Annotated in this window: 44 protein-coding genes, 1 tRNA gene and 1 pseudogene (1 of these 46 running past the window's edge); 18 read left to right on the top strand and 28 right to left on the bottom strand. The window is 43.4% G+C overall.

The annotated features are described in order from the left end of the window. A protein-coding gene (locus AC4II3_RS04555) for a DUF1822 family protein (RefSeq protein ID WP_488008979.1) crosses the window boundary here: on the bottom strand, positions 1-892 show its 5' portion. Its footprint begins 638 nt before the window's first position; the window shows 892 of its 1530 coding nt (coding positions 1-892); it begins with the start codon at positions 890-892; its stop codon lies beyond the left edge, outside the window. A 69-nt stretch (positions 893-961) separates the two neighbouring features. Beyond that, complete coding sequence (locus AC4II3_RS04550) at positions 962-2842, bottom strand: hypothetical protein (protein WP_488008981.1); 1881 nt, start codon at positions 2840-2842, stop codon at positions 962-964. 171 nt (positions 2843-3013) lie between these two features. On the opposite strand from AC4II3_RS04550, the gene AC4II3_RS04545 reads away from it, so the two are divergent. From AC4II3_RS04545 to AC4II3_RS04535, 3 genes and pseudogenes are all read left to right on the top strand, one after another. Further along, complete coding sequence (locus AC4II3_RS04545; protein ID WP_488008983.1) at positions 3014-4612, top strand: gamma-glutamyltransferase family protein; 1599 nt, start codon at positions 3014-3016, stop codon at positions 4610-4612. A 22-nt stretch (positions 4613-4634) separates the two neighbouring features. After that, on the top strand, positions 4635-5699 hold the full coding sequence (locus tag AC4II3_RS04540) for a WD40 repeat domain-containing protein (RefSeq protein ID WP_488029196.1): 1065 nt from the start codon (positions 4635-4637) through the stop codon (positions 5697-5699). Then, positions 5680-5763 (top strand): annotated as a pseudogene (locus AC4II3_RS04535) (DNA-binding protein); the annotation flags it as partial. The gene AC4II3_RS04540 and the pseudogene AC4II3_RS04535, both read left to right, overlap by 20 nt. A 353-nt stretch (positions 5764-6116) precedes the next feature. Here AC4II3_RS04535 and AC4II3_RS04530 read toward each other — a convergent pair. Continuing rightward, the gene (locus AC4II3_RS04530) at positions 6117-7322 is read right to left on the bottom strand and encodes an RNA-guided endonuclease InsQ/TnpB family protein (protein WP_488008987.1); all 1206 of its coding nucleotides are present in this window, start codon (positions 7320-7322) and stop codon (positions 6117-6119) included. Between the two features lie 52 nt (positions 7323-7374). Here AC4II3_RS04530 and AC4II3_RS04525 point away from each other — a divergent pair, with 52 nt between their 5' ends. The 4 genes from AC4II3_RS04525 to AC4II3_RS04510 all read left to right on the top strand — a co-directional run bounded on the left by AC4II3_RS04525 (position 7375) and on the right by AC4II3_RS04510 (position 11193). Then, positions 7375-7539, top strand: a complete 165-nt coding sequence (locus tag AC4II3_RS04525; RefSeq protein WP_488029195.1) for a plasmid mobilization protein — start codon at positions 7375-7377, stop codon at positions 7537-7539. Between the two features lie 124 nt (positions 7540-7663). After that, positions 7664-9136: an aminotransferase class I/II-fold pyridoxal phosphate-dependent enzyme gene (locus AC4II3_RS04520; RefSeq protein WP_488008989.1), complete on the top strand. Its 1473-nt coding sequence runs from the start codon at positions 7664-7666 to the stop codon at positions 9134-9136. Positions 9137-9596: 460 nt separating this feature from the next. Further along, positions 9597-10199, top strand: coding sequence for a precorrin-6Y C5,15-methyltransferase subunit CbiT (gene cbiT, locus AC4II3_RS04515; protein WP_488008990.1), 603 nt, complete (start codon positions 9597-9599; stop codon positions 10197-10199). A gap of 88 nt (positions 10200-10287) precedes the next feature. Further along, positions 10288-11193, top strand: a complete 906-nt coding sequence (locus AC4II3_RS04510; RefSeq protein ID WP_488008992.1) for a phosphatidate cytidylyltransferase — start codon at positions 10288-10290, stop codon at positions 11191-11193. 397 nt (positions 11194-11590) lie between these two features. Here AC4II3_RS04510 and AC4II3_RS04505 read toward each other — a convergent pair whose 3' ends face one another. The 5 genes from AC4II3_RS04505 to AC4II3_RS04485 form a co-directional block, all read right to left on the bottom strand. After that, positions 11591-12241, bottom strand: coding sequence for a hypothetical protein (locus AC4II3_RS04505; protein ID WP_488008994.1), 651 nt, complete (start codon positions 12239-12241; stop codon positions 11591-11593). 318 nt (positions 12242-12559) lie between these two features. Then, positions 12560-14194, bottom strand: coding sequence for a CHAT domain-containing protein (locus tag AC4II3_RS04500; RefSeq protein WP_488008996.1), 1635 nt, complete (start codon positions 14192-14194; stop codon positions 12560-12562). A 207-nt stretch (positions 14195-14401) separates the two neighbouring features. Further along, on the bottom strand, positions 14402-16867 hold the full coding sequence (locus AC4II3_RS04495) for a PP2C family protein-serine/threonine phosphatase (protein WP_488008998.1): 2466 nt from the start codon (positions 16865-16867) through the stop codon (positions 14402-14404). A 244-nt stretch (positions 16868-17111) separates the two neighbouring features. After that, positions 17112-17357 (bottom strand): DUF6737 family protein, encoded by a 246-nt coding sequence (locus AC4II3_RS04490; RefSeq protein ID WP_488009000.1) that lies wholly within the window; start codon positions 17355-17357, stop codon positions 17112-17114. A 188-nt stretch (positions 17358-17545) separates the two neighbouring features. Then, a complete protein-coding gene (locus AC4II3_RS04485) occupies positions 17546-17884 on the bottom strand; it encodes an NAD(P)H-quinone oxidoreductase subunit M (RefSeq protein WP_293072835.1) in 339 nt (112 codons plus the stop codon). Positions 17885-18364: 480 nt separating this feature from the next. On the opposite strand from AC4II3_RS04485, the gene AC4II3_RS04480 reads away from it, so the two are divergent. From AC4II3_RS04480 to AC4II3_RS04470, 3 genes are all read left to right on the top strand, one after another. Continuing rightward, entirely contained in the window at positions 18365-19303 is a 939-nt protein-coding gene (locus AC4II3_RS04480) for a hypothetical protein (protein WP_488009002.1), read from the top strand. 713 nt (positions 19304-20016) lie between these two features. Continuing rightward, positions 20017-22080, top strand: a complete 2064-nt coding sequence (locus AC4II3_RS04475) for a sensor histidine kinase (protein WP_488009004.1) — start codon at positions 20017-20019, stop codon at positions 22078-22080. A 138-nt stretch (positions 22081-22218) separates the two neighbouring features. Further along, positions 22219-23898 carry an ABC1 kinase family protein gene (locus tag AC4II3_RS04470; RefSeq protein WP_488029194.1) on the top strand — a complete coding sequence of 560 codons (1680 nt, stop codon included), beginning with the start codon at positions 22219-22221 and terminating at the stop codon, positions 23896-23898. A 69-nt stretch (positions 23899-23967) separates the two neighbouring features. On the opposite strand, the gene AC4II3_RS04465 is transcribed toward AC4II3_RS04470, so the two are convergent. The 4 genes from AC4II3_RS04465 to AC4II3_RS04450 form a co-directional block, all read right to left on the bottom strand. Next, a tRNA-Glu gene (locus AC4II3_RS04465) sits at positions 23968-24040 on the bottom strand. An 81-nt stretch (positions 24041-24121) separates the two neighbouring features. Then, complete coding sequence (locus AC4II3_RS04460; protein WP_488017126.1) at positions 24122-24670, bottom strand: NYN domain-containing protein; 549 nt, start codon at positions 24668-24670, stop codon at positions 24122-24124. Positions 24671-24921: 251 nt separating this feature from the next. Further along, positions 24922-25590, bottom strand: a complete 669-nt coding sequence (locus tag AC4II3_RS04455; protein ID WP_488017128.1) for an energy-coupling factor ABC transporter ATP-binding protein — start codon at positions 25588-25590, stop codon at positions 24922-24924. Between the two features lie 21 nt (positions 25591-25611). Next, positions 25612-25878 carry a UPF0367 protein family gene (locus AC4II3_RS04450; RefSeq protein WP_293072817.1) on the bottom strand — a complete coding sequence of 89 codons (267 nt, stop codon included), beginning with the start codon at positions 25876-25878 and terminating at the stop codon, positions 25612-25614. A 253-nt stretch (positions 25879-26131) separates the two neighbouring features. On the opposite strand from AC4II3_RS04450, the gene psbD reads away from it, so the two are divergent. The 7 genes from psbD to AC4II3_RS04415 all read left to right on the top strand — a co-directional run bounded on the left by psbD (position 26132) and on the right by AC4II3_RS04415 (position 35638). Next, entirely contained in the window at positions 26132-27190 is a 1059-nt protein-coding gene (gene psbD / locus AC4II3_RS04445) for a photosystem II D2 protein (photosystem q(a) protein) (protein ID WP_488029193.1), read from the top strand. 807 nt (positions 27191-27997) lie between these two features. Beyond that, on the top strand, positions 27998-28279 hold the full coding sequence (locus AC4II3_RS04440; protein WP_488008888.1) for a 4a-hydroxytetrahydrobiopterin dehydratase: 282 nt from the start codon (positions 27998-28000) through the stop codon (positions 28277-28279). A gap of 702 nt (positions 28280-28981) precedes the next feature. Further along, positions 28982-30874, top strand: a complete 1893-nt coding sequence (locus tag AC4II3_RS04435; RefSeq protein ID WP_488008886.1) for an iron uptake porin — start codon at positions 28982-28984, stop codon at positions 30872-30874. 421 nt (positions 30875-31295) lie between these two features. Then, a complete protein-coding gene (gene cysK / locus AC4II3_RS04430; protein ID WP_488008884.1) occupies positions 31296-32246 on the top strand; it encodes a cysteine synthase A in 951 nt (316 codons plus the stop codon). Positions 32247-32378: 132 nt separating this feature from the next. Next, positions 32379-33080, top strand: a complete 702-nt coding sequence (locus tag AC4II3_RS04425) for a J domain-containing protein (protein ID WP_488008882.1) — start codon at positions 32379-32381, stop codon at positions 33078-33080. 160 nt (positions 33081-33240) lie between these two features. Continuing rightward, positions 33241-34113 carry a 6-carboxytetrahydropterin synthase gene (locus AC4II3_RS04420; protein WP_488008880.1) on the top strand — a complete coding sequence of 291 codons (873 nt, stop codon included), beginning with the start codon at positions 33241-33243 and terminating at the stop codon, positions 34111-34113. Between the two features lie 454 nt (positions 34114-34567). Then, a complete protein-coding gene (locus tag AC4II3_RS04415; RefSeq protein WP_488029192.1) occupies positions 34568-35638 on the top strand; it encodes a tetratricopeptide repeat protein in 1071 nt (356 codons plus the stop codon). 68 nt (positions 35639-35706) lie between these two features. Here AC4II3_RS04415 and AC4II3_RS04410 read toward each other — a convergent pair whose 3' ends face one another. Beyond that, entirely contained in the window at positions 35707-36621 is a 915-nt protein-coding gene (locus AC4II3_RS04410) for a DUF6753 family protein (protein WP_488008876.1), read from the bottom strand. A gap of 307 nt (positions 36622-36928) precedes the next feature. Between AC4II3_RS04410 and AC4II3_RS04405 the strand changes: the two genes are divergently transcribed. After that, the gene (locus tag AC4II3_RS04405; RefSeq protein WP_488008874.1) at positions 36929-37741 is read left to right on the top strand and encodes a hypothetical protein; all 813 of its coding nucleotides are present in this window, start codon (positions 36929-36931) and stop codon (positions 37739-37741) included. Positions 37742-37959: 218 nt separating this feature from the next. On the opposite strand, the gene AC4II3_RS04400 is transcribed toward AC4II3_RS04405, so the two are convergent. From AC4II3_RS04400 to AC4II3_RS04330, 15 genes are all read right to left on the bottom strand, one after another. Continuing rightward, complete coding sequence (locus AC4II3_RS04400; protein WP_488008872.1) at positions 37960-39726, bottom strand: ATP-binding protein; 1767 nt, start codon at positions 39724-39726, stop codon at positions 37960-37962. 136 nt (positions 39727-39862) lie between these two features. Further along, entirely contained in the window at positions 39863-41386 is a 1524-nt protein-coding gene (locus tag AC4II3_RS04395; protein ID WP_488008870.1) for a hypothetical protein, read from the bottom strand. A 4-nt stretch (positions 41387-41390) separates the two neighbouring features. Then, the gene (locus AC4II3_RS04390; RefSeq protein WP_488008868.1) at positions 41391-41723 is read right to left on the bottom strand and encodes a hypothetical protein; all 333 of its coding nucleotides are present in this window, start codon (positions 41721-41723) and stop codon (positions 41391-41393) included. A 178-nt stretch (positions 41724-41901) separates the two neighbouring features. Further along, the gene (locus AC4II3_RS04385; RefSeq protein WP_488008866.1) at positions 41902-43848 is read right to left on the bottom strand and encodes a type IV secretory system conjugative DNA transfer family protein; all 1947 of its coding nucleotides are present in this window, start codon (positions 43846-43848) and stop codon (positions 41902-41904) included. Positions 43849-44014: 166 nt separating this feature from the next. After that, positions 44015-45400, bottom strand: coding sequence for a hypothetical protein (locus AC4II3_RS04380; protein ID WP_488008864.1), 1386 nt, complete (start codon positions 45398-45400; stop codon positions 44015-44017). Beyond that, the gene (locus tag AC4II3_RS04375; RefSeq protein WP_488008862.1) at positions 45390-46244 is read right to left on the bottom strand and encodes a hypothetical protein; all 855 of its coding nucleotides are present in this window, start codon (positions 46242-46244) and stop codon (positions 45390-45392) included. Before AC4II3_RS04375 ends, AC4II3_RS04380 begins: the two co-directional genes overlap by 11 nt. Before the next feature lie 211 nt (positions 46245-46455). Beyond that, on the bottom strand, positions 46456-48285 hold the full coding sequence (locus tag AC4II3_RS04370; protein WP_488008860.1) for a hypothetical protein: 1830 nt from the start codon (positions 48283-48285) through the stop codon (positions 46456-46458). A gap of 131 nt (positions 48286-48416) precedes the next feature. After that, positions 48417-49214, bottom strand: coding sequence for a hypothetical protein (locus tag AC4II3_RS04365; RefSeq protein WP_488008858.1), 798 nt, complete (start codon positions 49212-49214; stop codon positions 48417-48419). Further along, on the bottom strand, positions 49215-50210 hold the full coding sequence (locus AC4II3_RS04360) for a hypothetical protein (protein WP_488008857.1): 996 nt from the start codon (positions 50208-50210) through the stop codon (positions 49215-49217). A 368-nt stretch (positions 50211-50578) separates the two neighbouring features. Next, positions 50579-51286, bottom strand: a complete 708-nt coding sequence (locus tag AC4II3_RS04355) for a hypothetical protein (RefSeq protein WP_488008855.1) — start codon at positions 51284-51286, stop codon at positions 50579-50581. Positions 51287-51387: 101 nt separating this feature from the next. After that, positions 51388-54195 (bottom strand): hypothetical protein, encoded by a 2808-nt coding sequence (locus tag AC4II3_RS04350; protein ID WP_488008853.1) that lies wholly within the window; start codon positions 54193-54195, stop codon positions 51388-51390. A gap of 5 nt (positions 54196-54200) precedes the next feature. Next, a complete protein-coding gene (locus AC4II3_RS04345; RefSeq protein ID WP_488008851.1) occupies positions 54201-54530 on the bottom strand; it encodes a hypothetical protein in 330 nt (109 codons plus the stop codon). 131 nt (positions 54531-54661) lie between these two features. Beyond that, positions 54662-55282, bottom strand: coding sequence for a hypothetical protein (locus AC4II3_RS04340; RefSeq protein WP_488008849.1), 621 nt, complete (start codon positions 55280-55282; stop codon positions 54662-54664). Positions 55283-55729: 447 nt separating this feature from the next. Continuing rightward, positions 55730-56461: a response regulator transcription factor gene (locus AC4II3_RS04335; RefSeq protein ID WP_488008847.1), complete on the bottom strand. Its 732-nt coding sequence runs from the start codon at positions 56459-56461 to the stop codon at positions 55730-55732. 781 nt (positions 56462-57242) lie between these two features. Then, positions 57243-57608, bottom strand: a complete 366-nt coding sequence (locus tag AC4II3_RS04330; protein WP_293078422.1) for a four helix bundle protein — start codon at positions 57606-57608, stop codon at positions 57243-57245. Between the last annotated feature and the right edge of the window lie 63 nt (positions 57609-57671).

Below are 57671 nucleotides of genomic sequence, written 5' to 3'. Positions count from 1 at the left end.
CTCGAATTTCCTCAACAGTTTGCCAACCAGCCTCCAGGAAATTATCCAGCCATGAGAGTAAGGTTATAGATGGCTTACGAGAGTAAACTAGGGAACGTTGTTTATATAATTCCTTGCGCCATTTAGAATTTGATACCAGTGCCTGCCACTGAGCAAAAGGAATATCTAGCCTCGGAGAATAAAGAGTTTCCTGGCTCAATTGCTTGATTAACGTTGTTGCTTCATCACAGGATAATGTTGCCATTGGCTTTACTGCCAGTTTGGGACTAGGAGCAAGTTCTTCCGTTACCCACATCACATTCAAATCTTCAATTAAATCTACCGCATCCACAGCGTAGGTTTCATCGATGATGTCATAGTTACCATGATCACGTAACTGTTGATAAGTGGTGTATCCCGACACCTGTAACCAGCATTCTTCTAAATTCAGTTGCATCGCCACATAATAATGACTAGCCCACTCAGGAATATCAACCCACTCTCGCGGTACTCGCAACGCTGTAAACTTGATTTCTTCACTAGGAATTAATACCAGTCGCATCTGGTTTAGCTCAACAGCTGTACCATTCACTACGTCCCAGAAACTTGGTAAATCCCCCAACTCTGGCCATACTAATGCTTTGTTTAGTGGTTTCTTTAGTGCTTTGTCTAGTGCTGTTTCTAGTAAATTTGGTTCTGTTAAATTTGCTTCTGTTAAATTTGCTTCTGTATCCAGATAGCTTAAAAACGTATTCAGACAGAGACAATTGAGATACGCTCGCCAACGAGCAGCTTGATTAGAATAACCTTGAGCTTGGGTTTGGTCCCATGCTTGTTCTCGTTCTTCTGGGGAGAATTCTATCAACAATTGGTCTGGGTGTAGGAAAGCTACATCCTCTAAACGTAATTTCATTGACTCATCTCCTTTTTGGTTAATCGTTAATTGGTATTTGGGATATTTGGTGTTTTCACGTTTCACGTTTCAGGTGTCACTTTGGCTAGATTGGTTTTGCCTGTTTCCTGATCGAGATTGCTCTAGTAGTGCCTGATTTTGCTGGATCCACCGCTCAATAAATTTAGCGATCGCTGGTTTAGCTGATCTAAAGTTAATCAGTTCTATAGACAATTTTCTCTCAATCAATACCTCAAATCTTGGTTGAATTGCTTCCCTTAAATTATGGTTTATACTTAGGTTGTTTTTTTCTATAGTTCCAATGTTTATTTTTATTACTTTATCAATATTATCATCATAGATTTTATCAATAATTTTAGCAAATATTTCTTGACTATCAGCACTTAAATAAGCTTTTAGATAGTTATTAAAATAGTTAGCTTTCGTGGTTTTATTAAGGTGCTGTTTGATGTCTTTTGAGGTGAGAGTTTTGCTCATAGCATCCTGAAAATAAAAGGTGACGACTGCCTTCAAAATACGTTTAAAATAACGTTGAAACTGGCGAGCCACTTGATATTGCTTTTTAAACCCTAAAAGCTCGATAAAATCTTCTTGATTGATGCCTAGACCAAGCCAAAGTCTTAGGGATGTTTGAGCTAGCTGATCTAAAGCGGTAAATTCTTTTAAGATAATAGTCCTGACTTGAGTCAACTCATCCTTTTCTTCCTCTTGGATTACCACCTCTAAAGGATTAGATGCTATATCAGTAATTTCCCCATACTCATCCAAGGATACTGAATTCCTCTGTTGAGACATCCGCACTGCTTGGATGCAAATGGCTAGCATTTCTTCTATGTGCTGTTCCCGTAGGGTGGGCGTAGCCCATATGCTGTTCCCGTAGGGTGGGCGTAGCCCATGTGCTGTTCCCGTAGGGTGGGCGTAGCCCATATGCTGAGTCTCGATTCCTGAGTGCTGTTCGCCTAGGGTGGGCGTAGCCCATATGCTGAGTCTCGATTCCTGAGTGTTAATTGTTGAGTGTTGATTGCTGATTGCTGATTGCTGATTGCTGGTTGCTGAATAACGTATTACTTGTCTTAACCAATCTGAATCACTTCTTTTAGGGTTATTCCTCTTAAAATCAGCACTTTGTAACTCAGAGCTAACGATTTTAGTTAACCGATTTAACTGCTGATTGTAACGAGTAGCAATTTGGTTAAGCTGTTGCTGGCTTAAGAATTTAATTGGGGAGTTATTGCGAGTATTTCCCTTGCTGCTCGGGGGATACATCTCGTTAAAGTAGTCTTTAAACGATTGCCAAGCTAGACGATAATAGTTTAACTCTTGATTAGTGATTCCATAGTCTTTAAGTGCCTGATCAAGTTCGGTTTTATCCAAATATCGCAACAAGCCATAATCAGAAAATTTGATAGATTTTAACCTGAGTTCCTTTGCGACTTGATTTCTAATAATTCGCTTGAGGGCATTGAAAGCATAGCCATTGATAGAAGACTTAGCATAAAAATTAAATCCTCTGAGGAGTTTAGCTGGCTTGCTGGCTGCTTCACTAGCAATGATGAAACATTCCTCTACAGGATAATGTAACGCAATATTATGAGATTTACTCAACTGATGGGCGATCGCTTGAGCTGCAGACCAACAAACAAACTGTAGGTAATTGAATAAGAGCTGATCAGATAACGTTAACAATAACAGATAAGCTCTAATCACCCCGATCGGAAGATTAGTAATGGATAAAATCCGGGAAATATCAGATGCTTGTCTCAACTGATATAAGAAGCAATCAGCCCACTGGGCTTCGCTCCTGTCTGGCTCATACTGGACTAGATGTGCCATGAAAGCCTCTAATCTAGAATTAGATTGAAAAACCGCTTCGAGCCCCCTATCACCTTGACGGTCTTTTAAATAAATAGATGTCGAAAACGGTTTAATACCTGAGTTGTTAGTAGGCATTGATTCTTTACCCTAGCTTCTAGTAGCGCTTTACCTTAACTCCTAACTTAAATCGATTCATCGCTCAAACAACTAAGTAGAAGGAAACCTCATTATCTACTTAGTACCTAAGCTTAGGGGTTATGCAGCTTGTATCTAAAATAACTACATAACATTTGATAATCGAAGATTATGCTCAAGGGTAACTTAAGCCATTATCCCTACCCATCAAGACGAGGGGTAATCATGGGTAATCGATTTGCCGTAGCCACCAGCCAATCCCTAGCCACCCTAGCTGGTATGGAAATGTTTTGGGCTGGAGGCAATGCTGTAGATGCTGCTATAGCCACAGCGATCGCATTGACAGTGGTTGAACCTACCTCTAATGGTATCGGTTCTGATGCCTTCGCCTTAGTATGGGATGGTAGACTCCATGGGATCAATGGCTCTGGCAAAAGCCCTCAATACCTGACCCTTGAGCATTTTGCTGCCATGAGTCACATTCCTGCTATCGGCTGGTTATCGGTAACGGTGCCAGGAGCGGTATCAGCATGGCGTAGTTTGTGGCAACGGTGGGGAAAGCTACCCTTTGAGCAATTGTTTGCCCCAGCCATTCGATACGCCGAAGCGGGATTTCCGGTCTCCCCAGTCACAGCAAGAGCTTGGAAAAAAGCCGAAGCTCTGTATCTCTCCCTGACTAGACCAGAGTTTGAACCATTTAAACAGGTATTTTTCCCTAACCAGCGCGCACCAGTAGCTGGAGAGGTATGGGGGAGTAAGGATCATGCTAAGACCTTGAAAGCGATCGCAAACAGTGGTGTTGAAAGCTTTTATCAAGGGGAAATTGCTGATGCGATCGCAAACTTTGCCGCTAGCACTGGTGGCGTGCTGACCAAAGCTGACCTAGCTAGCCACCAAGCTGAGTGGGTAAATCCGATTTCAACTAACTATCGTGACCTGACCGTATGGGAGATTCCCCCCAACACCCAAGGGATGGCGGCATTAATGGCATTGAATATAATCGAAGGTTTTGACTTAAGCCACTATCCCCGTGAATCAGCCCAAAGCTACCATCTACAAATCGAAGCCATGAAGCTAGCGTTTGCTGATGTTCACCGCCATATAACTGACCCTCGGTTTATGGAAGTCCCAATCGAAAAGCTATTAGACCATGGGTATGCAACAGAACGCCGTAAGTTAATTGGGCAAGAAGCGATCGCGTTAGCAAAACCCGGTTTACCCAAAGGTGGGACAGTTTATCTAGCAGCAGCAGATGGGGAATTAATGGTATCCTTTATCCAATCGAACTTTCAAGGCTTTGGGAGTGGGATTGTTATTCCTGGCACTGGGATTGCCTTGCAAAACCGAGCCTTAGGGTTTACCCTAGAATCCGGTCATCCTAATCAAGTCGCACCAGGTAAGCGGTCATATCATACCATTATTCCCGGTTTTCTGACTCAAAATGGTCAACCTCTAGGGCCCTTTGGAGTTATGGGAGGCCCCATGCAGCCTCAGGGACATGTACAGGTAGTGGTTAATCTGGCAGATTACGGGATGAATCCTCAAGCTGCTCTAGATGCTCCCAGATGGCGATTTGTGGATGGGTCACAAGTCCTGTTGGAACAGACTGTACCCCGTCATATTGCTCTGGAGCTAGCTGAGATGGGTCATGATATTCAGGTTATGGCTGATAGCATAAATTTTGGTAAAGGTCAAGTAATCTTGCATCAGTCAGGGGTTTTGGTAGCGGCATCTGAACCCCGTGGTGATGGATTAGCGTTAGCAGGGTGAAGGGGTGTTGACAATCCAACTAATGTTTAAGAAAAGATTAATAGCGCTGTTGGCTATATCTAGCACTACGGTTATCTTAACTATGGCTACAGGGATAGTCTATCCAGTAACCATAGGACGCTCACATTCTCAACAACCATTGCTAGCCCAGTCGTGGCAAGAGGCTCAGCTGACTCAACTTATTTCAGGTCATCGCTCAGATGTTAATTCTCTCGCCATTAGTCCAGATAGCAAAACCCTAATTAGCAGCAGTAAAGACAAAACCATCAAGTTCTGGAATCTCAGGGATGGTAGGCTACAGAGGACGATCAAAGGGTTTACCAGAACGCCCAGTGCTGTGGTAATCAGTGCAGATGGTAAACGTCTCGCTGCCGCAACAGAAAGACAAATTAATATCTGGAACCTAGAAACTGGAGCACCACCTCGTACCTTGAAAGGACATACGGGTATAGTCAGATCAATAGCAATTAGTCCCGATGGCAAAATCCTAGTAAGTGGCTCTCCTGACAAGACTGTGATGGTGTGGGATGTCCTCACTGGCCAAAGTTTAGGCACCATTACCGAGCATTCCGACTGGGTTACGGCTGTTGCCATTAGTCCCGATGGAAAACATTTGGTTAGTGCCAGTGGCGGATCAGATCGTTCCATCAAGATTTGGGATTTATCCACCCTAGAATTGCGGCAAACCATCTCAAAACAACCTGGTCAAATTTCTGATATTGCCATTAGTGAAGATAGCAACATTCTAGTTGCTAGTGTTGATAAAACTGTCAAGTTGTGGGATATCAACAGTGGCGAAGAATTAGCTATTCTCGAAAGTCACTCCGCACCAATTCTCTCCATTGCCATTAGTGAAGATAGCAAAACTATCGCTAGTGCTGGTAGTGATAAAACTATCAAGCTGTGGGATGTAGAGAGTAGACAATTGCTGCGCACTCTATCTGGACATGATGGCTGGGTTTGGTCAGTTGCTATTAGTCCAGATGGAAACACTATCGTTAGTGGTGGGGAGGATGGTACGATCAGAATTTGGTCGTTAGTCCTTAATCCAATTAGTTTTGAGTCAAAGAGTAATGTATCGTCCTGATAATCCCCTACATTGTGGAGCAAGGGTATGGATTGAGACTATCTCGGATTATAAAGTGATCTGAAATGTCTAAGGTATCAGTGATCCGAACTTTCGGACATAATATAAATTAAAAATTATCGATATCTTGCTTATCAATCAGCCAGCCATTTATCCATGCCCGTATCTAGCACTGTGTGGACTAGTATTTGATTATTCGTTACTAGCAATAAACCGAATGTATAGTGAGTAAGTAATAGTTGAGATCATTAACTGAAAAATTACTTGATAATCTGGTCAAGGATATCACTTTTCACGATTCCCCTAGCACACTGGTTTTGAATCCCCGCTCCCCTCACAAAGGTTTAAAATTGGGTGACGTACTCCCGACGTTGCCCTAACGGGACAACGCGGGCTTCTTGCCAACACCAGGTATCCCTATCGGGCTTTGCCCGACGCTACGCGAACGGTTACTCGGCAAGCTTTACTGCTGACGGGACGCCCCACCGCCAAATTCAATATGTTTATTGCCGCATTCACATCACGATCCGCTGTAAACCCACAGTGAGGACAAGAATGGATGCGGTCTTTTAATTTTTTAGGGACTTTCGTTCCACAATTGGAACAGTTTTGGCTGGTATTTCTGGGATTCACTGCCTTCGTGATTAGTCCAGCATTTAAGGCTTTGACTGATAAGATAGACAGAAATTGACCCCAACCAGCATCTAATATAGATTTAGCTAATTTAGTTTTCGCTAAACCTTTAATGTTCAACTTTTCATGAGCTACTAAATCATGATTGTTTAGTAATCCCTTTGCTGTTTTAAAATGAAAGTCTTTCCGAGTGTCAGCAACTCTTTTATGGGCTTTGCCTAATTTGCTAACAGCCTTTTTCCTGTTGTTACTACCTTTTTTAGACCGACTAACAACTTTTTGGATCTTCTTTAGCCGTTTTTGAGCCTTTCGATAGTATTGGGGTATTGGTACCTCTGAACCATCAGACTTAACAAGAAAAGACTTGAGACCCATATCTATCCCAATGGGATTTTCAACGCTATCTACTGGGATAACCTCTGGAACACTATCATCTTGGATTGACAACGTAACATAGTAGCCATCAGCCTTTCGGGTTATGGTAGCTGTTTTGATTTTGAATCCTTCTGGGATAGGTCGGTGATAAATCATCTTGACTTTGCCAAATTTTGGAAGAGTCAAGATGTTGCCATTTATAGGATTCTTGGATAGAGAAGGAAAAGTAAACGACTTGTATCTATTTTTACTTTTAAATCGAGGTCTTCCGCTCTTTTTCCCATTACTATCTCCCTTAAGAAACCGCTTAAAAGCCAGATCTACTCTCTTTACGCAATCCTGTAATACGTGAGCGTGAATATAACTATACCAAGGTCTATCTTTCTTTAGCTGAGGTAGAGTTTTCTTCTGGGAAAAGTAGTCAGGGTTATTTCTTAGATCTGGTAAATGACAAACAAGGGGACAAGAATTAATAGGACAGCGATTCTGCTCAAACCAATTAAACCTGTCTGCCAACAAATAGTTGTACTGATGACGCAACATGTCCAGCCATTTCTCTACTTTTGCAATTTGCGACTTTGCCAGTCTTAATCGGTATTGATATGCATATCTCATTTTTGTACTCTTGCTTATCGACCTATTGTTAGTCTAACATTTGGGGATCCATATGACAACCCAAAATACCGAAAAGATGAAAGATAAAAAGTTGATAGTCAGAGTAACTGAATTTGAAAAACGACAATTAAAACAGGAGGCCGATAAGAGAGGGATGACCCCCTCTGAGTTGATTAGAAGCTTGATAGCTCGTTTCCCTATCCCCCAGGATTCCTAATTGGTGACTCCGTTTCACTCCATCACCGGGCTATCCTTCCCGACGCTGACCAAGCACGGGTACAGCGCGGGGCTGCCGCCCTAAAGCTCAATTTTTGATAAGCTAGAGCCATTGGGAAAAATTTGTGAATAATCGATCACCTTCTCAGGAAAAGACACCTTTATTAGACGCTCTGCGGGCATCAGCCCACAAGCCCCACGCTGCCTTTTATGCACCAGGACACAAACAAGGGAAGGGAATACCTGAGCCATTAGCGGATTTGTTGGGAAAATCAGTATTTCGGGCTGATTTGCCAGAATTACCGGAGTTAGATAATCTTTTTGCTCCAGAAGGGGTAATTCAAGAAGCCCAAGACCTAGCAGCAGCAGCCTTTGGTGCTAGCAAAACTTGGTTCCTGGTCAACGGTTCTACTTGTGGGGTAATGGCTGCTATAGTAGCCACCTGCTATACCGGGGAGAAAATCCTATTACCGCGCAATATCCACCAATCCGCGATCGCAGGATTAGTCTTGTGTGGTGCTATCCCGATCTTTATTAACCCCGAATACGACCCATCCACAGACTTGGTTTATAGCATCACCCCAACTGCAGTTAACCAAGCCCTGACTGAACATCCGGACACTAAAGCGGTGATGATGGTGTATCCAACCTATCAAGGAATCTGTGGTGACATAAAAGCGATCGCTAAAATAGTTCACCAACATAATATTCCCCTACTGGTGGATGAAGCCCATGGACCTCACTTTGCCTTCCATCCCGATTTACCTCTTGATGCCCTATCAGCCGGAGCCGATTTAACCGTACAATCAACTCATAAAGTACTCGGTGCCATGACTCAGGCATCGATGTTGCACATTCAGGGCAATCGCATTGATGCTCAGCGCTTGAGTAAAGCATTACAGCTAGTTCAATCCACCAGTCCCAGTTACTTACTACTTGCTTCCCTAGATGCCGCACGACAACAAATGGCACTCCATGGAGAACGACTAATGAGTCGTACCTTGCAGCTAGCCCAGGATGCCAGAAGTAAAATCAGCCAAATTCCTGGATTATCAGTTTTAGAACCGATAAAACCCCTAAGATTCCAAGCCCTAGACCCAACTCGCTTAACCATAAGAGTGACAGAATTAGGATTAAGCGGATTTGAAGCCGATGAAATTCTTCATCAACAGCTTCGTGTCACAGCCGAGTTACCAACACTTCACCACTTAACCTTTATCATTAGCCTAGGCAATACCGAAACAGATATTCAGCAACTTGTACAAGCTTTCACCAAACTTGCCCAAAATAACGACAATTCCTCCACCGAGCAACCTGCCTTCTGTAACCTACAACCGGCAACTGGCAACCTGCAACCCTTACTCTCCCCCCGTGAAGCTTTCTTTGCTCCCACCCAAACCCTACCGGTAACCGAAACCATAAACCGGATTAGTGCCGAATTAATCTGTCCCTATCCACCAGGAATACCAGCCCTAATGCCAGGAGAACAAATCAAATCAACTACTATTGAATACCTCCAAAAAATCCTAACCTTAGGTGGTCAAATCACCGGTTGTAGCGACCCCAGCCTCCAAACCCTAAACGTGATTATTGAGTAGTATAGTAGTTTTAAATTAGGTGAGGTACCTCGTGCTGGCTTAATGGGAGTAGGGAGTAGGGAGTAGGGAGTAGGGAGTAGGCATTGAGAGAGGCATTGGGGGTTTCACCCCTTAATAAAGAGGGAATAAAATTGAATGTACCTCATAAGTATTATCAACGCTATAATCTTTGTAAATATTTATGGTTATTCCAGACAAAGTGATGCTAATTTGTAATAATATTGATCTCCTATTTAGGATAATAAAATAAATTATAAAACTCTCAAAAATAGACACAGTAATCGTTTGAGACGATTACTGTGTCTATTAAAATTAAAAAAACAGCCTAACAGGTAACGAATAACGAATAACGAATCGCTGTATTTATAATACTCTTTATGTGTTCTATACCTGAAGTGGTTAGTTTAATAAATCAAAATAACTAAAGGAAAAAAAATACCCCGAAACCTAAATACCACAAATGTCATCCCCAATTTGGCCATACATTACTCCTGGAATCCCAGATCACCTCTTTGAACGCCTACCCGGTATTCCCTTAAGTAAGCGAGAAGTCAGACTGCTGATCATTTCTGCCCTACGACTAGGAAGCCAAGACCGGTTGTGGGACATCGGTGCTGGAACCGGTACCATTCCTGTAGAAATTGGACTACTGTGTCCCAAAAGTGAGATTATTGCCGTAGAACGGGATGAAGAAGTAGCCAACCTGATTCGACACAATTGCGATCGCTTTAATGTCACCAACGTAGAAGTCATCGAAGGTAACGCCCCAGAATGTCTCAAAGATCTACCATTGAAACCCCACCGAGTTTGCCTTGAAGGAGGACGACCAATCAAAACTCTACTCAAAGAAGTCTGGCCCTATCTACAATCTCCAGGGAGGATAGTCGCAACCACCAACAATCTAGAAGGACTCTATGCCATCTCAGAAGGTTTAGCGGAGTTACACGCTCGCAATATCGAAGTCGTTCAGTCAGCCGTCAATCGCCTAGAGACACGGGGGAATTATCAAACATTTGCAGCAGTTAACCCCATTTTTATTCTTAGTGGAGAGAAGTTAGAGTAAGCAATAGACCCATTTAGGGAACAAAATTAACAATAATATAAATAACCTGTTCTTGTGTGAGAACAGGAGTGTCAAAAAAAAACGTCATATGCCCTGGTTACGGATTTTTAGTGGAATAGTTGCGATCGCCCTGGCAATGGGGATGATCTTACTTGGGGGATGGTATTTTACCATCGGCTTCTGTGTCATTGTCTATTTAGGTCAGTTAGAACTTTTTCAACTAGTCAAAGCAAAAGGCATGGTGCCAGCAACCAAAAGCACCATGTTTGTGTCTCAGCTACTACTAATTACAGCTACGATTTCACCAACCCTGGCTGATGCGGTGTTTCCCATTGCTGGAACATTTATTTGCTTTTACTTACTCTTCCAACCCAAGATAGCAACCATTGCGGATATTGGGGCTTCCATATTAGGTTTACTCTATGGTGGTTATCTGCCCGGCTATTGGGTCCGTCTGCGAGTGGGTTTGACTGAAACGTCCTCCCTAGCTAAAGATGCTACAGTGGCCGCTACGAACCTACCCAGCAGTGGATACTGGTCTAATTTTTCGATTAATCTTAGTCACCTACCTGCTGGGTTAAGTACAACTCTCCTAGCATTTAGCTGTATTTGGGCAGCAGATATCGGAGCTTACACCTTCGGCAAATTTTTTGGTCGCACTCGCCTTTCTATCATCAGTCCTAAAAAGACTGTGGAAGGCGCTATATTTGGCCTTGTCAGTAGTATTGCTGTAGGAATCGCAGGAGCTTGGTATCTGAATTGGCCGTGCTGGCAGTTGAGTGGTATGATGCTCGGAGTCATCATTGGTGTAGCTAGCCTCTTAGGAGACTTAACGGAGTCCTTAATGAAACGGGATGCTGGAGTCAAAGATTCCGGGCAATTAATTCCTGGTCATGGTGGCATTTTAGACCGAACAGACAGCTATGTGTTCACTGCGCCTTTGGTCTATTATTTTGTCACTCTGTTACTACCACTGTTACCGAGCTCCCTTTAGTCTTCTGTCAAGGGAAAAATTTATAGCGGTTTCCAACGAGCGTAGAATACACATTAGCCTCTGGGAAATTCCGAGTGCAATCACCGGCTGTAATAATCGGAATAAAAACCTGAAAACCGCTATAAAAGTGTATAAAAGTGCATTCTGGATTGGGTAGACGGTAGAAACCACAGATGAGAAGATGGGAGGTAATGGTGCTACATATCAATGCAACTTGGGATAACTATGATGTCCGGATCATACCGGATTATAATTAATTTAGGCAAAGACAGAACCAGCAAATGGTTTTTCGGTTTAAACCCAGCTTGGTGCTAATGACTTTGGTGCTAATGACTAATCAGTAATTACGCTAATCACTAATTACGATACTAATTAATTAAGATGATTAGTGAGATGATTAGTTACTAGTGTTATTGTTTAGTTCGATTAGAGCCGAATGAGCTACTTCTAGGCTTAGGCGGACTTGTTGGATAGAAGACAAAGAGTGCCACTGTTGGGATTTAACTGAACCACTGACATTCATGGAGTCTGAGCTACTGCGCATGGCGTAAGCCCACGGACGAGCTAACACCAATAGATCGTCTTCTGTCCAGTTTTGTAACAATGGCTTGACACAAAGCACAAGTTGCTCTGCTAAGGACAAGTTCTTGTCAACAACCTCTTGGGCTCTAGAAGCGATCGCTTCTAGCCATTCGGTAGGCATGCAAGACGCACATCCGTTAGCTAAAGCTGTCTTCAATGAGTCAATGTTGGATTCGATGGTTGATTCGATAGTTGATTCGAGCGGTAATTCCCAACACTGATTTAGTCGCTCAAAAAAGGCAAGAGAAGCTTGAGCAATTTCCTGGTCATCTTGGATTTCCTCGATGGAGAAACCTCCTTCTAGCTCAGCAAAATAAGCTTCTGCTTCTGGATGAGTTGGATCCCAAGGATAAAACTCCTCTTCTGGTTGTAATAGTAATTCTAGTAGTTCTTCTTGGATTTGAACCGAAGTATCCTCAAAATCTGATTGTTGATGTTCTTGATATTGAATAGCTTGGCTGTTCATAATGCCCCTCCTGTTTGGGTTAGTAGATGAAACCTGACATAAAATAGCTACATCAATTTTTGAGGAAGTTCCGCAACAGCTGAAAAAATAATCTGGACTTCTCAGTTTTTTTTAATTCCCATGGCAACAGCACTTTCGTTCCTCAACTTATGTGTGATACTAGTGAGCTATTGAGAGACTCCCTGAGGAAGACAGCCACTAGTTGCCATTTGACTCTAACCAGTATCCTTGTGAAACTCCCATTGTTAACAGCATATTGTTAACAGCATAGTTAACAGCATAAGCTCGACTTTATCTTCGGCACGAGGATAGTCCTACTCAAGATTCTGGGGAGTCAATAATAAACTCAAAGATCTGACCACGAGGACCACCAAACTTAAGCTGAATACCCGACCTTAGCTGAACTTCCTGATGATGAACAGTTTTCCAACCATTATCGATTAATATTCTCGTACCATTACGAGAAAAATCCCTCAAGAAGTAAGTTGGATCCGAGCCTTGGTCAGTGAAAGCATCACGGCAGATAATTTCAGCATGTTGCTTACTAACACAAACTTCGGGAATCACCAAATCGTTGTGAGATTGTAAGCGTCCCACTCGCATCAATCCACCTCGAATCGGCCAGACCTGATCAGTTTTTCCTATGGAACGCAAAGACGCAGTTGGGGGTGGACTTTCAAGCCAGCTTGAGGTGATGGTGGGCAGTTCTGTAATTCCTTCTCCCACCGGTTCGATTAACTCCCCGTCAAACTGAGGATGCATATAAAGGATAGGCAAGGTCCAGGCTGGTTGGTTAAACTTGTAAAGGGTCAACATGTGCTGTCTGGCCACAGCTACAGCATGGTCAATTGGCATGCGCTCCGCCAAGGCTTGGGCGAATGCTTGAATAAAACTCACGGCTTCTTGGTCAGCAATGGAGTCCCGCATCCCCAAAACTGCTGGGACACCATGGTGAATGAGCACCTCAGCTAAACTACTACGGGGAATGGTTTGGGAATTCACTTGGTCAGGTTTAGCACTCCAACAGGCATTGAATACAGCTAAGGCAACCTGGGTGCGCACCAGAACCTGAGCCAATTCCGTACCACTAATTTTCGCATCCGAGCGTAAAAATAGCAAACCTCCGTCTGGTGCGCTTTCACCATGACCAGCATAGAATAGGATGTTATAGGCACCAGTTTCGAGTGCTTTAATCAGTTCAGCTGGTGTCGGTTGTATTAGTTTTGAGACATTGCAGGTAACTGGTGGAACGGATTGGTTTCTAGAAGTTTGAGCGGCTCTACCAGCTTGAAGGGCATTTACCAAGGTAGCCGCTTCTTTTTCGAGATCCAAATTGGTAGTCGAACCATTTAATTTTTGAACCTTCTCTCCTAGAACTAACAAAATATTGAGAGCCTGGTGGGAGCACAGGGGTTCGAGGGCGTCTACATCACTAGTTGTGCGGCTAAACAGGATTTGCTGAGAAAGGGAAATTGCCTGTTTACCCGCCATGGGTTGCATAATTTCCCAGGGGAGGGGAATGAAATCTGGAGCGCGGACTTCCAAGCGCAGGCGAAGGGGTTTATTTTGTCCCAAGGCAATGCCTTGACTTCGTTCGAGGGCATTGCGAATTGAGCCTTGAAACAGCCACTGCCAGAGGTCAATGCCCAAACCTTGCATCAAACGACCACTGTAGCTAATCTCCGGACCTGTAGCACCGTTTTGATTCTCTGAGGGCAAAGTGGTCGGATAGTGGTTGTGATGACCACTAATCGGCACATGGTTTGAAAATGGGGAAAACATTTCCTGCCAACCCAGCCAGGACTGAGTCATGTATTCAGACCAAGTAGAATCATGATGAACCATACCCCCTGGGTAAGGAGCTTTCAGCACCCAGATAGCCAAGTTTTCTCTGCCAGCGGCAGATAGACGAGCGATCGCTAAACTGAGGCAAGGATTTTCGATACCAGACATTAAAGGTTCATCATTATAGGGAATATACCGATGTGAGGATCAGTCTATCGAGTCTCGGGTAGTATTGGTGCTATCAATAATGAGGAATTGGTCATTAGTAGGACATCATTAGTTTCCAGTTCTTAGTTGAGGAGTTGAGTGGTTAGTCAGAAAGCTTTGCTTAGCATTCACTTAAAAGCGATAAGCTTTTGACTACTTACTCAAGACTTAAGGAGATTGAATAGGTCGAGGAGAACTAGACGGAGGCGTATTTTTCTTACATTGACTGGCTTGGGTAGGGGTTGGTGTAAAATTACGAGCCATCATAGGTAAAATCTCCTTTTCTCTTATCCATCCTTCCTGTCCCTGTGACACCAAGGTAGCAGAGGGTTTAGTCTGCTTAGAGTTTAACGGTACTGAGGATGAGCCAACTTTGGGGGAGCTAGCCATTTGATCCGATGGAATATCAGTTGTGTTGGTTCCGGGTGAGCAAACTCTTAATTTAATCCACCAAGTCTCTTCCTGAGGATACCTTTTTCTGGCAATAACCTGCAAAACGCTACCAGCAGGAACTCTCCCAAGGATTGATTGCTCTTGAGGGTTAACCAAAAGTTGTACAGTTTGACCCACTGTTCTAATAATATCTTGGTTTTTAATTAAGGCAGCTCGCTTAGCAGTGCTCCCGGAGTCAGGGGTTTGTCCTGGGATAGCTTTAGTTTCTGGACTCTGTCTAGGGGTGGTTTTAGAACCGGTTAGTTCTTGCCCCTTACCGAGACTAAAAACCCCACTCAGGAAGCGATTTATCTGTCCACTCGCCTTTAGACTCAACACTGGACTCAACAGATAAACGACTACCCCCCCTAACACCAACAGCACGAATATTCCCAACAACAGTCTGCCAGTCTTCTCAGGAGAGGTTGAAGCTGAATAATTAGGATTTTGGTCACCAGAGGCTTCCCCATCTTCGATCATGTTAAGTGTGAGCAACGCTGTTTTTTGTTCATCAATAGAAGCGGGTTGCTGATCACTCTTAACCTTTAACATGACCGTATTGTTGGTCTCGAGATTGCCAATGGATTCTAGCTGTGGGGGTGATAGTTGGATGGGCATCGAAGGTTGGCTTGGTGTGACTTGACAGTAAATCAACCCCACCGTGACATTGTCGTGGCCGTTTTTGGTATTAGCAAGTTCAATGATTCGTTCTGCTGCTTTTTTGATATCAATTTGACCGTCGAGAATGGGCAGGATTTCTGTTTCCCAGTACTGCTCGACTCGGTCATTGTCACTAAGACCATCAGAACACAGCAGAAACACACAATCTTCATCCAACACCAAGCGCTGTACAGTCGGGTGTAGTGTGGTTGATGAACCCATCCCTAAAGCTTGCACTAGGGCACCAGATGTTGGTTGTTGTAGAGCATGTCGGTAAAGGGTATATCCAAGCCGCACTTCTCTCGTGGCTAAATCATCATCTAGAGTAACTTGGTGACAACCATGGCGACTCACCCAATAGATTCTGCTATCCCCGACATGGGTAATGTATATTTCATGGGCATGGGTTCTAGCCATGACCAAGGTTGTGCCCATACGCTGCCGATCAAATCGGTTCTCATGATCATTGCGTTGGCTAATGGAGTCATTGGCAGCACAGACAGCATTTTCCAATTCCAGGCTTAGAGTGGTTGGGTTCCACACCTCCAGTTTAGCTGGCAGTTGTTTGAGCTGTTGTCGCAGAGTGTCAATTGCCAGTTGGGAGGCAATTTCACCACCTGCTTGTCCACCAATGCCATCGCAAACCATTGCGATCGCTTCTTTACCTCTCGAAGAGCTAATTAGCTTACCATTAGTAGGGTAGCAAGCGTCTTCATTGTGGCTACGACCCGGACCGGTATCGGTACGAGTGAGAGTCTTATAGGTTCTCGATTGCCATGAACGGCATTCAAACAACCCTTTCCCCAGTAATGCTAACAGCTGCTCTGATGTCTGGATCTGTCCTTTTGTAAGCTGGGAACAGAGTTGTTGGTAAAACTCACTAATCACAGGGGAAGCTCCCTGAAGCAGTTGTGACCACAGCTGACCCAGCTGTTTTAAGGTTGGTGCTGGCGTTTGATCACGCTGCAATTCCAACAACCTTAGCAAAGCTCCTTCCACCCGCACCAGGTTTGATTTCAGTAAGCTAGACGCTACCCCTTCTCGGCTCAACGGTTGCCATAGTGAAGCCCATTGCTGCAGCCAGTTGAGTTGGCGTATTGGTGAGGCATCTTTCCAGACGCTGGTCAGTTCTGGTGACAGTTGTCCAAGATTATTAATGTTCCCTGTTCCCTGAATTGGTACTCCTTCGAGTAACCAAATCTCTTTGTTATGCCTTGGCTTCGGTGTTAGCAGACCATACACTTGAGGCAGGTGTAATCCATAGGAAACCAGTCTCAAGTATGGGGTTATGGTTTGAGGAATCTCTAGTGGGGTCTCTGGCGGTACCGCTGGTTGAGTATCTAAAAGAACACGAGAGTGAATCAGGAGGTAGCGCTGAGCAATAAGTTCTCCCGGTTGATCGGCTTTTATGCCTGACCCAATAGCCCACAAGTATCGTCTGAGCAGCGGCGTGCGACATTTTTGGCAGAACTTGTTGGTCTGGGGATTGGGAGCCTGACATTGATGATTTGGGCAGTGGAGCGTTGCCGCCGGATTGTCCATGAAACTCTTTGCTGCTAAAGATAGCCTGATGGAACCGGGTTAACATTAGCACAGCTTTCTTTGAAGGAATTATGTGCCCACAAAGGAAGTGCCAAAATCAGCCCATTGATTAAAGATTGTAGCGCTTGACTTACGGGCTGGTTAATGTTCTACTTCTATAATGAATGAGTTGCGCTTAAACATTCGTTCGCAGCAATGGTTACCGAGCGGGTCTATGGGGAAGGTCAGAATTAAGTTTTATGTATTAGTCATTGCGCAATATTGATGGCGTACCCTCACTCATAGCACTACTCTTGATTAGCTCAGGCCAGATCAGCAAAAAGTAGGTCCACCAAAGCAGAATTGGTATAGCAGCTAGTACTGTTATCCAGATGGTTTTGAAAACCACCCATATACTTAGTATGATACCCGATCCGGTCAATAGTATTGACCAGGGTTGGCACCACCAAGGCTTATAACTCCAGGGATTGAATTTCTTTTGTGTAGACAAGATTAGTCTTCTAAGCTACCACGTCTTACTTATTTGTATTAAGCAGAGGATTGATTAATAAAAGCATGGAAAGGTCAAGTAGAACCAGCTACATTGTGGCGGGGGATGAAGGCAGACAGCCGATAAGCGTTATTCGCTGCCGTTGTGACTTGGTTTAAAAGCACCTTGTCAGCCTATCTGCGCTTTTCCTAATTCTGAGGTTCTACTTGGGGCAACCCCATACTGTAATTAATCACTCTGCTTTCGGTATTGTAGCTAATTTGTCCATTTTGCAAAAGCGATCGCACAAGGTGTTCTAGGTCAGAACCGATACGACGGAGGTTGTATTCGGTTAAATCAAATCCGCTGTAGGATTCAACCAACTCATCGAACTTCCGGTAAACCTGCTGTAGAGCGTCTTCATTCCAATTGAACTCGTTATCGGGGTCTATGTCTAAGGTTAAGACATTATCGCTCCCGACTAGTTCGTTATTTTTTACCTCTGCTGTATAGATTCGGACGTGACGAGTGGTGGACTTTAACAGCATCTATAAACCTCCTGCACACAAACTATATTTTTTCATCTTTTTAGGCATTAGTCAATGGTCACCATGTGAATTCCGGGGCAAACCAATCAAATAATTTAATAGTAGGTTTCCCTGCAACCGTAGACAGCAGTCCGCAAGCTGCTGTCTACGGTTGCCGTGTGGGCCATTGGCGCTACTTGATGTGATCGATATCTATTTTTTTCATTTTAATAAGGTACAAATTGTTGGGGAATCCGGAGTCGTAATTCCGAAGTAATGATTGTTTTTGATTTAATACGGAGTATGGTTTTCCGGGACTGCTAGTAAAAAATGTACCTCATTAATATGATATTTATTAGATACGCCTGAGTTTTAGCAGTGGTCTCCACGGGGGAAGAAAAATGAACAATACATGCACTAATGGAAGATCCTGGTACTCTAAAGGGAAAAACTATATTAAGTAAAGTCAAACACACTAATCCAATGTCATAGCTAAAAAAAATGTCTGGTACCATGGAAGATATTGCTAGACAAGCCCACCAGGGTAGCGTGGTGGCAATTATTCAAACACTGAATGAACGATTAGCCGATTTTGGGGTGAGAACTAGAGCCATTCTGGCTGATGGGGTCTTGCAAGTTTTGTGTGAAGCAGCAAAACCAGAACAGCTGGAACAGTCGATTCTAGTCAGTCAAATCCAGGAAATTCTGGAAGAAATTTCACCGCGTAACATTCGTCGTGTCAGGATCAACAGCCGCATCGTGCGAGAGGAACAATTACTCTGGTTAGAAGAAATTAGCCGTGACCCAGACAATCAGCTGTTATGGTACGAAGACATAACCCTTACTAGGCCAAATTTCTTCAAGCAACTGGCTCAAACCTTCAACAATCGCCAAAACCTACCGAGCCAGCAACTGGCTCTAACACCAGGATTTTCCCGTCAACTGAGCCAAAAAAAACTACCGAGTCAGCAACTGGTCTTACCGCCAGCTTCTTACAGTCAACTACGTAAAAAAGGTCGATTGCGGCAAGGTGTTGTGATTGGGTTAGGTTTGGGTTTATTCCTGATCCTAGTAGGTTGGTTACTGAATGATTGGTTTGGGAGGGAAATCGAATCCCTAAACCCAACTCAAGCCGACCATTGGGCAAAAGACCCAGCCAATTCTTCTTCCGAGGGATCTTCTAGTAATCCAGACCCCCCCTTTACTAGGGACCCCTTTACTGAGGCAATGCGCCTAGCTCAAGAAGCAGCCGCAGCAGGCGAAAGTGTCGAAACCTCAGCTCAATGGTTAGATGTGGCAGCTAAGTGGGAACGAGCATCAAATCTAATGGAGACGGTAAAACCTGATGACCAACGCTACCAGATAGCTCGTTATCGGGTTATACTTTATCGAAAAAACAGTGAGGAAGCTCAAAAACAAGCTAGAAAGAAGCGCTCTTAGTTGTGTTGAATTGAAGTTTTAAATCAGTTTTGTTTAAAAAACGGTATAAAAAGGTGCTCAAGGTGTTTAATCGGTGTTCAAAGTTAATCAATTTCAATCCCAGAGGTGCGACCCAAGGCCGCGAGCAATCCCTCGCGGCCTTGGAAAGCGTACCTTGGAGAGATTTCTGCAGTTTCTCAATTCTCTCCTGGGTTTCCAGGTACTAGTAGTCTACCCAACTCAGAGGCGCGCGCCTTTTGGTATTTTTACGCTCTGTGCTTAGGTCGAAACTCCAAAAAGCCCTCACCCAATCTACCGATCAAAATTAATTGGGTAAACGAATCTCAAACAGTAACCATTTTGATATCGCGGTGCGCGCCCATTCGCGCCCCGCGTCGGGCTTTGCCTAAAAGCGCTACCCAAGGCCGTCAGCAATACCTCACGACCTTGGAGGCGCGACAATCACGGGAATTAAATTCGACGACTGTAAGCGCACCGGGGGCAAGTTTAACTCAACTGTGACGATTACATAATGGAAGTTGTGCCACCGACCCACAGCTTCTCCTCTAACCAGAGTGATGATTGAACGGGTGTGTCGGTCGGTTGTCGTAAAAAACTCCAATCTCTTGATCAAAAGCACTCTGATGCCGGGAACACTAATCCTAGCGAGATTACTGTTTTAACAGTAGTTGCTCTAGTCAAGACCAGTATTCACAAGTTGTGCAACAAGCATAATGGATGCAGAAAGCGCGATTTTTGCCCCAAGAATAAATTCCATCAACTCCCGTCTCTCAGGTACATTTGAACCAACCTTTAGCCAGGAGCATCAAGGTTCACTCATGCCTTACCCGATAGAGTTAGCTCAGATCGGGCAACAAATTGCTAAGACGATACTAAATACCTCAGAAACGCAAACTCTGTTGGCGATGCTCGCCCAGACTATAGGAGAGAGTTTTCAGGTGGATAGCTGTTTAATTGGGGGGCTGGCTAACCCTAGCACTATACCCGAACTAGCCTGGTGGCGTGCTGATCAACACCTCGACCCAGAACACCGATACTACAAAAATCCAGTGCAACTGCTGGAACTCTTAACCACAGAGCATGACTTAGGCAGTGACTCAGTACTGGCAATTTCAGATTGGCAAAAATCCGATGCTTGGTCTAACTTAGATTTGGGTGAACAAGTGCTATCTGCCAGGGCAATACTGAAGACCTCCACAAAGTTTCAGTCTGTAGTCAACGGGGTAATTGTTTTAGGAAAAGCCCAGCCTTACCAATGGACAAAGACAGAGCAAGAACAGTTAATTGTTGTATCCCAATGGGTATCGGTAGCAATTTCTCAAGTTCAGCTAACCCAGCAAGTGAAGGCTGCTACTCGAGACCAAACTCTGCTCAACCAATTGAGTCAAGTGATGCATAGCTCTCTCAATCTCCTGGAGATTTTCCAGATAGCTACCACAGCTGTTGCTGAAGCACTTCAGGTGTCACGGGCACTACTGCTACTCTTAGATGAAACGAATCCCCTCTGTTGCACTCTACCAGGAAAGCATTCACCAAAACATGATCTGACAGTGGTTTGTGAATGGTTAAAGGAAACCTCTAGTACTGATCTATTTTCAAAAGGCGACGCACTGTTAAATAAATCCTTCCCAGTTTCTGAGTGTTCTTGGTACCAACAGGCTCTCAAGGAAGCCCCTGAACCGATAGTCATCACTCATAGACCAGATCACCCGATGGGTATTGCTGAGCACCAGAGCATCTCACTCCTAGATCAGAACCTAAAGCCAGGGTTACTGATCTGTCCTCTGGTTGGGGCAGATAATCATGGCTTACTATCCGTTAAGGTTTTGGGGTTCTTGGTCTTGCAAAATAGTCAACCTCGCCCTTGGCTAGAGAATGAAATCAACTTGGTCAAGTGGGTCAGTACACAAGTTAGTAGCACTATTATCCAAAATCAGACTCTCCAGCAAGTACAATCCCTTGTTGAAGAACGCACCGCTCAGTTACAACATAGTCTGAAAGTTCAGGCAGAGTTATACGAAAGAACTCGCCAGCAAATGGGTCAGTTAAAGGAATTAAATCGGCTCAAAGATGAATTTCTCAGTAGCATGAATCATGAGTTGCGGACACCTTTGACTGCAATGAGTCTAGCGATTCGGATGTTACGTCAACCCAAACTTGATCTTGAGCGTCGTGCCAAATATCTAGAAATCCTTGAGCAACAGTGTAATCAAGAAATTGAGCTAATTAACGACTTGTTGAGTCTACAGCAGCTGGAATCTGACCAGTCCCAACTGCAGCTGCAAAGAATTGACCTGATGCCGATGATTAAGCACTTGGCTAAATCCTTTGAGTACAAATGGGCGGAGAAAGGCTTAACCTTCACAATCAATAGTTCACTACAATCGCTGTTTATCAACACCGACGCTGAGAGCCTTAACCGTATCTTGTTGGAACTTTTAACCAATGCTGGTAAGTATTCTCACCCAAATACTACAGTGGTGATCGAGGTAACTGAGCAAATCCAGCAATCGGTTAAGCAGATTGTGATGAGTTTGAGCAATATTGGTCAGGGGATCTCTCCAGAAGACCTCAGACATATTTTTGATAAATTCCATCGCGGTCAGGGGATGACCCAAAAAGCAGTTCAGGGTACTGGTTTGGGTCTAGCGTTAGTAAAATGCTTAGTGCAGCATCTCAATGGCACAGTAGATGTCTCCACTGGCCCGTCTGACACTCCTCGCACGTCTCGGGTATCTTTCACAATTACTCTGCCCCAGGTTCAATCTTTTATGTAAAACTTAGTCATTAGTAAGTAAGAAAGCAAAACTAATGACTAATAGCTCGGAAAACTAACTGGGAACAATAGGTATTAAAGCGGATATGATCTGATTTATACTCCCGGATTGGATCGGAGTAACTATGAATAGCTGAGTATGCTCACAACTGATGCGCCCAAGCCACCACGTTGGCAACAACCTAACTATTCACCCCTGGCTCGCCAGATCGATATTTTTACTGCGGCAGCGCAGTTTATGGTTTATTTATGGTGGGACAAGGTATGGGCTAATAATTCCCCCAAGCAAAGAAATCGTCGAGCCCAGTGGTTAGTTAGAAAGCTCTTAGACTTAGGTCCAACGTTCATCAAGATTGGTCAGGCACTATCCACACGCCCTGATTTACTTAGCTTAGAATATGTGAATGCCTTGGCGCAATTACAAGATCGGATCCCAGAATTTAGTGTAACCCATGCAATAACTCTAATTGAATCAGAACTGGGTCACGACCTTCATAGTTTGTATCGGGATTTTGAGCATTTTCCTATAGCCGCTGCCAGTTTGGGACAAGTTCATAAAGCCCGATTGCACACTGGGGAAGATGTAGTCGTTAAGGTTCAGCGTCCTGGCTTAGAAAAGCTATTTAACCTAGATTTTGAGATTATCCATCGATTGATTCGTTTTGTCAATCGATTTGTTCCGGGAACCAGAAAATATGATTTGGATTCCATAACCCATGAGTTTTTTAACCTGCTATATCAAGAAATTGACTACATCCATGAAGGGAAGAATGCTGAGAGTTTTCGTCAAAATTTCACCAATTATCCTCGCATTAGTGTCCCGAAGGTCTACTGGCGATATACAACTAAAAAAGTTTTGACTATGGAGTATATGCCGGGGATTAAAATTGATGACCGTCAGACCCTGGAATCCCTCGGCATAAATCCTAAAGAAATTATTCAACTGGGAATTTGTTGCTACCTCAAGCAGTTATTACAAGATGGCTTTTTTCAGTCTGACCCTCATCCTGGAAATATGGCAGTCTCTGCAGATGGCAGTCTGATTTTCTATGACTTTGGCACAATGCTGGAGGTCAAGTCCATGACTCAAGACCAAATGCTCCAGACTTTTTTTGCTGTACTTCGTAAGGACACTGATCAGGTAGTTAATAGTTTAACTTACATGGGGTTAATTGAACCCATGTCAGATCTCAAGCCAGTCAAGCGATTAGTTGCTTTTCTACTGGAAAAATTTACCGAAAAGCCCATAGAATTACAAGCTTTTGAGGAAATAAGTAGCGAACTTTACTTAATGTTTGAGCAGCAACCTTTTCGCCTACCAGCACAACTGACATTTATTTTAAAGTCATTAACAACTCTTGATGGGATCGCTCGTGCCCTAGATCCCCAGTATAATTTGTTAGCTGCTACTGAGCCTTTTGTTAAAAGCCTGGCTGTTTTTCAAGGGCGGGGGAATATAGTGGGGGAACTAGCTAAACAAGCTAGGGATTTTGTTAAATATAACTTACGTAAGGCTAGCGCTACCGAATTAGCCATTCGACGCTTAGAAGAGCGGCTCGAGCTGGGAGAGTTACAATTACACGTGCGTTCTGTAGAAAGCGATCGCACTCTCAAGCAGATCACCCTTGCTCTAAAAAGCCTAATTTATGCTTGTTTAACTGGATTTACTCTGGTAGCTGGTACTATTTTCCTCTCAGGTCCTCATAGTGGATGGGCGATAGCCGCCTTTGCCTTTTCCGGATTCTGGTTTTTGATTTTGCTGCGTTCTCTGATTAACTTAGCCATTAGAGAAAGACTGGATAGATTAGCTCAAAGGTAGGCAATCTTATCTTAAATCGCCTACCTTCACTTCTTGCATTTTTTGTGGTATTTGTTTTGCTTTTTTATATACCCCCAAGGGAATTCGAATCCCTGTCGCCTCCGTGAAAGGGAGGTGTCCTAGGCCTCTAGACGATGGGGGCTTGTTGATTTCACTTTTATAAGTGTAGTGGATATTTTGGTTTGTGTCAAGTGTTTGATCAGGAAAATTTTTTCCACTCCCGTTACTTGATACTATTGCGCAACTGCTCTAGGCGCTGTTGAGCCTTGGCATCTAAGGAATTGACTAAAAAACGACCACGAGAGGATTTCTGTGGTCGGTATTTGCGGCGGGTTCGACGAGCTGTGAATTCAACATCGCTGAGCAATTGCTGGGAAGACATACATTGAGCACCATACCCCACAACCGTCAATTGCTCTGCCCGATCTGAGGTAGCGACGATCAGACGTTTAGTGGGCTTAACAAGATTGGTTCTATAGGAGGCGCAAAATTTTTCGATGTAAGTGTCTGCTGTCTCCCCAAAATCGGTGTAGTAAACCGATAAGTGATTAGTTATCACCTCACGACTGTTAGGGGTATTGAGTGAGTGAGCATCAAAGACAATCTCAGTGTCATAGCCGACAAAGGCACTGTAATTGGCTAGGGTCTCAATTAACTCTTGGCGAGAACTCATGAGACCATCACGATCACGGGTATTTTTCAGGAAAGACCAAGACCCAATGACGTTATAGCCATCAACTAGTAAAATAGCCAGCGGTGAAGAACAAGACATTTTCCATGGGACTATACTACTTACAGTCCCTATGGACTGCTCATATTGGCCACAATAAATTTAACATTTCTTTATATTAGTATAAATTGCACTTGATCAAAAGGCAAAAGGATTGAGCAAAAATGACACTCAACATTTAATTATTAACATATATGATTTTATAATCACATTATTGTGTATTATAAATAACATTTAGTATTTAACAGTTAGCCGATTACTAATCCTAGGACTTTCCGGAAACTTCCGGAGAATCATTGATTAGGACTTACTAGTCTTTGCTTGAGGCGTTCCGGTTGACCTTGGTCAATTACCCGACCCTGGTCTAACAAAAATGCTCCATCACAATAATCCAGCTCATCCAAACGGTGGGTAACCCAAATGGCTGTCAATCCTCGACTTTTGACTAAATTTCGTACTTGTGACACTAAATCCATCTGGGTATCTGGATCGAGTAGGGCAGTGGGTTCATCTAACAATAAAATCTCGCACTGTCTTGCGATCGCACCAGCAATCGCAATTCGCTGCTTCTGACCACCACTGAGGGCATAGATCGGGCGTCGTTCTAGCTCTAGTAAATTCACCGCAGCTAGAGCTTCTTTTACCCGGGCTTGAACTTGAGCTAGGTCGAGCTTTTCGGCTACCAGTCCAAAGGCTACATCGGCACCTACGGTAGGCATCACTAGCTGATGATCAGGATTCTGGAAAACAAAACCTGGTGAACCGGCTAGGTAAATGTCACCGGATTGGGGGGACAATAAACCAGCCAGTAATCTCAGTAAGGTTGATTTACCACTGCCATTGGTTCCCAAGAGCATCCAAAATTCCCCCTTAGGGACTTCCAGGGAGCAAGATTGCAACACTGTCCCCCCTTTAGGCCAGTTGAAGCCAACCTCTGTTACTTGAATTGCTGGTTGAGTCATCAGATCTCTTGCTCCATGCTTTTATTCAGCTATGGCAAAGAAGCCGGGAGTACGTCCTGAGCCTGTGGCTCCAGATTTTTGAGAAATCACTGCTGCACTGATCTGATCGCTGAGAACGCCAATTTTCTTCTCTGACTGGTGATCGCAGCTGAGTTCTAGCAACTGAGGATGCCCAGAGCGCATGGCTGTCAAAATTTCCTGGTAGGTCGCTTGCGCCTCTTCTTCTGACTTACGTTGCACAGATAGTGGCATGGGTGTATTTCTTAGAATCAAGTCAATGGTGAACATGGAGTATCAAGCCGTAGCGCGTTCTATTAATGTACTTCTTTTTCTTATCTTAGACCCCAGCCCAAACCACCGTGTATAGCAGTATCTTGGGTGCAGTTATTACCTAATTTTTTTTTAGGGGGTAGCAAAATTAAGAATTATGACATATTATGATAGTTATATTAGACGAAGTTTACTTTTCTTTACTTAGACTCCCTTTAATAAAGAAAGTAAGTCGCCTTACCGTACTTATATATATCTGGAGATCCTTGCTATGACAGTAGCAGTAGGACGCGCCCCCAGCACCAGAGGATGGTTTGACATCCTCGATGACTGGCTCAAGCGCGATCGCTTTGTATTCGTCGGCTGGTCCGGCATTCTGTTGTTCCCCTGTGCCTACATGGCGTTAGGGGGCTGGCTAACTGGTACCACCTTTGTTACCTCTTGGTACAGCCACGGCTTAGCCTCTTCTTACCTAGAAGGCTGTAACTTCCTGACCGTAGCAGTGTCCTCTCCTCCCAACAGCCTGGGACATTCCCTGCTGTTGTTGTGGGGACCAGAAGCCCAAGGAGACTTGACCCGCTGGTTCCAACTAGGAGGGTTGTGGAGCTTCGTGGCATTCCACGGAGCATTTGGTCTGATTGGGTTCATGCTGCGGCAATTTGAAATTGCTCGTCTAGTAGGCATTAGACCCTACAATGCGATCGCATTCAGTGCGCCGATAGCAGTATTTGTCAGCGTGTTCCTGATGTACCCATTGGGACAGTCCAGCTGGTTCTTTGCTCCTAGCTTCGGAGTAGCTGGTATCTTCCGTTTCATCCTGTTCCTGCAAGGCTTCCACAACTGGACACTGAATCCCTTCCACATGATGGGCGTAGCCGGGGTACTCGGTGGTGCTCTGCTGTGTGCTATTCATGGGGCAACGGTGGAAAATACCCTGTTCCAGGATGGAGATAAAGCCAACACCTTCCGGGCGTTCAACCCGACCCAAGCGGAAGAGACCTACTCAATGGTCACCGCCAACCGCTTCTGGTCTCAAATCTTCGGGATTGCTTTCTCTAACAAGCGCTGGTTACACTTCTTCATGTTGTTTGTGCCAGTAACTGGCTTGTGGATGAGTGCAGTAGGAATTGTAGGTTTAGCATTGAACCTGCGAGCCTATGACTTCGTGTCTCAGGAAATCCGGGCAGCAGAAGACCCAGAGTTTGAAACCTTCTACACTAAGAACATTTTGCTGAACGAGGGTCTGCGGGCTTGGATGGCTCCGGCAGACCAACCTCACCAAAACTTTGAGTTCCCTGAGGAAGTACTGCCTCGTGGTAACGCTCTGTAAGACTCCAAGGCTGATCCCGAATTAAGCTTAGCGCTTGGATTTGCTCAAAGCCCCGCCAGAAGGTGGGGCTTTGAGCAGTTCTAGAAACAGACAACTGGAACCCTCTGAGCAATAGACAGGCGAATTTATCATTAGGTTAGTTTGCAGAGGTTGCAATTTGAGCGATAGTCTGTTAACTTAAGGAAAGGTTAGTATACAGCTAGAAAAAATGTCGCAGAGTCTACCAAAAAATCTGATTATTTGTTAGACTTAAATTAGGTGAACACCGACAGGGATTATTATGTAACTTAAATTAAAGCCGAAAACCAAGGGTTTAATAGTTGCGCTCTATATCCCGGTGGAACCAACTTTTATGACATTTTTATGGCGCTCACGGGATGTTCCGTCAGAGCTTTGGGAGATACCCCCTGGATGCGATTGCATCTTGCATTGGCGAGCTAGGGTCTGCCTTTGGTAGACTTTGGTAGCTAAAAAGTATCGGTAATAATCCTGGAAAAGTACAAAAAAACCGCTTAGGGATTAAAGGAGGTGATGCCCATGGAAGATAGTAGTAAAATAATGGGTCATCTGGTTGGAGTTAGCCGGCTGTGCGCCGGGGCTGTTCTCTAGGAGTTAGCTAGATTTTCTACGGAGAATCTATATGACTGCTTAGGCAGGGCTACCTAAGAGTTCCTCTCGGCAGCCTGGTTTCAATCAGAAGACCCGCTAGACCGCTCTCACACCACGTGTTATGGATTAGCCAAAACACTAGCCGTGAGAGCGGATAGTTTTTTGCATGGGATTGTTTAAGCAGTGCATCTAAAAATCATGGATCAACTACTCAGCGATGCAGAAATTCAAGCCAAGGCGAGTCAGCTAAAAGACTGGAGTGTGGAAGGTAAAACCCTGCGTAGTAAAAAGACATTCAAGGGTTTTGTAGAAGCGATCGCGTTTGTGAATAAACTTGTTGAACCATCTGAAGTTGCAGAACACCATCCTGACCTAGAGATTTCCTACAATAAGGTAACGATTACTCTAACCACTCATGATAGTGGTGGCTTAACCTCAAAAGATTTTGACCTAGCGCAAGTTATTTCAGAGCTGGGTTAATATCCTTTCAATAACTCTTGGGTAAGTGACAATTGCTTTAGCAATAGACCCGCACCTAGCGCAGAAGTTCATTCACAGGCATTGGCAAAAAAGTTGGTGTAGCACTTTGTCCATAAAGGCTATAGTATAAGAATTGTTCCTCTAATAAATTGTTCCTGTAATAGGTTAATAGGTTTCATCGCTGCGGGCGCTGATTCTTATCTAAACCGCGAGAAATCCTGTACTTTACCGTATAGCGTAAGTGTAGGGATGGAGCGCGGGGCAAGGGTCGGAACAGAGCTTCATGATGCGATGTACTAGGGATAGTAGGGAAAAACAAATTAAGAGCTAACCGCCACCTACACGCCTGAACCTTGACAACCACCGAATATTGGGTTCCATTCAGAAAAAACTTGATAGTTTGAGTTATCTGTGGATGGGTAAAATTCCAGCAGTACAAAGTAAATAGAACTTTTTTGTATTGTTCCGGTGCGGAGGGGCATCCCGTGTCGTTAATAAAGCTTACCGTTCGCGTAGCGTGGCCTACGGCCTTGTAACCGAACGCGCCCCGCGTCGGGCAAAGCCCGATAGCAGTAGCTGGTGTTGGTAAGAAGCCCGCGCTGTCGCGTGTTTAGCAGCGTCGGGAGTATGTCACCATCCTCCGTGATTGATCCGGGGGAAAGTTCAATACAATAATTGTAAAGGTGTGAGGATTAAGAGAAGATGTCTAAACTACTGTTGAAGTCCCTACTGATAAGTCCTGCTGTAGTGGGTGCTGCTCTCGGCTTTGGTACCAATCAGGTACAGGCAGCCAACAATGCCAACTCGTTAACGGCTGAGAGTAAAATTACCACAGAAGCTGCCCCACGTCAAGCTGTCCCAGTAAAGACACTTGCGATTGCGGCGGCCCCCACTGCCCCAGAAGTAAAGGATACGGCAGTTTTTTCCACGAAGATGGGCTCTACCTTGGGTGAGGGAACATCAACCCTAGTTCCTAAGGTAGACGTACCGGAGGCGGAAACAAAAATAGCCCAAGCCGTACCCTCAGCATCAGATAACAGCCAGCTGTTAAATCAAATTCAACGCTACGGTAAAGAAGGTAGTAACAGCCAAGATCAGGTAACTAGCGTTTCCCAACTGCGGGATGTTTCCCCTGGAGACTGGGCTTATGAAGCTCTGCGTAGTCTGGTAGAGCGCTACGGTTGTATCGCTGGTTACCCAAACCGCACATTCCGTGGCAACCGTGCTACCACCCGTTATGAATTTGCGGCTGGCTTGAACGCTTGTTTGAACCAGATTGAGCGTTTAATTGCTGCTAGTACGGCTGACTTTATTACCCGTGAAGACTTAGAAACGCTGCAACGGCTGATTCAAGAGTTTGAGGCAGAACTGGCTACCCTCGGAGCACGGGTCGATAACCTCGAAGGTCGAGTCGCATTCCTAGAGGATCACCAATTCTCCACTACTACGAAACTGGAAGGGGAAGTGATATTCGCTCTGACCAATAACTTTGGTGATTTTGGGGAAGATGACAATAACCAAGTTGTCTTTGGTGACCGGGTTCGTTTAGTTCTCGACACCAGCTTCACCGGTGAAGACAGTTTGGTAACTCGTCTGAGTGCTGGTAACCTGAATGCCTTTACACAGGGGGGTGACATTGCCCCAGAACTCGTACAGACCTTTAACACTGAAATTGATGGTACTGGTGACGGGAACGATATAGGGGTTGACTGGTTAGCCTATTACGGTGACATTCCTATTGGTCCGTTTGGTCAAGTATCAACTTACATTGCTGCCTTTGGTGGTCGGCATGATGATTACGTTCCTACACTCAATCCCTATTTCCAAGACTTCGATGGTGGTAGTGGCTCTCTATCCACGTTTTCTCAACAAAACCCCATCTATCGGATTGGTGGTGGTGCTGGTTTAGGAGTTAGCTTCCAACTTGGTTTACTAGAGAGCGTGATTGGACCAAGTACTATCACACTGGGTTACCTAGCTGGCAATGCGTCAGATCCTGATGAAGGGGCAGGTCTGTTCAATGGTGACTATTCTGCCTTGGGTCAGTTGAACTTCAACGTCAACGACCGGATTGGTGTGGGCTTTACTTACGTCCATGGTTTCCATAAAGAGGATAGTGCCATATTCAGCAAAGGCGCTGGAACAGATGGTATCGTAGGTACCCGTGCTGCCAACTTGAATCAAGAAGCACTTCTTGCTAGTCGTCTAAATGATTCAGCTGACAAGGTAACCAACTCCTACGGAGCAGAATTAGCGTTTCGCCTCACCGACAAGATTTCCTTTAGTGGATTTTTCAACTACACCGATGTGATTGTCATTGGTGAAGGTGGTGGAGAAATTTGGAGTTATGGCGGTGGTTTAGCCTTCCCCGATTTTGGAAAAGAAGGTAGTGTGTTAGGTTTCTTTGGTGGTGCAGTGCCCTATTCGGATTTGAATGAGATTGAGACCCCCATTCACATCGAAGGTTTCTACAAGTATCAGCTATCCGATAATATCTCTATCACTCCTGGTGTGATCTGGGTGATTAATCCAGAGCAGAGTGATGATAATGATGATGCTGTGATTGGTACTATCAGAACCACATTCACATTCTAAAGACCCTGGCTAATTACCCAAGGACTATTGAGAATTAGTTAGCTTCCGGCAAAAGAAGCCCCACATCTCAATGCGCATTGAGATGTGGGGCTTCTTTTGCACAGAGTCTTCCACCAAAGACCAATCGATGTGTTATAATCGCGCATACTGACTTTCAAAGCCTAAAATGCTGGAAAGTTGGTCAAACATTATTAAACAAAAAACCAAAAAAACAGAGCGGCAGGGCAGTCCGTTCTTAAAGCCCAGCGCCTCCTAAGCAATAGCTGGATTGGCTGGGAAGCCCACACTAAACTCAAAGAGTCAGTGTGGGAGCTGTCACGTTTCCCTGCCCCTAGGCGGGGATTTTTGTTTGAAGGGGTGGGAGTGTCAAAAAATACTAGGATGATGGATAGCAACTAATCACTCAGAATTCCCAACAGTTATGCGAATTGCTCCAAATATTACCGAACTGGTTGGTCGGACGCCTCTAGTACAATTGAACCGTATTCCTCAAGCAGAAGGCTGTGTCGCTAGAATTGTAGCCAAGCTAGAGGGCATGAATCCATCTTCGTCTGTTAAAGACCGGATTGGTGTTAGCATGATCAACACAGCGGAGCAGAATGAGTGGATTACCCCCGGCAAAACTATTTTGGTGGAACCGACGTCGGGAAACACAGGTATTGCTCTAGCAATGGCAGCGGCAGCCAAGGGTTACCAACTCATCCTAACCATGCCAGAGACAATGAGCATCGAGCGACGGGCTATGTTGCGAGCTTATGGTGCTCAGTTGGAACTGACACCAGGTAGTGAAGGCATGGGTGGCTGTATTAGGCGAGCTCAGGAAATTGTAGAAACCACATCCAATGCCTACATGCTGCAACAGTTCCGTAATCCAGCTAACCCAAAAATTCACCACAGTACCACCGCTGAAGAAATTTGGCAGGATACGGAAGGACAGGTGGATTTCCTGGTGGCTGGAGTGGGTACGGGTGGTACAATTACTGGTGTAGCTGAAGCGATCAAAAAACGCAAGCCCAGTTTTAAAGCGATCGCTGTTGAACCAGCTGGTAGTTCTGTACTTTCTGGAGGGTCTCCAGGACCTCACAAAATTCAGGGTATCGGTGCGGGTTTTATTCCAGAAGTACTCAAGGTTGAACTTCTTGACGAGGTGATTAAAGTTACGGATGATGATGCGATCGCATACGGTCGTCGTTTAGCCCGTGAAGAAGGAATTCTTTCCGGCATTTCCACTGGAGCCATACTATCAGCGGCTATTCAAGTTGCCAAACGTCCAGAAAATGATGGATGTCTGATTGTCATGATTCAACCGAGTTTTGGGGAACGGTACCTAAGCACTCCCTTGTTCCAAGAGCCGACAGTCACCACTGATTAGTGTTATGGGGCAAGGCGCTTCGGTTCACTAGTTATCCTAAAACCTCTGGAAATCTATACAAATAAAGGATTGAGCGTACTTGGTAACTCAATTATATTATCGCTGCCGGTTTAAGTAGGTTTAGTGTAGCCCATGTCAGACTCCAATCACTACCAGACTCTGGATGTTCACCCCCACGCTACGACCCTAGAAATTAAACAAGCCTACCGACGGCTAGCCAAGCGCTTTCATCCAGATAGCAACAGCCCCACCGCTGATCCCGAAAAAATTATCCAAGTTAATGCTGCCTATGAGGTACTCAGTAACCCTGAGCGACGGCGTTCCTATGACCAAAAGAGGAATTACTTTCAGGATTCATTAGAGCATCAGAATCGACAACAGCGAACAGCTCATGCCCAAAGACATTACCAGCATCATCGGCAAAAGGGAAAAAAGACTGATGCCCAGCTAGGGTACTGGTTGCAGCAAATTTATCAACCTGTAAACCACCGGATTAGTCATATCCTTGAGCCTCTAGAGGCTCAACTCGATGAACTCTCCGCTGACCCGTTTGATGATGAACTCATGGCAGAGTTTGAAGCTTATCTGGAAGAGTGTGGTGATCATCTCCATCAAGCTCAGAGCCTGTTTCATTCTCAACCTAATCCTGCCACCGTTGCCAGTGCTGCTGCTAACCTCTACTACTGTCTTAATCAGTTAGCAGATGGGATAGAAGAATTAAAGCTGTTTACCCTTAACTACGACGACTACCACCTACACACAGGTCAAGAACTGTTCAGAATTGCTTCCCATCTGCTCTGGGAAGCTAAAGACACAGTTAAAGATTTTTGGTAATGGGTAAGCAATAGGATAATTCTCGCTTACCAATAATGAGCAATCTTGGCTTACATGCAAAAGGGACTTGATTAATGACTAATCATTAATAACTAATCACCAACGACCACTAATCCAAATTAGTTTATGCTGAACATAAGTCTAGTTTACCTAACTTGACATGGAATTCGTCATTCAGCGCCGTGCTGAGTTTTCAGCCAGCCACCGATACTGGTTACCAGAACTGACTGAAGCTGAGAACCTTCAGCGGTTTGGTTTGGGGAGCAGATTTCCTGGACACGGACACAACTACGTTCTGTTCGTTTTCCTGACCGCTCAGTTGGATAAGTATAGCATGGTGGAAAACTTTTCTGAAGTCAAAAGGGTGATCCAACGAGAGGTCACCAGCCAACTTGACTACGCTTATCTCAATGAGGTTTGGTCAGAATTTCAGCAAACCTTACCTACTACCGAAAACATAGCACGAGTAATTTGGCAGCACTTGGTTACTTACCTACCACTAATGAAGATTCAGCTATTTGAACATCCAAAACTCTGGGCTGACTATCAAGGAAACGGTATGGAAGTATATCTGACTATCAGTAGCCACTTTAGCGCTGCTCACCGACTAGCTCATCCTGACCTCAGTGACGAGGAAAACTACCAGATTTACGGTAAGTGTGCTCGTCCCAACGGACATGGACATAACTATCACATAGAAGTGACGGTTAAGGGTGAAATGGATCCGCGCACTGGTATGATTGTTGATCTAGGCTCCTTGCAGCAAGTCATGGATCAGTATGTCCTGGAAGCTTTTGACCATACTTTCCTCAATAAAGACATTCCATACTTTGCCCGGGTTGTTCCTACTGCCGAAAATATTGCTATCTATATTTGTCAGTTGTTGCAACAACCAATCCAAGAATTGGATGTCCAACTTCATAAGGTGAAATTGAGTGAAAGTCCCAATAACTCTTGCGAAGTCTACTGCACACCAGACACTACCAAGTCAGCAGCAACATCATCTAGGGAAACTCTGCTGACTGTGATGTAGTTGAACAGATGTAGTTGAATAATAAAGTTTATCCCAGTGCCCACCTAAAATCTTTCATGGGCGGTGGGGTGCTTTTAATAGCTGGCAAGGGTAGCATGGGCTACGCCCATTAGCCCTAGGTTGAATGCTGACCTAGGGATTTTTATTTGCTGAGATTAAATCATCCATAAGTTAGATTTAGTATATCATTTGTTATGATATAGGTAAAGTTGCAGTAAACAGCATAGATGCGGTTATCATGGTAGTCAAGTACCCGCACTCGTACTGTTAGGTCGAGCTGCGCTAAATCCAAAAGCCTTTATATCCTCGTATTTTGCCCCGTGGTATCTCACTCAAGGGATGAGATACGACTTTGAGCAATTCAAAACAAGGGAATATATGGCAAAGGATTTTACTCGATTGCGCAAACTTAGAAAACTACAAAACTCTTGATGATCCGTAAGAGGCAATAGGAATGGAGAGCCGGTTGCCGTGTGATGACAGCCAATATAGGGAGCGTCTAGCAGAGGCAACACGCCAAACTTTCGTTCCTAAATTACCTGACAACATTCCAGATAATGTTAATGACCTTGCGCGGTTCCCTCGCAACGGTGAAGCTGCTCAACTTTTAGAGAAAGGGATTGAGCAGCACCAGCGATGTCAATTCTTCGCAGCAAGACAGTCGTTCCAAGAGGCACTAGCAATGTATGCCCAATTGGGAAATAGACGGGGTCAAGGAAAAGCTCTGAGTGGTATGGCACTGACTGCTTATTCCTTGGACAACTTTCCACAAGCGATAAATTATAGTAACAAAAGTCTTGCGATCGCAAAAGACATCAAAGACCAGCGTCTTGAGGGTCAGGTTTTGGGAATTTTGGGAAATGCCTACCGTCACCAAGGAAATCACCTCAAGGCCATTGACTATGGTCAAAAAAGCCTAACTATTATGCGGCAACTCCAAGACCGACTGGGAGAGGTGACTGCCTTGAACAATCTAGGATTGGCCCATAAGGCACTAGGAGATTTGCCCCGAGCAATGGCTTGCCAGCAACAGAGCCTCTATGTTGCCCAGACTCTTGGGATACCTGAGCTGGAGGAGCGAATTCTGAGAAATCTCAGTAACTCCTGCTACTCCATCGGTGATTATGCTCAAGCTATTGACTATTACGAGCAGCGTTTTGCGATCGCACAGCAGATGGGTGATCGTCCCCTACAAGGACAGATTCTGGGCAAGCTGGGTAATGCTTGCTTGGCACTAGGAGATTATATTCAAGGGATTTACTATATTCAGCAGCAATTGCTCAAAGCTCAACAAATAGGTAATCGCCGTCTAGAACAACAAGCCTTAGGTCGGTTGGGAAAGGCTTATGATGCCTTAGACAATTATGGCCAAGCGGTTGAATACTATGAACAACGCTTGAGTATTGCCCAAGCCATCGGTGACCGGAAGGCAGCAAAAAAAGCCATAGCTAGTCTGAAAGCCGCTTATTACTCTCAAGGAAACTACACCAAAGCTATGGAGTACCATCAGAAAAATTTAGCTTAATCCCCAAGAAGCCATTCCCACAAAACCGACACTAATCTCTATCAAAATACCGATAAAATAGGGGTCACTTACTTATTTTCCTCTATATACTTGCGCTGGCTGGGAGGGGCGACCCACAGTAGACAATAGCCGCTAGTCGCTTTTTTGCCCCCAAAGTTTAACCGGATTCCTGCCTCTATGGCATCCTTTTGACACTGTAAGTTATCCAAATAGCCCGCATTCCACTTGGTTATATTTCTGGCTAATTTGCCCTCTTTACTAATTGCCCAATTTAAGGTAGATGCTTCGTCTAGGGTTAGTTGTCTAGAACCATTGGGGTCTAGTTTTGGCTGACTTAACTCAGATAGCCCCCAACCCGCTCCTAGCCCACAAAGCAATGACAAAACCACAGCTCCACAGATGGCTGTAATGTTTGTCATTGGAGATGCCTTAACAACCGGAAAATCCATTGAGCCTTTGGGTGGATAGGAACAGGGCTGTCTTTGTGACTTGGATTCTAGGGTTACCTTTGATTGCTCTATCGCAGACGCGTTCGCCTTTGGCGCGCTCTGAAGAGCGTTCGCTGAAAGCGGGGCTTCGCCCATCGCTTTAGCAATTTCTTGGCGGTGAATATCCACGGTGGATTGCCCCACGACATCAATCATTTGCTGGATATCCTTTTCCCAACTTCGGAATAACTGCTCTAAGGATTTAGGAGTATCTGCTAACATTTTTTCCAAACTGGACGTTGCTACCAAAAATAGGAATAGCGGGTCATTAGCGTCCAATTCTGTCACAACAACTAAATCTAAAATTTTTGCCTTAAAGCTATCCGAACGTCCTTCTAACAGCTTTTCCAATAGAGAGTAATCCGTCTTATCCCTCTCGTCAATTAAATCTGACATACTTTCAGGTTGCTTGATGTGGGAGAGGTTTTCTTGAGAAAGATTACTTCCTACCATTTCCCTAATTCCTTGTTTGCTTACTTCTTTATAAATAGCCATAAAATTCGAGAATAACAATATTTGTAAATATTTGTTACATAAAGACCTTAAAATCCTGAAACGATAAAAATTCTCTGAAAAAAGGAACGTTACTATAAGGGGTTATATGTACATAATCAATCCGTTGCTCTGCCCACGAGAGTACTACCAAGAAATAGAAACACTCAAAAACTTGAACACGTTAAATCAGTAAGCATTCAGCAGTTAGCTAACGTGCTACACGCAGGCTGACTGCACCTCAAGTAGCATGGCCTAGCCTGCTAGCGCATATGCTTACTTAAATCAAGGGATTTAGAAGAAGGAATTTATGGCTATGACCCACCTAAGTGCTGAAACTCATCACACTGATCCTCAGATAATTGATGATGATTTTTTAGATTATCCCCACGTAGATCATATCTGTCTTCAATTAGAGGAAGTCACCCTAGGAGCTTATAGCCTTGATAACCAAATTGTTTTTAGCTTACGGCAAATGTCTATACCGATTAGACAGTCTCCAAGACAAGCTCAACAATTTATTGAAGGCAATGGCTATCCAAAACTATGGGTTACTGCTCCTTCCCAGAGAAAATTGACTGTTTATCCTATCAACAGCTTACTGGCTTATTGGAAATATTTAGTTTCAGACAATCTCATCCCCGCCTACCTGGATAAAAATCAAACAGTTTCCTTAAAGCAACTCATTGAACAATTAGAGAAAGACCCAAATCAATTAATCCAACCAAGGGTGAACTTAATTAACCAAGATTCAGATTGGCTACAAGCAACCCCGACTAGGATTACAATTGGTCAATCCCAATTAGAAATATTAAAGACAGAAGATGATCAGGAGTTTCGGGTTAGTTTATCCGCTGCCATGGATGCCATAGGCTCATCGGTTGCCTTACTAGTGGGAATTATTAACTCAAGGAGAAAACTAAAAAAATTGAAAGCAAAAGGGTTTTCGGGTAAGATACTATTCTGTTATACAGAAACTCAAGGGATAATGAAAACTATGAGTTTAGGAGATTGTCTTCAGATTTGGGAATACTTTGCCCTTAAAGGCAATACCAAAGCTGTCTATCTTCTATCGTCTTGCAGCAAACTGGGTATAAATTCTCTGCTGAAATTTAAGTCTTAGTCAGCAGTTAGTGAAACCTAATCAAGGGATAAACAATCTCTTGATTAAACTGCTTGGTAATGGGTAATAATTAAGTGTTAATGGGTAATGGGATAAAAGTAATCACAATAATTACCCATTACCCATTACCCATTACACTTAACTAGATATCATCTCAAGTCTGGATGAGGAGATGCTAAAGATTGGTATTAATGATAATTATCCAGACATAATATCACTTAAGACCTAACATTTAATTGTTCTCCCCACAAGGTAGTTATTTCCCTAGCAAAAATTGATTTATCTGGTGAAGAGGAAGGCTTACAAACTCCTTCTGCTCGATTTTCCATTGCTAAAACTCTCTCTGTATCCTGAGAATACAAAGGAGTCATTGCCTCTCGCTGCTGTAATAGATTTTCCAATTCAATTTTAAAAGGAGTTCTCTGACCTTGATGGAACACTCGCTGCACTGCTGATTCTACAATGGCACGAATTTCTGCTCCAGTACATTTTCGTGTCGCACTCAATAATCGACGCCATTGTTTTTCTGTTAATGGTCCATTTCCCTCCCGATAACGAGGATCAAATCGGCTAGCATGGAGTTTAAAAATCTCAAACCGCTCAATCTCTTTGGGAAAACCGACATAAAACAGTTTGTCAAATCTGCCAGCACGAGTTAATTCTGGAGGCAAAGCATCTAATCGGTTGAGAGTTCCAATCACAAATGTGGGAGTTGTTTTCTCCTGCAACCAGGTTAAGAGAATTCCTAGAATTTGTTTGGTGTTATTTGTTTGGGAATCAAAAAACTTGTCCAATTCATCGAGAAATAAAACACAAGGACTCGCGGCCTCAACTCGACGCAAGAGTCGTTTTAAATGGATTGGACTACTACCAATTACTAAATCCACTCCCATGCTAATTAAAGGAAATCCTAAGGTTTGAGCGCAGACTTTGGCAGCAAAGGTTTTTCCTGTTCCTGGAGGACCAATTAATAGCCATCCCTTGGGCAATGGAATTCCATAAGCTCTGGCTTGATCAGAAAAATCTTGTTTCACCCATTCCAAGGCTTGTTTCAGTTTATCTAATCCCCCAAATTCCCCAACATCAGGTTTGAGGAACTCTAAACCAAATCCTTTGAGTCTGTGAATTTTGTAATTGATTAATTGCTTGGCTAGCTCTGATTGAGATTGGGCTTTGTTGACTGCTATATGAAATTGCTTGCGTTCGCCTTTGGCGCGCTCTGAAGAGCGTTCGCTGAAAGCGGGGCTGAGGCCTTTGGCCACGCTTCGCGTTCGCGTAGCGTCGGCTTTGCCGAAACGCCCATCGCTTAACAGGCGAGACACTATGGGAGCGCATTTATTTTTTTTCGCCGCCAGTTTGACTGCCATCCGAATTTCTTCCGGAGTCAATCCCCCGATAGACCGAGCTAGTCTATCGTCTAGAGGTGTTTCCTCGTCAGCCAAACCATATTCTACTAAATGAGTTTTTAATAATGCTGTGACTTCCTTGGGCTCTGGAAAAGGAAATTCGGCAGCAGGAATAATTGAGTTTAAAATTCGAGGTAACTCATTCTCCCCCGTATCCAAAAGAATTAGAAACTTATCGCTTGATAGACCTAAGTTGTAGAGAACATTAGACAATGAGCTTCTGATAGTTATAGTTTGCCCACTGTCAGCACTATGGAGTAAAGACGGTAAATCTTCTAAGATAAATAAGGCTTTACCAGAATAGGCTTGGCAAAAATTCAACACTTCAACAACCTGTGAAAATGGCTCACGCTCTTCTAGGACATTAACCATTGAACTTTCTAAGGTTTGAGAATTTCCATCCCATTCAATTTTCTGAAATCCACGACTAGCTAAATTCCAGAGGTAAACTAGGAATACTCCATCCTGGGTAAGACTCTGACAAATCCACCTGAGTACATTATGTCTTTCAATCAAGGGAATTCCTATAGATACTGCTCTATAGCATTCTAATAATGTCCCAACTTCGGGTATTTTCATTCTCAAGCAAACGTTATTGATTCCAAATGAAACTATAGCATTTTCCAAATAGGTGATGTACCAAAAATTTCGATAAAATTAAAAATGCTATAGTTCAGGTGGTTTATTGTTGAGGGTTAACAGTTAACAAAAAGCATTACAAAGATAGCTCCTTTGATTGCTGTTTGAGATTAATAGGTTGCGATATAGGTGTTTTAGCTGGCGGTTGAAAAGCCTGTCCATTGCTTGAAGCCAGTGCTGTTAGACTGGAGTGAGCAAAGGGGTTAGGAGCACCTAGGCTTTCAGATTTTAGAGACTGCACTGATGATCGAGAGGGCTGAACTAGTCGTTGTGGCGCTTGGCTCATTAAAGGTTTTAAGGCTTGCTCAAAGTAGGATAAATCCCGTTGTGTCATCTGGGACATGAATTGTCCTTTCTGCTGTGAAAAGATGGTTCCTCGTCTGTCCTTAGCCGCAATTGTGATATCGCCATTGGGAGTTGCTCTCCAGTTGTAGTTGAGTTTACCTTCAACCTGGACAGTATTTCCTTGTGATTGGGCATATTCGACCAATGTATCTGCAACTGCCTTGACACGACTAAAGTAGTCAGCCTCAGACGCTCCTAATTGCCGAAATTTACCCTCAGGTTTCTGTCCCCAATCTAACTGCTTTTTTACCTGTAAAATTTCTTGATATTGCTGTTCATTTAGTTTGGGTTCTCCCTGTACAGTGACACCCATCGCACCAGCACGAAACTTCATCAAGTTCTTCCCTTTTTTGTCAATCAGTGCATAGGAATTATCCTCGCGATAAATCCGATACTCTGCTGATTCATAGGTATCTTGTCCTGGTGAGGCTTGGGAATTGATTAAGCGGACTAAGGTAGCAGCAGCTTCTTTTTGACGGGATGTCTCATGGTAGTTAGACACAGCATTTTTGACTTTTTCAACTTTTTCTGAAATCGGTGAAACAACCTTTTCCCACCAACTGGGCTGTTTTGATTCAAGCATTCTCGCTTCAATCAATTCAGATAGAAACTCCGATTGCATAGCTTCTTGTTTTTGTTTTTGAGCCCTACGAAGCATACGCATCTCATTAACCTGGGACTGCAAAAACTTCTTTAGTGGTGTATCCTCTAAAGCCTGCACTGACCGTCGTACTGAATATAATCCACCTCTGTTTTCAGTATTAGCTTTTACGGGTTGGACTTTTGGTTTTAAAGGTTGGTTTTGTGGTTGAATTGGACTAGATACCTTTTGTTGTTGCCCCTGTAGTTGTTGTTGATCAAAAGCGTTAACCTTTACAACACCTTCATCATTGGTTTGTAAAATAACGATTCCATCCAATTCTACTTTTTTATTGGTCACCCCAACCATCTCTCCTACAGATGACTCTTTGGCTAAAGTCAACTGACCAATGATGTCTGAGTTTAAGTCATTGACCAACCTATCTCCATCTTTACCATAGACTACTTGATCACCGTCGGTAATTTTAATTTCAGGCTCTTGATTACTATTATATACCTGACCATTGAGTTGTTGACCCTGTCGATTTTGTTCTTGCTTTTGCTGCTGCTTTTGCCTAAAGGCTGCCAGTCCACTTGACCATTTGGAAATGACACCTTGGTATTGTCCTTGTAAAGAGGATACATAGGACTCACTGACTATTGTTACTTTTGCCATGGTTTTAAACTCCTAATGCTCCCAACCCTAAGGCTCCAAAAATTGCTGCTCGGTGCTGTAAGTTCTGAGTGCGATCAAGCAAAATATTTTTTCCTCGATAAAACACGCAAAGCTGTCCATCGAAATACCAAGCATTGTAGTCACTGATCTGATCGTTGTGCCTAGGCATTTCATAGGGTATGCCTTTGGACACCACTACGCCAGCTAATAATCCATATTGATCAAAAATTTCAATCACATTAGGAAAATAGTCGATGGGTAATGAAGGTAAATCCGATAAGTTATTTGTTGCCCTATCTAAATCCTCTACAGGATTTATTTTATTGTTAGAAAACATGGCTTCCTCCAATTACACAATTTTCCAGTTATCAGATGGCAACCTATCCTTCACCGAACGCCAAAGGCGAACAACTTGACAACTTTGAAGCTGCAACCTGTAACCTGCAACCTGTAACCTGCAACCTGTAACTTGTAACCTGTAACCTGTAACCTGTAACCTCTAAGAAAGCAATTCATTAAAAACTTCCTTCGAGAAGGTCTGGTGAGACATCTTGATCAGATAGACGTGGAGGCCAATGAGAAGTTGCCGTGGATGAGCTAGATCCAGAGTTTGGTATTAATGCTGGGGTATGAGAAAATGATGCTGGTGCTTGTCTAGGGCCATCTGTTGGCAATGGAAATAATTGCTCGACTAATGCCATTCTATCCTTAAGTTGACGCACTCTTTGCTGATTAGAAACTCGGTGAGATGCTCTCTTGACTTTAATTAAATGCTCTCGAATACTCTCCCACAAATTTTCTGACCACTCCTGCTCTTTAAGATCAAATTCAGGAATTTGAATTTGTTCTAACAAAGGGACATAGCTTTCTTTGGCTCTTTGATAAGCGGGATTGATGATGACTGCTTTACCAGTAGGTAATTTAATAAACTGAGCGGGCTCTAAAAGTGGTCGCTTGTTTTTTTGATCGGATTTAGAGTGAGAACTGCCCCCTGTACCACTACTCTTGGATTTGGATTTGAAATGAATTTGAAACTCTCCTAATAGGTCAGAGAAGGTTTTAGCGGAGTCTGGATCTTGGGGATTAAAGATGAACTTTGTAGCTGTACCTCCTAGAATAGCTCTGGTCAGCTCTTTGCCATACCTATTTTCTAATTGTCCTAAGTTTTGATAGCCTAGAATACCACAAAACCCATCTTCTCGGTTTTCATTTAACCAGTTTACTAGCTGGGGTAAGTACAAACTTGGTAGCTCATCTAGGGAAACAACTAGAGGGTCTTTTCGAGGTTTAATTCGGGATACATTCCGGTTAATAACCATATGGAGGATTGTTGCCAATAGTGGTCCGACAATATCCCGGTTATTTCGATCTAACCCAAAGACGATGAGTTGTTTTCCTTCTAAATCTAAAGGTAAGGTGGTTTTTCCACAAAATGCTCCCATAAAGTCTTTTTTCAAGAATTTTTGGAAGGTTCGCTGGGCAATTCCGATAATCCCGGCTACGGTTTTCTCACTTTCTTTGATACTAATGATTTGGGATAGAGGGCGAGTTGTCCAGACATTTAATTTCTCCTGGGAAGCAAATTCCAATCGGCTAACTAGGTCAGGCAAACTTAAAATTGCCTGTGCTGTCATTATATCACAATATCGCTGATTTTCGACTAAGGTGCCAACTGCCTTGGTTAACAAAAATATTCCTTCGACTAAACTATCACCCGCATCTTCAAAGAACTTATCACCACTGGCTTTTCCACCAGTTAAATCTGTATTTCGGTTAATGACTTGGGCGATTTGACCGGCTGCGATCGCATCTTCTTCATCTTTGAGTAAATCCAAGGGATTACAGACATCTGACTCGGGAAAACCAGGGGCAAAAATATGTACCTTATAGCCTCTTTTTAAAGCATAACCCACGGCTCGTTTTGCTTGCGCTGGATATTTGAAGTCATATATAATTGTAGGAAATCCTTGGTCAAGGGATGAACGAATTAGAGGGTCACAGACTGAAAAGGATTTCCCTGAACCACTGGCTCCAATGGCGGCAATCCCGCGTTGGGCATCGGGAAGATATAAGGACTCGGCAGCAGGCTTAAACCAATTGAAAGCTTCAGGTTTCTGTTGCTTTTTCAATTTTCCCTGCTTTATCCATTCTTGCTCTTGACGCTTCTGAATGTCTTCGGGAGTGCCGACGTAGAGAGCAACGGAGTTTCGGGAAATATTAGCCATCTGTTCCTGAGCTTTTTTACGAGCAGCTTTTTTCTCCTTTTTACCTCCCCAATAGCCTGTCGCTAATTGACCTTTCTTGCCATCGGGGATTATCACTAGCAAACCCAAAGCGATCAAACAGCTGGTGATGGTGATTCCCTGATTAGTTTGGGCAAAATCTATAAGATTTTCTTTGGTAAGTTGCTGGTAAATTAATCCCGGAGGTAGACTAATAACGTGATTTGTATTCTGGTTCATTTTTCTTTGAAAATCGAAAATTGAAAATTGAAAAAAGACAATTAATCTAGGACTTATGCAATCAATATAGTCGTAGGATGCGTTATTAATTAATCCTACTGCTTATTGTGTTTTTAGCCTAGTTTTGCATAAGTCCTGTAACAATTAACAATTTTCAAATTAATGACTAAAGTAAGCCTAAAAAGATCGGGTCTTGCTCCTGGTAGGACAGAAATGGTACAGGACCAATGAAATAGGGTGTACAACCTAAATCCACAAACATGTTACGGACACAATAGCGGAAAAACAAGGCTGTACCAGCAGAGCCTTCTGTTTCTGATGTATCCCAAACCACTACCTTAAAGGCATCGCCAAAGGGGTGTCTACCAGTGGGTTCCATCCCATCATTTATGTGTCCTAAAAAACCGGAACCTCCTTCAACTTCTTGATATTTACCACTAATCCACTGCTTACCTTTGATACTTGGCTGACCAGCTAATTCGATATGAGCGCATTCACTTTCACAGGGAACTTTAAATCCTTCTTGATCACTACCGGAAATGGTATTATTGCGTTGAGATTCAGCTATGCCAAAGGCGATATCTAAAATACCAATGGCGCTCCCTTGTGCTTGAATCGGATTGGGAAATTGGGAAAATGGTACTTGGGATAAGCCAGGAACTTGAGCGATATTGGTATTCTGCCAATCCTTAAATGCAGCGAGGGGAGCAACATCAATACCAGGTAGGGAATCTAAGCCATAAACCGATAGGTCAAGGGTGTCAAAGGAAAGGTCTCTGAGGTGGGGTGAGAATGCTAAAAAGTCTCCTAAGGTTTCTGTTGGGTCAAAGCTACTGGCCAAATTGATGGATAGTAAACCAAAGACTGGTTGCAGCTGTTCTATAGTATATCTCTCCAAATCAGGGATGGCGTCTACTAAGCTACCTAAGGTTTGGGAGCTCATTAACCCAAAATCTGCTAGGGAAAAATTTCCTAAGTCGAATCCGGTTAGGGACATAATGTTATTCAAGCTAAAATTTTGTAGCTCAAATATCTGCTGAAAGTCTCCTAATTTCATATATTGGTCTGGTGTTTGACCAGCTAACCATGTCCTTGATGGGTCATAACCTACGGCTTGAATCACGTCTGAAGGCGCTTCAAAAGAATCCCCTTGAGAAATACCGGGAAAACTTCCGAAGGTGACTTGATTCCAATTTGGTAGTTTTGTCCCCTCCCAAGCTGTGGTTGGCACATAGTCTTGCAGAGGATAACTGGCAGCATTTAATGCTACTTTGGGTTTTACGTTTGGTTTTACGTGTGGTTTTACTTGTGCTTCTACCTTGGGTTCAATTTTCGTTTCTTTTACTGGTAGTTTACTGTTTTGAACAGGAGTAAGAGTTGCGACTGCTGTTGGCATTCTTAATCCAGAGGCAATAAGAATACCAGAAAGTACAAAGCAAAGACCTAAGCCAGTGACGAACCAATAGAGTAGAATAAACCCTTTTCGCCGATGCTTATCTATTTGCCACCAAGGTTTATTTTTATGGGATTTTATCTGATGCTTACTGCTCATTATTTTTCTCCTGGGTTACGACTTCTTTAGTTAGGACTTCAATGGTGTCTTTTTTTTCATTTATTTGTGAAATTGCTGTTGGAACAGTTTGACGACGACCCATTTTTTGCAATTTATCTGCCAATTCTAAAGAAATACCGGCTTGAGTAGCGGCATTTGAAATAGTCTCACCGTCTTTGAGAAAAACGACGAAATTATCTAACTTTCTATGGAGTTGTGAACCCTTGACTAAAAGTCCTTGTAAGGTTGCTCGAAAGATCCCTCGCTCTATGGCATCGACGACGATAAAGTCTACGGAAGGAGTAGGTTTATTAAACTCAATGACTACTTCGCTAGGTCGGTCAGTTGGAGTCACTTTAAATAGATAAATCTGCCTACCATTAATAGAACGAGTAACTACTGTTAAAAGTGTGCTATTGGTCTTTGGGATACCAGGAATATCAAGCTCTTCAATGCGGCGCAAATGAATTACAGTTGCCTGATTATACTCACAGTTTTTTTTAGCAACTAAGTTATCTAAGCAACCATCGACATCAACAGCAACAAATGAGGGATTATCAATCCAGAGCTTTTCAATAACTTCCCCAGTAGAAATGAAACTGATATTTACTCCATATCCTGGAGCCAATGCTACTGGAATTGGGTTATTTTGAGGTACTGAAGATTGCCCAGAAGAGGTTAGACTTACCCGTCTGACTGCTATGGCTGAATTACCAGGATCTGCACAAGCTGGCTTAGCTAGAAAAAGGGATAAAGCAAATAGTAAAAAAAATTGAGTTTTGGCTGGTTTAATTTTTAACTCTTGACCTAATTGTATTTGCAAGGCTGAAAAAAAATTAGTCATGGCTAGTTATAAGCTCCTTAAATGAAAAATTTAAACGTCAAAATGTATAGCAATGGAAGTATAGTTTAGGACATACTATTTTGGTTTAAAGGGAAAAGCGGATCCCCCCTAACCCCCCTTAATAAGGGGGGAACAGCCGATCTGGGAAGAGGCAACAAGAGTATGTCTTAACCTTTACTTCGACTGCTATCTGAATTCAGAAGATAGGCTACTACAACTCAAAGGGTGTGTTGACAAAAATTTGTACTGAACTTCCGGCACCCATATACCACAATTTGGGCAAATTTTGTAGTCGGCGTGTTGCTGAAGCATTACGCTCTACAATGTCATCAGCAAGAGGTTTAAACCCTCCCTCAAGCACTGCTCCCCATAGGTTGCGGTCTCGACTAGTGAAGGTGCTAGACTGGCTTGAGCCAAAACCACTGGAGGTGATAATTTGACTCCGTTCAGGTTGATTGAGTACTTCTCCGACTTTGGCAGCAGAACCAAACAAGAAGGCGATCATGTCATTTCTGGCGATATCACCAGAACCGCGATCCCAGACATTCGCCACCATGGGATTACCTTTATCTCCTCTGAGACTAATCACTCCTGGGGGTAACTGATATTCTTGGTCATCGATGATTAATGCGATCGCATCACTATTCACTAGTCCACTATCATCAACCATGTGACAGAGAAAGACAATTTTGCTACCAGCTTTGAGCAAAACTTGGTTATTTTCATCCACTAGAGGCTCACTCAGACTTACCACAAATCGTTCATCCAAATTTGGTTGTTGAGAATTTCGAGATAGGTTCGACTTTGTCCAAACAATTGGTGTCACTAATTCCCCAGCTGCTTCTTGACCAAAGGAAAATAGCTTCCGTCTAATCGTTCTGCCAGCTAAAATACTCGCTTCTTCTGAGATAGCAACTTGATCAGCAAAGATAACGGGAGATCCATTGAGGGGTTGGGGAGGATTGGGAGAGTGGGAAACTCTCTGTACAGTTGGGATTGACTGTGTACTAGCAATAGTAGAGCGTCCCCTGATCCTATTGTTTCCTTGGGCTACTGGTTGTGTTTGTGGGCTTGGTTCCATCATCGCCACATTTTGCTCTGGCGCTTCTGGAGTATTCCCTGAACTCAAACCATAACTTCCCAGTTGACTCAAAGCCAGCCATTGCTCCATGGGATCTATCTTTGCTGCTGGGGCTGGCGGAGGTGGTGGAGGTGTTGGTGCTTTTGCCACAGGGGGTGGTGTTGGTGCTGTCCGCACTGGTGCTGTCCGCACTGGACGGGGTGGGGGAGCTTGACGAATTACGACTGGTTGCCGCACTGGACGGGGTGGGGGAGCTTGACGAATTACCACCGGTTGCCGTACTGGACGGGGTGCTGGACGGGGTGCTGGACGGGTTGATGCTCTTACCACAGGAGGGGGTGGTGCTGAACGCACTGCTGGCCTAGGACGAGGTGGTGGAGGTGTTTTCGGTGATGGGGATGGAGTTTCTTCTGACTTGGCAAGCTCTATGGTTGTTTTTGGTCTTTTTTTGTCTTGAATGGCTTGGATCTGTTTTTGTTGCTTGGCTAGGGCTAATTCAGTCTTCAGTCGTCCGATTTCAGAATCGGTCGCGTTTTCCGATTCCTTCTCAACACTGGTGGGAATCGGAGTAACTTTTTCGACCAATTTCTTCTTAGAAGACAAGGAGGTCATCCCTGTAAAAACTAATCCGGCGACTACAGCAATTGACCCAGTTACTGCACCAACGGAAGCGCCTTTTGCCCAACCGGATTTTGCGAATTCCGCTTGGGTAACATTTAAGTCTGGATCTAAATCAGCGGTACCATCAGTCGATGGTATTACCCCCTGAGTGCTAGGATTTTGTTCTTGGTCATAACTAGTATCAAATTTTAGCAACTCAGCTAATGATTCTTCTGTCCATGTCGGGGCGGTATTCTCTGCACCATTGTTCTGCTGAATCAGAGTTTTTTTACTCATTTCTTCTTCAGATTTATGTTCGAGACTTTGGACATCAAAGTCTTTGAGATCTGATAGCTTCATAATTTCTCCCAGTTGCTGTAATTATTCCAGTTGCTGTAGTCATTAGTCCCACAACACAGATGTGTGAAGACCGACGGATGCCCGGATTAGTGGACTCTTGGATTCAGGACTATTGGACTTAGGATTCAGGTTTATTTCGAGTCTAAATCTTTGATACTTACTACTTCCAAACCTTTCTCTCTCGCCTTAGCAATAATTGGAGGTAGACTATCGTCTGCCATACCTGGTGAATACTTAGGAGGCTCCACTGCCCGTACATGCACCTGTTTGTTGAAGGGAATATAGGTGGGCAAATTATTGGTAGTATCTAGAACGGTTAATGTGCCAACCAAATCGATCGTCCATTCTCCTTCTTTTATTTTAATAGGTTCTCTGACAAATTGGGGGACAAAAGCAAATTGTGTTTTGCCTTTAAATACGTTTGATGGCGTTAAGTCTACTAACTTTAGGAGAAACGGATCACGAAAATCATCGGCTAAGGCAAAGCTAGCTTTCCAGGCTTGAGTAGATATTTTACCTCGACGCCTACCTTTGCCATGAATTTCTACTCCTGGATCAGAGTCTAAGTTAGAAAAAGGAACGCCATCTTTTCCAGGTAATCGTCCTGTCCAAGTAAACAGGTCACTCATGGTTTTAATGGTAAATGCTTTAATTACCTCTGGTGTCCGTTCTTTATTCCCAATGGTTTTTACCGCAGTGGTTTCACCAGTATTCAATTGCACCAAGGAAGGAGCTGGCTTATTAGCTAGCCTTGCTTGAGCGCCATACAACAGGGCGAGGAAAAACAGAATTAAGGTATTGTAAGCAAAGTTGCTAATTAAGATAATCCCCAGACTATCCGTCACATTGAAACTAGATAACCAAGTACTCTTCTTACCTCTTTGGAGAAATTTTAGCTTATTCTGAGGAGAACTAGTCGTGCTGTCCATTTATTTCAAGCCTCCTAATACAAAAGCACTGAAGGAGTTTAAGCTATTAAAAATAGCTAGACCTCCTCCAGCGGCTAATACTAACGCTAGGATGGGGGCAATTAATCCAGCGACAAAAGCAAAAACTAAGGGGTTATAACTCTCAGCATTAACAATTAATGTTGCGACTAAACCAACAATAATGTTGTAGCATATTTTCACTAAACCGATAGAGAAAAAGCTAATTAACCAAGCGTAAATAGCCTTAGCTCCCACAGGTAATAATGTGGCACCAACCGCTAATGGTCCTAATAGTCCGGTTAGCAACATGGAAACTTCTGCTACCCACTGAAAGGCCATACCAATCGACATTAACCAACCCGTTACTGCGGTTTGTAACGCAAAGCCGACTCGTTCAGTAACATTAAGAGGATTCAGCAATGAACCAACTTTATCGAACCATTGTTCAGATGTCGGTAACGTGTTAGAAAAGTCCCGTGCTTGTTTCTCTGCATTTGTTAAACAATCCACCTGTTGTTGAACATCGACGATAGAATCACATTGAGAAACCAAGGAATCAATAACCGCCTTCGCCCCAATATTTTCTGTCACAATTTGGTAGGATTCTTGCAAAGAAATTCTGGCAGATGTGTTTTGCAGTAGTGAATTAGAGGTATCGTTGATTACACTTCTGAGTCCGTGGGTGCCATTGGCTAAAATTGCTCCATCATTCGCTAACAAAACCGCGACTAATAACGGCCAGATGATCTCAGACCACATAATTGGCTCATCGTATTCTATTAAGGCTTTTGCCCATTGAGTCATGAATAGAACTAAGCTTCCCACGGCAAAAAACACCCCCAGTTTAGTGATCACAGCATACAACCCACCTCCGAGGACTTCACTCCAGAGCTCATTCATGGCTTCTGCGATCGCAATTTGTCCGGTACGACCATTCTGGATAATCTGAGAGGCTCCATTACTAAATTGAGCGATTAAGTTGGGGGTGACTATCATTTAATGATTACCTCTTTAGGTGATTAGTGATGGGATCAGCAAAGTTGAAACATTGGGGAGAGTGGGTAGATGAAGAATTCGCAGAGATGGGCAGACGGAGGAAATCCGGAATATAAGGACAAGTAGACATGGCGATCGCTACACATGGGGATAAACAAATAAGGTAGGAATAGGGACAAGCAGGTAAGCTAGACCAAGGAGACATAAGAGAAATAGTTGTGAGTGAGGAGTAATAAGTGTTAAGTGCTAAGTGTGTCAGTTCAGAATTGATAATTATTGAATAATTCTGGATCCAAATAACTGTTGACGGTCAACGGTTAACGATTAACAATTAACGATAAACAGTCAACAGTTAACTCTTTAGCTAACTAAAACAAGCCACTTAACGAGGTAATTCTCAAAGTTTCCATACCAGCGCCCAGTTTTTGGTATTGATCTGCCTGAGTTTGTCCATCCAAAGCACGAGAGATGTTGCTTTGGAGCATGTTAGAAATTTCTTGTCGTTGCGCTTCCTCAACAGTAGCGGCTTGCAAGGAGCCGAGTATGGCGGCTTGACGAGCATTCTGAAGAGCGACTTCTTTGATCACATTCTGAGTAACTGTCTGATTTTGAGCTGTTTGAGCTGATTCCTCTACCTGTGAAACAGTATCCTGCATTTGCTCTAGCTCCTCCCTTGACTGCTTCTGTCCTTCTTTACTCAGAACACGAGAGGCTGACGCTCTAGCAACTTGCCTTTCTACTTCATTAGCAAGTTTGTCTCCTTCATAAATTGGGTAATCGCTTTTTTGGAAACTTTCCTCAATTGACTCTCTGACCTCTTCCACATAGGGGATACCTAAAACTCCCATGGAATCTTCCAATGCTGATTTCAAATCGTTGTCTATGGTTTCTGGTAGATTGGTAAATTCATCGAAGAAATTTGTAAAGTAAGACTTAACCTTCTGAAATTCCTCAACAAACGAGCCAACAAAACTATCAACAATTCCACCAGAAGCATAGGCGGGTTTAGGAACTGTTGTAATTAGGGTACTAATAATTAACAACTGCATCCAAGTTTTGGTCATATTTTTCGCCATGATTGAACTCCTTGATTGAATAGTTACGAAAGCTGAAGACTGAAAACTGAAAGCTAAAAGCGTATCCCTGACTCACCTAGATCATCTTCTATTTTGAAGGCTTAATTTTGAAGTCTAACTTCTGCTCTCGGATCGGGTAACTTGGAAGTCACGACTTGGACTTCTGAATTACGCATTTCTGCCATTTTTTTACTAGCATAATGCATAGCCATAATTTTATCCTTGGGATGTAAGCGCATTGCTGTCTGACGAATTGCTGATTCTTCAGGATTATTAGCAACAGCTGTTAACAGTGCTGAACCGGGATAAAATCGACAGTAGGTGTAAATGCCATTGTCATCGAGTAACCATTGAGAATACATTCCTTCTTGTTTAGGAAAAAATCCTTCTGTGGCATTTTTGTTAATAATCTCTGAAGGATATTTCAGAATATTTACAAAGCTATCAACTGCTGTTGGTTGAATTCTCCCTACTAAGCGAGTTGTTATATTCTGAAAAATTTTCGCTGCACTGGGAGACTTGGAAATTGTATCTGGATCTTGAGCCGATAAAATTACCCGAATTCCGGCTTTGGCTCCATTAGCACACAATCTGCCAATTAATTCAGCAATGGAATTATACTGGAACAGAATGGGACTTTCATCGATGAAAAATATACTAACTGGCGAGGCTAAAGAACGTCTTAAGGCTGCTGAGTAAATCCCTAAGGAGAGTAGTGCAGCATCTTCGTCACTACTAATATTCCGTAAGGCAAAGACTAATAACTGAGCATCACTTCTAAAGGTAGAAGGACGACTAATTGCTTGTCCTACTCGGCTATTGATCCAATACCTCAGTCGCAATTTGACTTGATCTAAGGCTTGAAGGATATCCCCAGATACAGAGGTAACCCGCAATCTTTCTAAGGAACAAAAATCAATAAAATCTGCCAGGGTAGGCATTAATTGCCATTCTTGAGAGTCTAAGCCATTGATATTTGCTGCTACATAACGGTCATGGATTTGATCATCATCAAAAAAGGCTTTGATTGCTAAGCTTAACATGGCTCTGATGTTATCCGTATAAGTCCGGTCATGAAACGTCGTGGAGCCAAGAACCATTAGCATTAGTGCTTCGACTAAGAATTCTTTGTATTCTGTAAGTCTCTCTTGTTGTAGTTTACCATCTAATCCCTTTAAATTGGGCAATTCAAAAAGATTAACTGCCTCTCGACCAATATCAAAATAAGCTCCTTTATCCCCGAGAAAAGCGGTGTAGTCACTAAAGGTAGAACTGCCATCGGGTTTTGGATAATCCATAGCTGAGATGGGGATACCATGAGCCAAGGCTTGGGTAATAATTCCTGATGCTAAAACAGATTTTCCACTGCGGGTGGTTCCGAAAATACCTAGGTTTTTATGCTGTTTGAATAAGTCAATAAAAACTGGCGTACCCCCTTCAGCAGAGATTAATTCAAATCCCGTTTTATCCACTGTCCGGGTTTTGACTACTGGCATTAACCCTGGTGCAATATGGCTTAAATAGGTATGCGATCGCTTAAACGGACGCATTAATAGTCTACTCCAGGAAATCGGTAAGGTTTCTAGCCATATTTTCCAAGGATATTCGGTCTCCCTTACCATCCAAGCTGGTGGCGGAAAATAAGATTTTAACGTATAACACGCCTGATCTAACTCTTGTGGAGAATCGCGATGGACTAAGAAAACAACCGAGACATTAAATGGTACGGCTCCTTCATAGATAGCCGCTTGAGCCTCCACATTTTTCTGAATATTTAATTGTGCTTTAACATTAATCGTATTTTTCTCTTCTGCATATTTTGAGGAGACATTTGCCTGTTTCGTCAGCGAATGCATTTTGCTGGTTACTGTTTTAATATTCGCTTTGGAAATCTCGCAAAAACAATCGGTGTCATAGACCTCATCTTTTGCCATGACTTGCCAGAGATAGCGCATTTGGGATTCTTTATTTCTCCACCCCTCAGGCTTATCTAAAAAGAGCATGACTGCCGTATACTGGTCTTTGAGATTAATCCAACGTCGATCAGCAAATGGAATAGCGGTATAGTCTTCCATTAACAGAGAAACCGGGTGGATTTCTGAGTAAACCTCCTCGGTAACTCCAGCTTCAGTTAAGGAAAGCAACTGGGGAACTGAGCGAGGTGGTGTATTATTAAATCGCTGCCACACATAATTCCAACACTCTTGAGCAGAAAGAGGGCGAATCGATAGACCCATTTGATTACTCAACAGCCTTTCCCAAAATTGATAGCCATTATTAAAGGCAATCTCTATCACTCTCTCGATCTGCTGTTTTTCATACTCATCCAGCTTGCCAATGAATCCGTTCCACCACTTGGTAGCTGTCATCAAAAATTCTTCGATTTTATCAGATGCTCCCTCTCGACCTGATTCTACGGTATAGGTAGCAAATAAATACAACGTCTTTGGCTTTCTAATTCCCCCTTTGGTCAAGTCTTGAATTCGCTTCTTTTCTCCCATTATCAGGTACTTTAACTCGTTAGAGTCTGTATCCTTAATCAGCTGACTCAACGTGTTTTGTCTATCAGTGTCATCAGTGAAAGACGTTAGGTGAATTGTGAGGGTTTCTTGCTCTGGAAAATCTTTTAACCCAGCTTCGATGGCATCAAAAACTGGATCAATTAACTCCTGGCGTAAGGTGGTGTGTATGCCTCGACATTCAAAACCAAACACAAATTTATAGGAAGCTTCTCCTTTTTTGAGAATGTATCCCCCAACATCATATCCATCAATTCTGACTTCTAGGAAACTCGCTAATTTACAGTCATCCTCGAACGGCTTTAAGGTTTTCTTTTTACCATTTCCTACATCAACCCGCTTCTTTCCCATCTTTTGTTTAGCTTGATCGTGAGCTTGAGTTGTTGTCATACTTTTTAGCCTTTGCCCTTTGCCTTTTCCCGTTTAACATCTAAAAGCCTTTGGTATCTACCCATTCCTCTTGTCCATTGAGGTACAGGTATAAACTTAGAAAGAAATTTCCAATGGCTAGAGGAAGTTAGCACCCACCAAGTAGACATACCCCAAACTCCGAAACAAGATGTCCATACCCAACTAGCTCCTAGTACTCCCTTGACGATGTAATAGGCAATTGCCCAAATTATTGCCCAGGGGATAAACTGATCGGCTGGAATAGGACCAATTCTCGGTTTTTCATCAAGAGTTCGGTTAACACGACGGAATTTTTGCTCTGAGTTATTTGCCATAGGTCAAGCTATTTTGGATCAGACTTGCGTTCCTATCAGTGATTGAAAAAACCTTCAATCTCAATAAAACCCTGACTACTCATCCCTTCAGCTAGATAAAACTCAACAGGCAAATTAGATAAGCGCGTAGTTTATGCTCCTGTGCCAGTGATATAGCCTGCTAAAAGATCACCCAAGGTAACTACAATCAAAATGATGATTGGAGTACGGGCTAGGGTTTTCCAGTCATCATCTTGTTGGGCAGCATTGACGACTTTTACCAATGAAATACCCAAATAAATGAGGAATAGTGCTCGTAAAACGTTAAACACCAGGGACACCAAATCGGAGTCTACTTCTGGAATAGCACTAGTTAGCCAATCTTCTGCGACTTGGAAAAACTGGGCATGGGCTGGCGCAGCGGTAAAGTCCAACATAAACCACAGAAAAGCGAATAGGAAAAGACAGGATCCTAAACCATATTTCCTGATTAGCCGTTGAATTTGATTCCCAGAATTACTAGGTTGAACTCCAATCCACTTCACTCCCACAACTAGACATATCAAAAATGATACAGCAATCAAAGGAGTGACGGAGGTACTGATATAGAGATCCAATGCCATTGCGATCGCAGCCATGCCCATTAAATAGCCCAAGGGCACTTGCTTCAACTGAGCAAGCAACTGAGCAAACAACTGAGCAAACATAGTTTCTTTACTTTTCCAACGCTGTTGTTGACGAGGTGACATCGCAACAGAGGACTTGTTGACCATGGTGGATTTTTCTTTCCGTAAATTTTCTGACTCTTATTGTGATACAGAAAATTTTTAAATCGCAAAAGCGATCCCAGAGGAATAGTTCAATTTATCTTGATTAATAAATGTTACTGATTTAACGAGCATTTTGAATAACCTAAATGATTGTAATTGCTTCACCCCAGGGATTACAATTACTTAACCTCTCAGTATCATTGGCACAGCTCCCCAACAGTCTTCAAATGTTACTCGTCCAAAAGGAATAGATAAATAAACTTAATTTTAAGAAAACTCTGATAAAAGAAAAAAAACTTAACAAAAAAACCGCTGAAACTCAACCTATAGGTAGAGGCGTTAGTGGTTAGTGGTTAATACGCTATTTGGCTTAATTTTAAACTTAAACAACTAAAGTTTAATAACTAAACTTTAGTTGCTAATTGCTAACCACTAACCCAATCTTGGGATCTACTTCACCAAACCACTGCGAAGTGCTTGCACGGCTGCTTGTGTTCTATCGTCACAGCACAGTTTCCAAAGCAGAGACCGAATGTGAGTTTTAACTGTGCCAAGACCTAGCAATAATCGCTCGGCAATTTCGTCATTTGTATAACCGGCTACGATCAATTCCAAGACAGTTAGTTCCCGTTCAGTCAGTGGATTTTCCCTAAGAATCTGATAATAGTCAGGCTCACAGGAATTGATTAAAGTAATCCCAGAAAAATTCTTAACTGGTGACTTGATACTATTTTTTAGGAGATAACCAGCTATTTCTGGATCAATCCAGTGTTGCCCTTCATAGGTAGCTCTCAAAGCATCTAAGAAAGTACTGGTGTCTACATTAATTTTCGGAAAATTGATACGTTTTAGATAATAAGAATCTACCCCAGCCCCAAAAGCGCTTATAACAAATTCTTCTGATGTGTCCCAAGATAGCAGCAATATGTTAGTAAAAAATGCCACTTTCCAATTTCTGACTAATCGCAATAACGCATCACTATTGTTTGAAGGCTCTAAATTAATGACTACTACGTCCGGGTTAGATTTTTTTAAAAAGGCCGCCACATGACGCATGCTAGAAACTTGAGAGACCAAACTGACTTCTTTGTACTGCTCCAAGACTTTTCTGAGACCCAACTGCGCTAAATCACCCCTCTCAATCAGTAACACCCGAATTTCTTTGACTACGTTCATAACCATAGACTAGAACACTGATACCGAAATTGACAACTTAGGATGTGTGTGCTAACCTAACAACCCAAAAAAAAATGGAAGCGATCGGCCGTAGGCCACGCTACGCGAACGCGCTCCATAGCTCAAGATTGATCAGCAAGCTTGTGATCATGAGTCGCCACCTACCGAAATTGTTTCCATCGGTTGATTAGCGCTTTGACTCAATATCCCTGATGATACAACTCATAAGAGTAGGTTTTTAACAAAGACGTCAGGGGTAGGGAGTAGGGGGTAGGGTGTAGGGTGTAGGGGGTAGGTTTTTTAGATTTGGGTAAAACATGGGACGACCCAGAGGGAGAGGAAAAGGAAAACAACGAACAAGCGATGCAGCTCCTTCATGCGGGGGTTTCCCCCAAGACCGCGCTGCATCGCTTTCTTATCCCCCACACCCACACCCCACACCCCACACCCCACACCTGAGGTCAAAGTAAAAAACCTACCCTTATGAGGTAGGGAGTAGGGGGTAGGGTGTAGGGTGTAGGGGGTAGGTTTTTTACATTAGGGTCAAACATGGGGCGACCCAGAGGGAGAGGAAAAGGAAAACAACAAAGAAATGATAATTTTGAACGACAAATTAAGTACATTGTCTTGATGCAATAGCGAGTGGGGGAAACCCCGGCAGTCGCTCATGGGGGGGACCCCCAAGACCGCGCTGCCTCCCCAAGACCGCGCTGCATCGCTTTCTTCTCCCCCACACCCCACACCCCACCCCCTACACCCTACTCATAAGGGTGGGGGGTAGGGAAAATCAGTTCTTGTTTTCTAGGGCGCGAATTAGAGCTGATAGTAATCTACCATTCGACTCGCATTGGCTAAGAAGGGAGTCAATAACTTCACCCGACCCTAACTTCACCCTTTTCGATAGTAGAAGATGAGTTTCTAATTCTTTGAGGGAACCTTGTGCAATATATAAAAACTGAATATACTCAAGTCTTGTTTTTCTTCCATATCCCTCAGCAATATTAGCTGGAATTGAAGCTGATGCTCGGCGAATCTGGGAAATCATTCCATAAAGTTCTTCTTTGGGAAAATGACGAGTAGCTAAATAGGACATCTGAGCTAAATCCATCCCTACCTGCCAAACCTTTAGGTCACGATAAGATTCTATTGTCATTATATGATACAAGTAAACTATCTTTCTTCAACCCCACACCCCACACCCCACACCCCACACCCC

The organism is Moorena sp., assembly GCF_982860115.1.
The sequence above is the reverse complement of the archived record's forward strand: the minus strand, read 5'-3'. Positions and strand labels throughout refer to the sequence as shown.

Bases quoted from the DNA above. Each gene is read 5' to 3' on its own strand.
- AC4II3_RS04500 (WP_488008996.1), bottom strand. From the start codon at position 14,194: ATGTCTGGTATCGAAAATCCTTGCCTCAGTTTAGCGATCGCTCGTCTA.
- AC4II3_RS04350 (WP_488008853.1), bottom strand. From the start codon at position 54,195: ATGACAACAACTCAAGCTCACGATCAAGCTAAACAAAAGATGGGAAAG.
- AC4II3_RS04540 (WP_488029196.1), top strand. From the start codon at position 4,635: ATGTTTAAGAAAAGATTAATAGCGCTGTTGGCTATATCTAGCACTACG.
- AC4II3_RS04545 (WP_488008983.1), top strand. From the start codon at position 3,014: ATGCTCAAGGGTAACTTAAGCCATTATCCCTACCCATCAAGACGAGGG.
- AC4II3_RS04335 (WP_488008847.1), bottom strand. From the start codon at position 56,461: ATGGTTATGAACGTAGTCAAAGAAATTCGGGTGTTACTGATTGAGAGG.
- psbD (WP_488029193.1), top strand. From the start codon at position 26,132: ATGACAGTAGCAGTAGGACGCGCCCCCAGCACCAGAGGATGGTTTGAC.
- AC4II3_RS04330 (WP_293078422.1), bottom strand. From the start codon at position 57,608: ATGACAATAGAATCTTATCGTGACCTAAAGGTTTGGCAGGTAGGGATG.
- AC4II3_RS04365 (WP_488008858.1), bottom strand. From the start codon at position 49,214: ATGGACAGCACGACTAGTTCTCCTCAGAATAAGCTAAAATTTCTCCAA.
- AC4II3_RS04455 (WP_488017128.1), bottom strand. From the start codon at position 25,590: ATGACTCAACCAGCAATTCAAGTAACAGAGGTTGGCTTCAACTGGCCT.
- AC4II3_RS04385 (WP_488008866.1), bottom strand. From the start codon at position 43,848: ATGAACCAGAATACAAATCACGTTATTAGTCTACCTCCGGGATTAATT.
- AC4II3_RS04345 (WP_488008851.1), bottom strand. From the start codon at position 54,530: ATGGCAAATAACTCAGAGCAAAAATTCCGTCGTGTTAACCGAACTCTT.
- AC4II3_RS04460 (WP_488017126.1), bottom strand. From the start codon at position 24,670: ATGTCTTGTTCTTCACCGCTGGCTATTTTACTAGTTGATGGCTATAAC.
- AC4II3_RS04395 (WP_488008870.1), bottom strand. From the start codon at position 41,386: ATGGCAAAAGTAACAATAGTCAGTGAGTCCTATGTATCCTCTTTACAA.
- AC4II3_RS04405 (WP_488008874.1), top strand. From the start codon at position 36,929: ATGGCTATGACCCACCTAAGTGCTGAAACTCATCACACTGATCCTCAG.
- AC4II3_RS04435 (WP_488008886.1), top strand. From the start codon at position 28,982: ATGTCTAAACTACTGTTGAAGTCCCTACTGATAAGTCCTGCTGTAGTG.
- cysK (WP_488008884.1), top strand. From the start codon at position 31,296: ATGCGAATTGCTCCAAATATTACCGAACTGGTTGGTCGGACGCCTCTA.
- AC4II3_RS04425 (WP_488008882.1), top strand. From the start codon at position 32,379: ATGTCAGACTCCAATCACTACCAGACTCTGGATGTTCACCCCCACGCT.
- AC4II3_RS04420 (WP_488008880.1), top strand. From the start codon at position 33,241: ATGGAATTCGTCATTCAGCGCCGTGCTGAGTTTTCAGCCAGCCACCGA.
- AC4II3_RS04340 (WP_488008849.1), bottom strand. From the start codon at position 55,282: ATGGTCAACAAGTCCTCTGTTGCGATGTCACCTCGTCAACAACAGCGT.
- AC4II3_RS04360 (WP_488008857.1), bottom strand. From the start codon at position 50,210: ATGATAGTCACCCCCAACTTAATCGCTCAATTTAGTAATGGAGCCTCT.
- AC4II3_RS04375 (WP_488008862.1), bottom strand. From the start codon at position 46,244: ATGACTAATTTTTTTTCAGCCTTGCAAATACAATTAGGTCAAGAGTTA.
- AC4II3_RS04410 (WP_488008876.1), bottom strand. From the start codon at position 36,621: ATGGCTATTTATAAAGAAGTAAGCAAACAAGGAATTAGGGAAATGGTA.
- AC4II3_RS04415 (WP_488029192.1), top strand. From the start codon at position 34,568: ATGGAGAGCCGGTTGCCGTGTGATGACAGCCAATATAGGGAGCGTCTA.
- AC4II3_RS04525 (WP_488029195.1), top strand. From the start codon at position 7,375: ATGACAACCCAAAATACCGAAAAGATGAAAGATAAAAAGTTGATAGTC.
- AC4II3_RS04440 (WP_488008888.1), top strand. From the start codon at position 27,998: ATGGATCAACTACTCAGCGATGCAGAAATTCAAGCCAAGGCGAGTCAG.
- AC4II3_RS04400 (WP_488008872.1), bottom strand. From the start codon at position 39,726: ATGAAAATACCCGAAGTTGGGACATTATTAGAATGCTATAGAGCAGTA.
- AC4II3_RS04355 (WP_488008855.1), bottom strand. From the start codon at position 51,286: ATGGCGAAAAATATGACCAAAACTTGGATGCAGTTGTTAATTATTAGT.
- AC4II3_RS04550 (WP_488008981.1), bottom strand. From the start codon at position 2,842: ATGCCTACTAACAACTCAGGTATTAAACCGTTTTCGACATCTATTTAT.
- cbiT (WP_488008990.1), top strand. From the start codon at position 9,597: ATGTCATCCCCAATTTGGCCATACATTACTCCTGGAATCCCAGATCAC.
- AC4II3_RS04510 (WP_488008992.1), top strand. From the start codon at position 10,288: ATGCCCTGGTTACGGATTTTTAGTGGAATAGTTGCGATCGCCCTGGCA.
- AC4II3_RS04470 (WP_488029194.1), top strand. From the start codon at position 22,219: ATGCTCACAACTGATGCGCCCAAGCCACCACGTTGGCAACAACCTAAC.
- AC4II3_RS04530 (WP_488008987.1), bottom strand. From the start codon at position 7,322: ATGAGATATGCATATCAATACCGATTAAGACTGGCAAAGTCGCAAATT.
- AC4II3_RS04370 (WP_488008860.1), bottom strand. From the start codon at position 48,285: ATGAAGCTATCAGATCTCAAAGACTTTGATGTCCAAAGTCTCGAACAT.
- AC4II3_RS04485 (WP_293072835.1), bottom strand. From the start codon at position 17,884: ATGCTGTTAAAGTCCACCACTCGTCACGTCCGAATCTATACAGCAGAG.
- AC4II3_RS04505 (WP_488008994.1), bottom strand. From the start codon at position 12,241: ATGAACAGCCAAGCTATTCAATATCAAGAACATCAACAATCAGATTTT.
- AC4II3_RS04495 (WP_488008998.1), bottom strand. From the start codon at position 16,867: ATGGACAATCCGGCGGCAACGCTCCACTGCCCAAATCATCAATGTCAG.
- AC4II3_RS04380 (WP_488008864.1), bottom strand. From the start codon at position 45,400: ATGAGCAGTAAGCATCAGATAAAATCCCATAAAAATAAACCTTGGTGG.
- AC4II3_RS04475 (WP_488009004.1), top strand. From the start codon at position 20,017: ATGGATGCAGAAAGCGCGATTTTTGCCCCAAGAATAAATTCCATCAAC.
- AC4II3_RS04390 (WP_488008868.1), bottom strand. From the start codon at position 41,723: ATGTTTTCTAACAATAAAATAAATCCTGTAGAGGATTTAGATAGGGCA.
- AC4II3_RS04480 (WP_488009002.1), top strand. From the start codon at position 18,365: ATGTCTGGTACCATGGAAGATATTGCTAGACAAGCCCACCAGGGTAGC.
- AC4II3_RS04450 (WP_293072817.1), bottom strand. From the start codon at position 25,878: ATGTTCACCATTGACTTGATTCTAAGAAATACACCCATGCCACTATCT.